This window comes from Thermosipho sp. 1244 (assembly GCF_018588215.1).
Classification (GTDB): domain Bacteria; phylum Thermotogota; class Thermotogae; order Thermotogales; family Fervidobacteriaceae; genus Thermosipho; species Thermosipho affectus.
This window is the reverse complement of the sequence record NZ_LNGA01000012.1, coordinates 1-57,671: the sequence shown is the minus strand read 5'-3', so window position 1 is coordinate 57,671 and position 57,671 is coordinate 1. Positions and strand designations below refer to the sequence as shown.

53 protein-coding genes and 1 pseudogene (1 of these 54 running past the window's edge) are annotated in these 57,671 nt (G+C 30.0%); 32 read left to right on the top strand and 22 right to left on the bottom strand.

Annotation, left to right across the window (positions count from 1 at the left end):
- The 5 genes from AS157_RS02170 to AS157_RS02150 form a co-directional block, all read right to left on the bottom strand.
- On the bottom strand, positions 1-571 hold the 5' portion of the coding sequence (locus tag AS157_RS02170; RefSeq protein WP_077289852.1) for a hypothetical protein. Its footprint begins 206 nt before the window's first position; the window shows 571 of its 777 coding nt (coding positions 1-571); it begins with the start codon at positions 569-571; its stop codon lies beyond the left edge, outside the window.
- Complete coding sequence (gene tgt / locus AS157_RS02165; RefSeq protein WP_077289853.1) at positions 564-1,667, bottom strand: tRNA guanosine(34) transglycosylase Tgt; 1,104 nt, start codon at positions 1,665-1,667, stop codon at positions 564-566. The genes AS157_RS02170 and tgt overlap by 8 nt, the downstream gene beginning before the upstream one ends.
- Positions 1,651-2,274: a cyclodeaminase/cyclohydrolase family protein gene (locus AS157_RS02160; RefSeq protein WP_077289854.1), complete on the bottom strand. Its 624-nt coding sequence runs from the start codon at positions 2,272-2,274 to the stop codon at positions 1,651-1,653. The genes tgt and AS157_RS02160 overlap by 17 nt, the downstream gene beginning before the upstream one ends.
- A gap of 23 nt (positions 2,275-2,297) precedes the next feature.
- On the bottom strand, positions 2,298-2,567 hold the full coding sequence (locus AS157_RS02155; protein WP_075666441.1) for a cupin domain-containing protein: 270 nt from the start codon (positions 2,565-2,567) through the stop codon (positions 2,298-2,300).
- A gap of 130 nt (positions 2,568-2,697) precedes the next feature.
- A complete protein-coding gene (locus AS157_RS02150; RefSeq protein WP_143611775.1) occupies positions 2,698-3,426 on the bottom strand; it encodes a sulfite exporter TauE/SafE family protein in 729 nt (242 codons plus the stop codon).
- A gap of 532 nt (positions 3,427-3,958) precedes the next feature.
- Between AS157_RS02150 and AS157_RS02145 the strand changes: the two genes are divergently transcribed.
- From AS157_RS02145 to fliD, 11 genes are read left to right on the top strand one after another with little or no spacing between them, the layout of a single operon-like run.
- Positions 3,959-4,843, top strand: a complete 885-nt coding sequence (locus AS157_RS02145) for a PSP1 domain-containing protein (protein WP_077289855.1) — start codon at positions 3,959-3,961, stop codon at positions 4,841-4,843.
- On the top strand, positions 4,767-4,970 hold the full coding sequence (locus AS157_RS09695; protein ID WP_197023261.1) for a DUF2905 domain-containing protein: 204 nt from the start codon (positions 4,767-4,769) through the stop codon (positions 4,968-4,970). Before AS157_RS02145 ends, AS157_RS09695 begins: the two co-directional genes overlap by 77 nt.
- A gap of 4 nt (positions 4,971-4,974) precedes the next feature.
- Positions 4,975-5,445, top strand: coding sequence for a tRNA (adenosine(37)-N6)-threonylcarbamoyltransferase complex ATPase subunit type 1 TsaE (gene tsaE / locus AS157_RS02135; protein WP_077289857.1), 471 nt, complete (start codon positions 4,975-4,977; stop codon positions 5,443-5,445).
- A complete protein-coding gene (gene lon, locus AS157_RS02130) occupies positions 5,426-7,798 on the top strand; it encodes an endopeptidase La (RefSeq protein WP_077289858.1) in 2,373 nt (790 codons plus the stop codon). Before tsaE ends, lon begins: the two co-directional genes overlap by 20 nt.
- The gene (gene yihA, locus AS157_RS02125; protein WP_077289859.1) at positions 7,779-8,369 is read left to right on the top strand and encodes a ribosome biogenesis GTP-binding protein YihA/YsxC; all 591 of its coding nucleotides are present in this window, start codon (positions 7,779-7,781) and stop codon (positions 8,367-8,369) included. Before lon ends, yihA begins: the two co-directional genes overlap by 20 nt.
- Positions 8,366-9,997 (top strand): arginine--tRNA ligase, encoded by a 1,632-nt coding sequence (gene argS, locus AS157_RS02120; protein ID WP_077289860.1) that lies wholly within the window; start codon positions 8,366-8,368, stop codon positions 9,995-9,997. The genes yihA and argS overlap by 4 nt, the downstream gene beginning before the upstream one ends.
- A gap of 11 nt (positions 9,998-10,008) precedes the next feature.
- Entirely contained in the window at positions 10,009-11,403 is a 1,395-nt protein-coding gene (locus tag AS157_RS02115) for a sensor histidine kinase (protein ID WP_077289861.1), read from the top strand.
- A gap of 4 nt (positions 11,404-11,407) precedes the next feature.
- Positions 11,408-12,265: an HDOD domain-containing protein gene (locus AS157_RS02110; RefSeq protein ID WP_077198646.1), complete on the top strand. Its 858-nt coding sequence runs from the start codon at positions 11,408-11,410 to the stop codon at positions 12,263-12,265.
- The gene (rbfA, locus tag AS157_RS02105) at positions 12,255-12,635 is read left to right on the top strand and encodes a 30S ribosome-binding factor RbfA (RefSeq protein ID WP_077287980.1); all 381 of its coding nucleotides are present in this window, start codon (positions 12,255-12,257) and stop codon (positions 12,633-12,635) included. Before AS157_RS02110 ends, rbfA begins: the two co-directional genes overlap by 11 nt.
- Positions 12,636-12,665: 30 nt before the next feature.
- The gene (locus AS157_RS02100; protein WP_077287981.1) at positions 12,666-13,004 is read left to right on the top strand and encodes a flagellar protein FlaG; all 339 of its coding nucleotides are present in this window, start codon (positions 12,666-12,668) and stop codon (positions 13,002-13,004) included.
- A 12-nt stretch (positions 13,005-13,016) separates the two neighbouring features.
- Positions 13,017-14,792, top strand: a complete 1,776-nt coding sequence (gene fliD, locus AS157_RS02095) for a flagellar filament capping protein FliD (RefSeq protein WP_077289862.1) — start codon at positions 13,017-13,019, stop codon at positions 14,790-14,792.
- Between the two features lie 1,005 nt (positions 14,793-15,797).
- Here fliD and AS157_RS02090 read toward each other — a convergent pair.
- Positions 15,798-16,844 (bottom strand): VWA domain-containing protein, encoded by a 1,047-nt coding sequence (locus AS157_RS02090; protein ID WP_077289863.1) that lies wholly within the window; start codon positions 16,842-16,844, stop codon positions 15,798-15,800.
- A gap of 13 nt (positions 16,845-16,857) precedes the next feature.
- Positions 16,858-17,343: a hypothetical protein gene (locus AS157_RS02085; protein ID WP_077289864.1), complete on the bottom strand. Its 486-nt coding sequence runs from the start codon at positions 17,341-17,343 to the stop codon at positions 16,858-16,860.
- 189 nt (positions 17,344-17,532) lie between these two features.
- Between AS157_RS02085 and rlmN the strand changes: the two genes are divergently transcribed.
- Genes rlmN through AS157_RS02045 form a run of 8 tightly spaced genes read left to right on the top strand, consistent with a single transcriptional unit; the run spans position 17,533 to position 25,316 of the window.
- Positions 17,533-18,555 (top strand): dual-specificity RNA methyltransferase RlmN, encoded by a 1,023-nt coding sequence (gene rlmN / locus AS157_RS02080; RefSeq protein ID WP_077289865.1) that lies wholly within the window; start codon positions 17,533-17,535, stop codon positions 18,553-18,555.
- Positions 18,556-18,605: 50 nt separating this feature from the next.
- Positions 18,606-19,037, top strand: coding sequence for a PASTA domain-containing protein (locus AS157_RS02075; RefSeq protein WP_231450387.1), 432 nt, complete (start codon positions 18,606-18,608; stop codon positions 19,035-19,037).
- Complete coding sequence (gene rsgA / locus AS157_RS02070) at positions 19,034-19,900, top strand: ribosome small subunit-dependent GTPase A (protein WP_077289867.1); 867 nt, start codon at positions 19,034-19,036, stop codon at positions 19,898-19,900. The genes AS157_RS02075 and rsgA overlap by 4 nt, the downstream gene beginning before the upstream one ends.
- On the top strand, positions 19,901-21,574 hold the full coding sequence (locus AS157_RS02065; RefSeq protein WP_077289868.1) for a YgiQ family radical SAM protein: 1,674 nt from the start codon (positions 19,901-19,903) through the stop codon (positions 21,572-21,574).
- A gap of 29 nt (positions 21,575-21,603) precedes the next feature.
- A complete protein-coding gene (locus AS157_RS02060) occupies positions 21,604-22,896 on the top strand; it encodes a hemolysin family protein (RefSeq protein WP_077289869.1) in 1,293 nt (430 codons plus the stop codon).
- Complete coding sequence (gene cdd / locus AS157_RS02055; protein ID WP_077289870.1) at positions 22,889-23,278, top strand: cytidine deaminase; 390 nt, start codon at positions 22,889-22,891, stop codon at positions 23,276-23,278. The genes AS157_RS02060 and cdd overlap by 8 nt, the downstream gene beginning before the upstream one ends.
- Complete coding sequence (locus AS157_RS02050; RefSeq protein WP_077289871.1) at positions 23,275-24,798, top strand: DNA repair protein RecN; 1,524 nt, start codon at positions 23,275-23,277, stop codon at positions 24,796-24,798. The genes cdd and AS157_RS02050 overlap by 4 nt, the downstream gene beginning before the upstream one ends.
- A 5-nt stretch (positions 24,799-24,803) precedes the next feature.
- Positions 24,804-25,316 carry a hypothetical protein gene (locus tag AS157_RS02045; protein ID WP_077287992.1) on the top strand — a complete coding sequence of 171 codons (513 nt, stop codon included), beginning with the start codon at positions 24,804-24,806 and terminating at the stop codon, positions 25,314-25,316.
- Here AS157_RS02045 and ligA read toward each other — a convergent pair.
- Positions 25,299-27,284 (bottom strand): NAD-dependent DNA ligase LigA, encoded by a 1,986-nt coding sequence (gene ligA, locus AS157_RS02040; RefSeq protein ID WP_077289872.1) that lies wholly within the window; start codon positions 27,282-27,284, stop codon positions 25,299-25,301. The genes AS157_RS02045 and ligA overlap by 18 nt on opposite strands.
- 101 nt (positions 27,285-27,385) lie before the next feature.
- On the opposite strand from ligA, the gene AS157_RS02035 reads away from it, so the two are divergent.
- Positions 27,386-27,604, top strand: a complete 219-nt coding sequence (locus AS157_RS02035) for a hypothetical protein (protein WP_075666464.1) — start codon at positions 27,386-27,388, stop codon at positions 27,602-27,604.
- A gap of 3 nt (positions 27,605-27,607) precedes the next feature.
- Here the strand turns inward: AS157_RS02035 and rnr are convergent, their stop codons facing one another.
- From rnr to AS157_RS01995, 8 genes are read right to left on the bottom strand one after another with little or no spacing between them, the layout of a single operon-like run.
- The gene (gene rnr / locus AS157_RS02030) at positions 27,608-29,722 is read right to left on the bottom strand and encodes a ribonuclease R (RefSeq protein WP_077289873.1); all 2,115 of its coding nucleotides are present in this window, start codon (positions 29,720-29,722) and stop codon (positions 27,608-27,610) included.
- A gap of 4 nt (positions 29,723-29,726) precedes the next feature.
- Entirely contained in the window at positions 29,727-30,977 is a 1,251-nt protein-coding gene (locus AS157_RS02025; protein WP_077289874.1) for a 16S rRNA (cytosine(967)-C(5))-methyltransferase, read from the bottom strand.
- On the bottom strand, positions 30,974-31,666 hold the full coding sequence (locus tag AS157_RS02020; RefSeq protein WP_077289875.1) for a zinc metallopeptidase: 693 nt from the start codon (positions 31,664-31,666) through the stop codon (positions 30,974-30,976). Before AS157_RS02020 ends, AS157_RS02025 begins: the two co-directional genes overlap by 4 nt.
- Before the next feature lie 4 nt (positions 31,667-31,670).
- A complete protein-coding gene (locus tag AS157_RS02015; RefSeq protein ID WP_077289876.1) occupies positions 31,671-32,330 on the bottom strand; it encodes a response regulator transcription factor in 660 nt (219 codons plus the stop codon).
- Positions 32,311-33,027, bottom strand: a complete 717-nt coding sequence (rlmB, locus tag AS157_RS02010; RefSeq protein ID WP_077289907.1) for a 23S rRNA (guanosine(2251)-2'-O)-methyltransferase RlmB — start codon at positions 33,025-33,027, stop codon at positions 32,311-32,313. Before rlmB ends, AS157_RS02015 begins: the two co-directional genes overlap by 20 nt.
- Positions 33,024-33,779 (bottom strand): nucleoside triphosphate pyrophosphohydrolase, encoded by a 756-nt coding sequence (mazG, locus tag AS157_RS02005; protein ID WP_077289877.1) that lies wholly within the window; start codon positions 33,777-33,779, stop codon positions 33,024-33,026. Before mazG ends, rlmB begins: the two co-directional genes overlap by 4 nt.
- Positions 33,763-34,737 carry an AI-2E family transporter gene (locus AS157_RS02000; protein WP_077289878.1) on the bottom strand — a complete coding sequence of 325 codons (975 nt, stop codon included), beginning with the start codon at positions 34,735-34,737 and terminating at the stop codon, positions 33,763-33,765. Before AS157_RS02000 ends, mazG begins: the two co-directional genes overlap by 17 nt.
- Positions 34,727-35,941, bottom strand: a complete 1,215-nt coding sequence (locus AS157_RS01995; RefSeq protein WP_077289879.1) for a hypothetical protein — start codon at positions 35,939-35,941, stop codon at positions 34,727-34,729. Before AS157_RS01995 ends, AS157_RS02000 begins: the two co-directional genes overlap by 11 nt.
- A gap of 81 nt (positions 35,942-36,022) precedes the next feature.
- Here AS157_RS01995 and AS157_RS01990 point away from each other — a divergent pair, with 81 nt between their 5' ends.
- Positions 36,023-37,201, top strand: a complete 1,179-nt coding sequence (locus tag AS157_RS01990; protein ID WP_077289880.1) for a hypothetical protein — start codon at positions 36,023-36,025, stop codon at positions 37,199-37,201.
- Positions 37,202-37,222: 21 nt separating this feature from the next.
- On the opposite strand, the gene AS157_RS01985 is transcribed toward AS157_RS01990, so the two are convergent.
- Genes AS157_RS01985 through rpe form a run of 4 tightly spaced genes read right to left on the bottom strand, consistent with a single transcriptional unit; the run spans position 37,223 to position 42,786 of the window.
- Complete coding sequence (locus tag AS157_RS01985) at positions 37,223-39,247, bottom strand: efflux RND transporter permease subunit (RefSeq protein WP_077289881.1); 2,025 nt, start codon at positions 39,245-39,247, stop codon at positions 37,223-37,225.
- A complete protein-coding gene (locus AS157_RS01980) occupies positions 39,244-39,681 on the bottom strand; it encodes a hypothetical protein (protein ID WP_077289882.1) in 438 nt (145 codons plus the stop codon). Before AS157_RS01980 ends, AS157_RS01985 begins: the two co-directional genes overlap by 4 nt.
- A complete protein-coding gene (locus tag AS157_RS01975) occupies positions 39,671-42,145 on the bottom strand; it encodes a helix-hairpin-helix domain-containing protein (RefSeq protein WP_077289883.1) in 2,475 nt (824 codons plus the stop codon). Before AS157_RS01975 ends, AS157_RS01980 begins: the two co-directional genes overlap by 11 nt.
- On the bottom strand, positions 42,142-42,786 hold the full coding sequence (rpe, locus tag AS157_RS01970; protein WP_077289884.1) for a ribulose-phosphate 3-epimerase: 645 nt from the start codon (positions 42,784-42,786) through the stop codon (positions 42,142-42,144). Before rpe ends, AS157_RS01975 begins: the two co-directional genes overlap by 4 nt.
- A gap of 59 nt (positions 42,787-42,845) precedes the next feature.
- Here rpe and AS157_RS01965 point away from each other — a divergent pair, with 59 nt between their 5' ends.
- Genes AS157_RS01965 through AS157_RS01920 form a run of 10 tightly spaced genes read left to right on the top strand, consistent with a single transcriptional unit; the run spans position 42,846 to position 56,199 of the window.
- A complete protein-coding gene (locus AS157_RS01965) occupies positions 42,846-43,643 on the top strand; it encodes a purine-nucleoside phosphorylase (RefSeq protein WP_077289885.1) in 798 nt (265 codons plus the stop codon).
- Positions 43,644-44,627, top strand: coding sequence for a DHH family phosphoesterase (locus AS157_RS01960; RefSeq protein ID WP_077289886.1), 984 nt, complete (start codon positions 43,644-43,646; stop codon positions 44,625-44,627).
- A 26-nt stretch (positions 44,628-44,653) separates the two neighbouring features.
- Positions 44,654-48,700, top strand: coding sequence for a GGDEF domain-containing protein (locus AS157_RS01955; protein WP_214494950.1), 4,047 nt, complete (start codon positions 44,654-44,656; stop codon positions 48,698-48,700).
- Positions 48,675-49,568 carry a UDP-N-acetylmuramate dehydrogenase gene (gene murB, locus AS157_RS01950; RefSeq protein WP_143609956.1) on the top strand — a complete coding sequence of 298 codons (894 nt, stop codon included), beginning with the start codon at positions 48,675-48,677 and terminating at the stop codon, positions 49,566-49,568. The genes AS157_RS01955 and murB overlap by 26 nt, the downstream gene beginning before the upstream one ends.
- Positions 49,569-49,581: 13 nt before the next feature.
- Positions 49,582-50,922, top strand: a complete 1,341-nt coding sequence (locus AS157_RS01945) for an aminopeptidase (RefSeq protein ID WP_077288002.1) — start codon at positions 49,582-49,584, stop codon at positions 50,920-50,922.
- Between the two features lie 4 nt (positions 50,923-50,926).
- Positions 50,927-51,349 carry a MarR family winged helix-turn-helix transcriptional regulator gene (locus AS157_RS01940; RefSeq protein ID WP_077289888.1) on the top strand — a complete coding sequence of 141 codons (423 nt, stop codon included), beginning with the start codon at positions 50,927-50,929 and terminating at the stop codon, positions 51,347-51,349.
- A gap of 5 nt (positions 51,350-51,354) precedes the next feature.
- Positions 51,355-52,731, top strand: a complete 1,377-nt coding sequence (locus AS157_RS01935; RefSeq protein WP_077289889.1) for a PEGA domain-containing protein — start codon at positions 51,355-51,357, stop codon at positions 52,729-52,731.
- Positions 52,732-54,030, top strand: coding sequence for an S-layer homology domain-containing protein (locus AS157_RS01930; protein ID WP_077289890.1), 1,299 nt, complete (start codon positions 52,732-52,734; stop codon positions 54,028-54,030).
- Positions 54,031-54,043: 13 nt separating this feature from the next.
- On the top strand, positions 54,044-55,414 hold the full coding sequence (locus AS157_RS01925; protein ID WP_077289891.1) for a flagellar assembly protein A: 1,371 nt from the start codon (positions 54,044-54,046) through the stop codon (positions 55,412-55,414).
- Positions 55,411-56,199, top strand: a complete 789-nt coding sequence (locus AS157_RS01920) for a type I phosphomannose isomerase catalytic subunit (protein ID WP_077289892.1) — start codon at positions 55,411-55,413, stop codon at positions 56,197-56,199. The genes AS157_RS01925 and AS157_RS01920 overlap by 4 nt, the downstream gene beginning before the upstream one ends.
- Here the strand turns inward: AS157_RS01920 and AS157_RS01915 are convergent.
- On the bottom strand, positions 56,168-57,049 hold the full coding sequence (locus AS157_RS01915; protein ID WP_077289893.1) for a damage-control phosphatase ARMT1 family protein: 882 nt from the start codon (positions 57,047-57,049) through the stop codon (positions 56,168-56,170). The genes AS157_RS01920 and AS157_RS01915 overlap by 32 nt on opposite strands.
- Before the next feature lies 1 nt (position 57,050).
- Positions 57,051-57,305 carry an acyl carrier protein gene (locus tag AS157_RS01910; protein ID WP_077289894.1) on the bottom strand — a complete coding sequence of 85 codons (255 nt, stop codon included), beginning with the start codon at positions 57,303-57,305 and terminating at the stop codon, positions 57,051-57,053.
- 138 nt (positions 57,306-57,443) lie between these two features.
- Here AS157_RS01910 and AS157_RS01905 point away from each other — a divergent pair.
- Positions 57,444-57,671: pseudogene (locus AS157_RS01905) on the top strand (hypothetical protein); the annotation flags it as partial.

Genomic DNA, 57,671 nt, shown 5'->3' with positions numbered 1-57,671 from the left:
CCAATGTTTTAAAGTTAAGTACAGGACCTACATTAAACTGAAAGTACTCTTGTTTTATAAATTGAAAATTTGCAACAAGACTATATGTTTCATTCCCAATTATCAAATCTACACCAACATCTGGTTTAAAAAATTCAAATGGACTTTGGGCAAAAAGTGTCAGTTCTTCAACAAAAGCTCCCAACTTTACGTAATTTATGATTTTACTCATAAAACCTACGCCTAAGCAAAAAGAATATCCCTCATTTGTGCTATTAGTATATTTTTTAACGAGAAAGTTTATACCCCACTGAAATTCATCGCCCACTGATTTCAAGATATAACCAATCCTATTGAGATTTTCTGGGCTTGCATTTTCGGTAAAAAGATATAATTTGCCGATCAAATTATCTTCTTTTTCACTATAAAACAGTCCAAACTTGGTAACCCATATATCTGAAAAATAAGTAGAATATGTAAACCCCAAGCTTGTATAATTTTCTCTAAAATTTGCAGGGTTTTCAATATTTCTCATGGAAAATAAAAAAACACTTAAAATACTTAATAAAATTACCAAATTTTTTTTAAGCATAATATTTTAAAACCTCCCCCCTTAGATCCTCAAAGGTATCGTTATCAATACTTTCACGAATCCTTTTACTTAAATCCATCATAAAATGCAAATTATGTATTGTTAGAAGTATTTGCCCTAAAGCTTCACCTCTATCAAAAAGATGTCTCAAATAAGATCTAGAATAATTTCTACATGTGTAGCACTTACATTCTTTGTCAATAGGCGTCTTATCAAATTTATGTTTTGCAGCTCTTATATTTATTTTCCCTTTCCACGTCAAAGCCTGACCATGTCTTGCTACCCTTGTTGGTAGTACACTGTCAAAAACATCCACGCCAAGATTAACTAGATCAACTATTAATCTTGGTGCTCCTGCTCCCATAAAATACCTAGGTTTATTTTCAGGTAAAAGAGGGACTGTAAATTCAGTCATTTCTAAAGTTAAGTCATATTCTTCACCAACGCTTAATCCGCCTATGGCAAATCCATCAAAATTCATGCTGGTAATTTCTTTTGCGCTTCTTTCCCTCAAGTCTTTAAAAAATGCTCCTTGAACTATACCAAATATTGCTTGATCCGACAAACTCCTTATTTTTTTTAAACTCCTTTCAGCCCACTGAGTTGTAAGTTCCAGTGCATATACTGCTTCTTGATGAGTAATTCCAGGTTCAGCACAATAATCAAAGGCCATAACTATATCTGAACCAATGGCATTTTGAATTTCCATAGAAAGTTCTGGAGTAATCATATGCATACTTCCATCTAGTGGAGACTTTATTAATACTCCATCTTTTGTTATCTTTCTACCCTTTCTTAAACTAAATACTTGAAACCCTCCACTATCAGTTAAAACCGGTCTATCCCAATTCATAAAATTGTGTATTCCATCATGATGTTTTAAAACTTCTATACCTGGTTTTAAATACAAATGGAATGCGTTGGCAAGTATAATTTGCGCACCTACATTCTTTAAGTTTTCAGGTGTCATTAATTTTACATTTGCATTAGTGCCCACTGGCATAAAAGTTGGAGTTTCTACAACTCCGTGTGGTAGATATATTCTACCTCTTCTAGCATTTTTTGTTGTTTTTAAAAGCTCAAATTTCAAACCCATTTTCCTTTATCAACTCCCTAATACTTTTGTATAATCCATCGACTTCATTCTTTAGATCTTCCAGTTCTTCTTTATATTTTTTTACAAATTTTTCATCCTTTATACTTGAAAGATTAATTAACACGTTGTACATAGCTATTCTGAAAGAAGAATAAGCAAGTTCTGCTGAAGAATATGCATCTGATATGGCATTTTTATTTCCAAATTTACTTGTAATTTGTGAATATTTTAATATATTCCTAGTTTCTCTTGCAAGTTCAAATGGAACATCGGCTGCTTTTTTTAATGCTTCTTGTAAAATCTTTCCTCTTTCCGGATTATCTCTTGGGATTTTAATTGCTTTCATAACTTCGTTGAATGCTTCCATGTCTTTTGTGGCTATATCTTGTAATTTATTTCTTGAATATTCCATGTGTTCTAAAACTTCTTCCATGCTTTCTTCGTATTCAGCGTATTTTTTCTTACCAATGGTTAAATTTGCAACCATTTGATTCAATGCAGCAGAAAAAGCTGCAACAATTGCCCCCACTGCTCCTCCACCAGGTACTGGTGATTTATCAGAAACCATATCACAAAATTCCTTTAAGGTGGTCTTTTCAACATTCATAAGAAACTCCCCCTTTTGAATTTTTATTTGAAATTATAATGTTTTTTTACTGGAACTTTTACTCTCCAGATGCAAGATAATCCCTTTGGAAATTCAACGAGATCACCTTTTCCAATTTTGTAAACTTTGCCATCTTTTGTTTCAACTTCAACTTCCCCTTCTAAAAAATAACAAATTTCTGTTTCATCATAGTACCAATCAAATTCAGAAATCTCCTTTGTCCAAATAGGCCATTGGAAAACATTTAACTCTTCTAATTCTTTTTTGGAAGGCCTTTTTATTTTTACTTCCATCTATCTCACCTCCGAAAATATTATATCATATGTAGCCTAATTTTCTTGACAAAAATGAATAAAAATGAAAGTGTTAAAAAATAAAATAGGAGACGATAAAATTTAAGTCATTACCATGTGGAGCTTTATTTTAAAGTAGATATCTTATTGATGAAATTACTATCATTACAAATACTATTAACCTTACAAATTTTGTACTACTTTTTAGTGCAGTAGTTGTTCCAAGCTTTGCACCAATCATTGTTCCAAATGCTAGAATTGTGCCCTTTAATATATCTATCTTTCCATTTAGTAAAAATATGAGAAATGAGAAAGAAGTATAACATAAGACTATAAATACTTTTAAAGCATTTGCTTTTTTAATATTATTCCCTTCTATGAAAATTAGACTTGTAATTAGAAAAAAACCAACACCTGCTTGTATAAATCCACCATAAAAGCCTATTATTAGAAAGATTAAAAAACTTAAAAGATAGTTTTTTTTAACTTTTTTTCCTTCTTCCCAAACTTTTGGTTTGTATAAGATAAAGACACTCATTATAAAAAAAATAATTCCAATTATTTTTTCTAGAATGTGTTTATCTATATTTAACACGGTGAAAGTTCCAAAGATAGCACCTATTGTAGTTGGAATGGAAAGTAACAAACCTTCTTTAACTGAAAAGGCCTTGTTTTTCTTAAAATTTGTAGTTGCAATTATATTCTGCAAAAGTATGCCTATTCTATTTGTACCATTAGCTACTGAAATATCTAGCCCAAGAAGTGTAAGGATAGGTAGTGTTAGCATAGAACCACCACCTGCAAGAATATTTACAAAACCTGCACCAATACCCGACGAAAAAAGTAGTATATACAGCATTATAATCCCTCCTTTGATAGATCCACTAATAAAATTCTTCAAAAAACTGCTTTTATTCTTTTCAAATCCAAGTGATGCAGATTGAATAGAAGTAATGTGTTTTGTATAATTTTTTTGGATTCAAAATTAACAAATCAGTGCCTGAATTGTCGAAAGATCTGATTATTGTTCTTTTTTCATGTTTGATCTATTGGGGGTAATATAACCAATATTTAAAGTTGTTGTCAATTACTCTTTTTCTTGTACTGTTGAAAGTTTGATAGTTAAAATTTGGAAAATGACTTTTTCAAGAACAAACCCTTTAAATTTATCGTCTAAAGAACGACCAAAAATATGATTATTGATAACACTAAATTCTTTTTGGAAAGTAATATATTATTTCACTTTTATTGTTTTTCATTTCTTTTTTCTAAACCTGTATCAACTTTAAGGTAATTATACGATATTTTGTTTGTAATACAAAATATTTTTTGAATTCTTCATATTTTATTTCATGGTATAATTATTTGAGAGAAAAAAAGGAGGAATAAATATGGGATTAGTTGCAGAAGTATATGGTGTGGAATTGATGCCTATTGGTCCGATAATTTATTATACAGATAATGGGGAAGATATAAAGCTTGGTGACAAAGTAGTTGTGATGAGTGAATTTGGTTTAGATTATGGAATTGTACGAATTGGAAAAAGGCAAATGAGTATAGATGAAATAGGATACGACTTAAAACCAATATTTAGAAAGGCAACTTCTGAAGATTTGGTAAAAATAGAGGAAAACAGAAAAATTGCCGATGAAGCTATTAATGTTACTAAGAAATTGGTAAAAAAGCATGGATTAAATATGAAAATACTTGATGCAAGATTGATGCTGGATGATTCAAGATTGGTTATTTATTTTAGCTCAAAAAATAGGGTAGACTTTAGAGAACTTGTAAAGGATATTGCAAAAGAGTTTAAGACGAGAATTGAGTTGAGGCAAGTAGGTGCGAGAGATGAAATGAAATTTGTTAAAGGGCTTGGATTATGTGGAAAAAAAGCTTGCTGTACGTACTGGTTGAGGAATTTTGATAGTATTACGTTAAAACATGCCAAAAGACAACAAATGATGATTAATACTGCCAAAATAACAGGTCCTTGTGGTAGATTGCTATGTTGTTTGAAATTCGAATATGATTTTTATATCGATGCATTGAAAAATATACCAGATGAAGGAAGTACTATTAAGTATGAAGGGAAAGATGCAAAAGTAATAACGGTTAATGTATTTTTATCGAGGGTGACTATATATACAAGGGATGGAGAAACTGTCGCTTTGCCTTTTGAATATTTTAGAGGTGATAAAGATGTGGAAAGTACTAATTTGGATGGGAATTCTTCTGATAATAATTGGGATAATAACAATGATTTTAGAGAAAATTAAAATATTTCCATTACCTGGAGATATTGTTATAAAGAAAGGTAATTTTGTGATAATTATTCCTATAACTTCTATGATTTTATTTAGTTTAGTGCTGACTCTTATGTTAAATCTTATCTTTAAAAGGTGATATTGTGAAGATAAAAAATGTATCATTAGAGGATTTAAAAAGTTTAACTAAAATAATTTCCGAAAATATTGATGATTTAAATTTTATATATCTAAATGGAGATTTGGGTTCAGGAAAAACCACTTTTACGAAGTATTTATGTTACTATCTTGGAGTGGATTTGTTACAAGTAAGTAGTCCTACGTTTTCTATAATTAACGTTTATGAAGGAAAAAGAACGATTTATCATGTGGATCTCTATAGAATATCTGATTTTGACGAAGTTTTTTACGTTTTAGAAGAGAATTTTGAAGATAAAGAAGGAATTTTTATAATAGAATGGAGTGATTTATTTAAGGATTATTTTACTGAAGAAGGGCTTAAAATAAACTTTTATCACAGGGATGAAAAGACAAGAGATCTTGAATTTTTTACTGACTTGGAGAAACTAACTATTAGTCTAAGGAGGTGGATGAATGAAAGAGAAAAAGTTTGAGAAGTTAGAACAAAAGGTTGCAAAATTAAACGAGGAAGAAATAGAAATTCCGGGAGAGTTACCCGTCATTGCAATGAGAAGTAATGTTGTTGTATATCCAAACACTGTTGTACCATTTTATGTAGGGCGTGAAAAGTCGTTATATGCTTTAGAGGATTCAATGGAAAATTACAACCAATTGTTGTTTGTAGTTAATCAGAAAGACCCAAAGATTGAAGAACCCAAAGAGATTGATTTATTTAAAATTGGAACAGTTGTAAAAATAATGCAAATTGGTAAACTTCCAGATGGAACTTTTAAGGTTTTGGTAGAGGGAATTTCGCGGGCGGAATGGATTAAATCAATTGAAAAAAAATACTTTAAATTTAAGATAAAGCTTTTAAAATCAAAATATCGGAAGACAAAAAAATTAATTGCTTTAATGAGAGTTGTGAGAGATGAAATGCAAAAATACATACAATATTCTAGAAAGTTCCCCACAGAAGCTTTAATGTTTTTGGAGGATATGGAAGATCCCGATGTATTTGCAGATTTAGCTGCATCAATTTGCCCTGGAAGTTTAGAAGAAAAGCAAGAATTACTTGAAATATTACATCCTGCAAGACGTTTAGAGAAAATTTTGGAATTAATATCTAAAGAAACGGAATTACTTGAAATAGAACACCAATTAGATCAAAAGGTAAAGAAAAGAATTGAAAAATCGCAAAAAGAATACTTTTTAAGAGAAAAACTAAGGGTTATTAGAGAAGAGCTTGGTGGAGAAGAAGATGCTGAAATTAGGGAATTAGAAGAAAAAATAGAAAATGATGATTTGCCGGATTATGTTAAAGAAAAAGCAAGATTTGAATTGAAAAGACTTGAAAAGATGTCTCCCTATTCACCTGAGGCAAATGTTATAAGGAATTATTTAGATTGGATTTTAAATTTACCTTGGAATAAAAAAACAGAGGAATTATCTGATTTGAAAATTGCTAAAAATGTTTTGGAAAAGCATCATTTTGGTCTTGAAGAACCCAAGCAAAGAATTTTGGAATTTTTGGCTACACGTAGTGTTTCAAAGTCGATGAAAGCGCCTATTATTTGTTTTGTTGGGCCGCCAGGTGTGGGGAAAACTTCTTTGGGACGTTCTATTGCAGAGGCTTTGGGAAGGAAATTTTTGAGGATGTCTTTAGGAGGTTTAAGAGATGAAGCAGAAATTAGAGGCCACAGACGGACTTATGTTGGGGCATTACCTGGAAGAATTATTCAACTTATTAGAAAAGCAGGTGTTAAAAATCCGGTATTGTTATTAGATGAAATTGATAAAATGGGAATAAGTTTTCAAGGTGATCCTGCATCTGCATTGCTTGAGGTCTTGGATCCAGAGCAGAATAAAGATTTTGTTGATCTGTATCTGGAGTTACCTTTTGATTTGTCAGAGGTTTTATTCATTACTACAGCAAATACTTTGTACAACATACCAGAACCACTAAAGGATAGAATGGAAATTATTGAAATTCCAAGTTATACTAACGTTGAAAAATTTCATATAGCAAAAGATTATATTCTCCCTAAAATATTCAATGAGTTAAATTTTGAAAGAAAAAAGATAATATTTAGGAATGATTCAATTAAGCAAATTATTTTAGAATATACGCTTGAACCAGGAGTTAGGGAACTTGAACGAAAGTTGAGAACTATTGTTAGAAAATCTATTTTGGAAATTGTGGAAGGGAAAGAAAAAGTAATCATAACTACCAAAAAAGTAAAGGATTACCTTGGGGCTCCAAGGATAAAAGAAGAAAACAGATTAAAAAAACCAACAATTGGTGTATCAACTGGACTTGCTTGGACGGCATATGGCGGGACGACTTTGTTTATAGAAAGCATATTATTTCCGGGAAAGGGAAGATTAATATTAACGGGTAAATTGGGAGAAGTGATGAAAGAATCTGCACAAATTGCCTTTAGTTTAGTAAAAAAGCTTTGTGGGGAGAAGTTTACAGAATTTTTTGAAAAGAATGATGTACATATCCATGTCCCAGAAGGTGCAGTGCCAAAAGATGGACCAAGCGCAGGTGTTACTTTGGTAACTAGTTTGTTTTCATCTGTTAAGAAAGTTCCTGTTGATAACAATATTGCAATGACAGGTGAAATAACATTGAGGGGAAGAGTTTTGCCCGTTGGGGGAATAAAGGAAAAAGTTTTAGCTGCGTATAGAAAGGGAATAAAGAAAATTATTTTACCATATCAAAATAGATATGATATTGAAAAAATACCAGAAGAAGTTAGAAAAGATATCAAATTTGTTTTCGTAAATACAATTGACGAAGTGTTAAGGGAGGCATTGATTTGTGAAGATAAAGAGTGTTGAATTGGTAAAAACTATATATAGTAAAAAAGAAAGATATCCTGAGCCGTTAAATGGTGAGTTTGTTTTTGTTGGAAGATCGAATGTTGGAAAGTCAACATTATTGAATACATTAACAGAGAGAAACATTGCAAAGACAAGTAAAAAGCCAGGGAAAACTGCTTCTGTTAATTTCTATAAAATAAATGATTTACTTTATTTTGTAGATTTACCTGGTTATGGTTTTGCCAAAGTTTCTGAAAAAGAAAGGCTTAGGTGGAAGAAAATAATAGAATTTTATTTTGAAAGTAGATTTTGGAATATAAAGATGATTTTTTTGCTTGTTGATGGAAGACATGAATTGCAAAAAAACGATGAAATGATGATTGATTGGTTAAAAGAAATGGATTTACCTTTTTCCATTGTTTTAACTAAAATAGACAAGTTAAAGATGTCTGAAAAATCTAAAATGATTAGGTATTACAGAAATTTATTTGGTGAAAACTATATTGTTATACCTTATTCAGCTGTGACTAAAGAAGGTATATCGGAAATTTTAAAATTAGTTGAGGATCTTGGAGGTGCAAAGGTTTGATACGAGATATAATTGATGAAAGAATAAAAAGTATACTTTTGGAAGAGGGTTTTGATTATTCTTATAACATAGAAATTCCAGATGAACGATTTGGGGATTTTTCGACGAATGTAGCTTTAATTGGAGCTAAGTATTTCAGGAAACCTCCTCTTGAGATAGCAAAGATATTCGTTGCAAAATTGGAAAGTGACCCTTTATTCTTAGAAGTTAATATTGCTGGGCCGGGTTTTATAAATTTTAGAATTTCAAAGGCATTTTATATCAGTATTTTGGAAGAAATGTTAAAAAAGGGTGCAAATTATTGGAGACCAAAACCGAAACAATTGAAAGTACAGCTGGAATATGGTAGTGCAAATCCTACAGGTCCTTTTACAGTAGGACACGGAAGACAGCTAGTGATAGGTGATGTTCTAGGTAATGTTTTGAGGTTTTTGGGGTATGATGTTGAAAAAGAAATGTATTTAAACGATGCAGGAAGACAAATAAGACTTTTGGCGCGTTCTTTATGGGTGAGGTACAATGAGTTATTCGGAAAAGAATATGATTTACCTGAGGATGGTTATAAAGGTACGTATTTAATAAATATCGCAAGAAGTTTGAGTGAAAGGGAAGGAAATAAGTTTGTAGATAAATGGGATGAGAAAGTGGAGAAGTTTTTCATGGAGGAAGCCGTATCTAGTATATTAGATAGTATGGAAAGGACACTTAACAAAATAGGTTGTAAATTTGATAGTAAAATAAGGGAAAGTTTTGTAATAGAAAAAGGATATGTTGACAGGGTATTGGAAATTTTTAAAGTGAAAAATTTAGTATATGAAAAGGATAACGCGCTTTGGTTTAAAGTGTCAAAGTTTCTCAACGAAGATGATAAAGTTTTAATTAGGAGTGATGGTACTTATACTTATTTTTTGACGGATATTGCGTATCATTTATATAAATTTGAAAGAGAATATAACAAAGTTTATGATATTTTTGGCAGCGACCATCATGGGCATATTCCTAGAATGAAAGCTGCTATGAGCGCTCTTGATATTTCTGATGAATTTTTAAATTTCATACTCCATCAATTTGTTACTTTAAAACGTGGAAAAGAAGTTGTAAAAATGAGTACGAGGGCAGGTAATTTTGTAACTTTGGAAGAACTTTTAGATGAAGCAGGAAAAGATGCCACAAGATATTTCTTTGTTATGAATGATGTAAATACACATTTAGTTTTCGATTTAGAACTTGCAAAGTCTAAAACTAATGAAAATCCTGTGTATTATGTACAATATGCATATGCGAGGATAAATAGCATTTTTGAGAAAGCCTCTGAAAAAGGGATAAAAGGCGATTATTTGGATAATATAGAACTTTTGGAAAATCCGGAAGAAATGAGTATAATTAAATTGTTGGATGAATTTGTTAATTCCCTTAAACAAGTTGAAGAAAAATTATCACCTCACTTTTTAACAAATTATATTTATTTAGTTTCCGAAAAATTCCACAGTTATTATTCAAAATATAAAATAGTTGATGAAACAAATATTTCTCTAAGTTTGGCAAGATTAGGTTTATTGAGTGTTATTAAAAATGTTTATGAGATAGTGTTCAATCTTTTGGGAGTTAAAGCACCAGAAAGAATGTAGAAGGTGAGAATTTGAATATTGATACGTTATTTTCTAGTTTTATTCATGAAATAGGTAAAGCAAAAACTGAGGAAGAAGTTTACAGAACACTTTTAAAATCATTAAAGGCAATGTTAAAGTATAACGGTGCTTTGGTTTTAAAGCAAAATAAAGTGGTTTTTTTTGATCCAGAAGTGTTTGATATTTCAAAATATTCTGATTATATGGCCTGGATTGAAGAAAGATTATTGCCTTCGTTTTTTTTGGAATCAGATGAATTTATTGGAATAATTCCCATAGTTAAACAAGGGAAAATGTTGGGAAGTATAATTGTAAGAACTAATAAAGAACCTAATAACGAATTAATGGTTTTTTTACAAATTTTTTCTTTTTTAACGGGAATTACTTTAGAAAATTTGGTATTAATTGAAAAAATAAAGAATTCTGAAAAGTTTATGTTTGAGGTTTTAAATTCTATTAGCGAAGGTATTTTTGTTTTGGATGAAAAAGGTGAACTAGAGTTTTCAAACAAGTTTGGTAAAGAAATAATAGAGAAGTATGATATAAAGGATTATTTTAATTTTTTAATTTTAGATGATGCAAATATACATTCTAAGGAATTTGGTGAAAATTATTTTACTATTGTAAAAACAAAATTTGATTTTTTAGGTAGTACCAAGTATATTATCACTTTCAACAATGTTACATATGAAATGGAATTGGAAAAACTAAAACAATTAGATAAGATGAAGACGGAATTTGTTGCAAATATTTCTCACGAGCTTCGAACTCCTCTATCTGCTGTAAAGGCGTATACCGAGACCTTATTGAATATGGAGGTTGATCCTGAAAGTCAAAGAGAATTCCTTTCTATTATATACGAACAAAGCGAGAGACTAGAAGCTCTATTAAATGACTTGTTGGACTTTACATTAATAGAATCAGGTACAATGGAGTTAGAATATAGTGAGTTTAATATTTGTGAGGTTTTACAAAGTGTTTTGGAGAAAGTATCTCCATTTGCGGAAAAATTTGGGGTAAAATTAGAACATAGTTGTAGTGAAGTTACTATATTTGCGGATAGAAAAAGAATTTTTCAGGTGGTGTACAATTTACTCGATAATGCGATAAAGTTCAACGATAAAGAGAAAGATGAAAGATTTGCGAAGGTTAACATAAAAAATGAAGACAATGAATTAATTATTGAAGTGGAGGATAACGGTATAGGAATTTCTGAAGAAGAGAAAAATAAAATTTTTGAGAAGTTTTACAAAGGGGATAGAAGTTTAACTTATGAAGTTTCTGGTACCGGGTTAGGCCTTGCAATTGTAAAAGAAATTGTAAGATTGCACGGAGGAAATATTGATGTAGAATCTGAAGTAAAGAAGGGGACAAGATTTATAGTGAGAATTCCATTAGGGAAGTGAGTAAATGTTGGTAAAATTTATAAAAGAAATAGAGGAAATTCCAACGCCAGATTTTCAAGTTCAGCAGATAATAAATATAGCATCTAATCCGGATTCGTCTATAAAAGATCTTGAAAAGGCTATTTCAATGGATGCTTCATTATCTCTAAAGGTTTTAAAATTGGTAAATTCTGCGTATTATGGGCTTCCGAGAAAAATAACAAAGATAAGTGAAGCTGTAATGATTTTAGGATTTAAAACTGTAAGAAATTTGGCATTATCGATTTTTACGTATTCTTCTTTAAATAAAGGGGCTTCAAATGTTGATAAGAAGAAACTTTGGCAACATTTTATGTCAACTGCTATAATTTCAGAGGTGGTTTCAAAAATTATCGGTTATCCTGAACAGGAAGAAGCATTTATGGCGGGGCTTTTGCATGATATTGGGAAAATTGTATTAGATATTGCATTTCCAAAGTATATTACTAGTTTGGTTGAAAAATCAAAGTCTAATAAGGTGTGTTTTTACACTTTGGAAAAGAAGTTAGGTGAAGAGACTCATGGTGAACTTGGGGCATTTTTAATTGAACAATGGAAACTTCCGGAATTGTTTCAAATAGTTTCTCTTTACCATGATGAACCAGAAAATAACGATCAAGAAGCTTTTGATACGATTTTATACATTGTGCATCTTGCAAATTATTTTTCGAATTTGATGTACAACGGATATTCTGGTTCATATTGTGAACCTACATTATCTGCCAAAACGTTTAAAGTTTTAGGTATAAAACCGTCGGATTTGATTGATATCTCAATTAAAATAAGAAACGCTTTGGCAAAAGCGAAAGCTCTTTTAGAAGGAGGAGAAGAAAATGAATCCTGAGTATAGAAATATGAAAATAGAAAATCGTATAAGAGAACTTATTTCTGAAGGGTTACGAAAAATTAAGGTTCCGGAGTTTGATGCAATAAGAAGTTACATAGTAATTTCAAGGGTTATTATTTCAAAAGATAAAAAATATGCAGATGTTTATGTAAGTTATATTGGTAATGCAGAAGATAGAAAAAAGGCAGTTGAGCTTTTGGTAAAGTATAAAGGTTTCTTTAGAAAATATATTGCAAAAAATCTAAGAATCTATACTACACCAGAGCTTAGATTTAAGGAAGATATAGGTATAGAAGAAAGTGTAAAAATAAATAAACTTTTAGATGAAATTTCATCTAAAAATAATGAAAATACTTCCGATAATTAATATAGGTAGCTTTTTTTAGGAGGGATAACCATGGATGGTGTTAAAGGGGTGAGTAATGGCAAAATAGAAATTTTTGAAAATAACCTAAAAAATCCAAATTTAGATCAAAAAAAAGAGATAGATCAACAAAATAGAAATGTTGATTTGAATGTCGTTGCGAAAGAGTTTAAAGAAAATTTAGAAAAATTAAAGAAAATTTTTAGAGGTGAAGCGGAATTTAATATTGACAAGGATACAGGGATGATAGTTGTAAAAATAAAAGATAAGGATACAGGAGAAATTATTAGACAAATTCCTCCCGAGGTTGCATTGAGACTTGCAAAGAATCTTGAAGAATTGATTGGTGTTATATTTGATGAAAGAGCTTAAGGAGGTAATATTATGGATTATAGCTCTATTGCTCAGAATATCAACTATAGATATACCTCCAATGCTCCAATGTTTCAATTTGGTGGTTTATCTTCTGGGTTAGATACAGCTTCTATAATTGATAAAATAATGGAAGTAGAATCCCGGCCTTTAAATAGGCTTAATGAGAAGTTTAAGATTTTAGATTATCAACAGAAAGCATATAATAACGTTTCTGATAAATTGCGAGATTTTATGAATTATTTAACAGATTTTAAGTTACAATCTAATCTAATTCCAAAGAGTGCAACGGTTTCTGATGCAACGGTTTTAACTGCTAATGCTAGTGCTACTGTTTTGGATGGTAATTATTCGATTTCTGTCGATAAATTGGCTTCAAGAAGCATTTATAATGGTGGAAGAGTTGGTGTCGATATAACTTCTACAGATACATATTCTAGTTTGAACCATAAATATGCACCACAAGATTCGACATTAGTTTTAACTGTTAATAATACAGATGTAAATATTAGTATATCTTCAACGGATACGATTAATGATATTGTAAATAAAATTTCAAGTGCTTTTACAACTGCGGGTGCTTCTGCCACCGTTACTTTTGATGATGTAGAAAATAAATTGGTGATACAATCTTCTGATATTTTTTCAATTTCACAATCAAGTGGTAATTTTTTAAGTATTTTTAGGTTAGATGATGCAAATTTGATAAACAATTCAGGAACTTATACGTTGCAAAGTTCGGGAGATATTGGTGCATATTCAACAAGCAAAACTTTAGCAGATTTAGGAATATCTGGAAGTGGAACTTTTACAATAAATGATGTTTCAATCTCTTATTCAGATACTGACACAATTTTTGATCTAATTTCAAGAATTAACAATAATGTTAGTGATGTTACAGCATCGTATGATGAGAATAATAACAAAATAGTTATAATAGCAAATGAAATGGGTGATGTTATTATAAATATATCTGGAGCACCTTCTGGGCTTGGACTTGATACTGGGACATTTACATTGGGAGATGTAGCCCATGCAACGTTAACAACTGATTCTGGTCTAACTTATGATCTTTATTCTGATAATAATACGTTTACTTACAATGGTTTAGAATTTACTGCATACAATTTAGGAAATGTAACTATAAGTGTTAATACTGATACTGATGCTATAGTGGAAAAAGTTAAAGAATTTGTCGATAAATGGAATGAAATGACCGATTATCTATACACTAAATTAACTGAAGATAAGGTTAAAGGTAAAGATGAAAGTGAAATGTCTGAAGAAGAAAAGATACAAGGTTATTTAAAAAATGATCAATATTTAAGAAGAATTTTTGACAAAATGAGAGGATTTTTATATGATTCGTACAATGGTAATTATTTATGGGAACTTGGAATAACTTCAGGAGATAGCGGTATAGGTTTTGAAAATACGATGAAAGGTCATATTGAATTAGATGAAGATAAATTAAAAGAGTATATTTCGAAAAATGGTGTAGATTCTGTTTGGAAATTTTTTGGAGGTTCTGAAACAAGTTTTGCAAGTCAAGTGAAAGATTATCTTTATGATTTAACAAAATTCAATGGAGAAATAGATCAAGTTGCAGGAGTAAGTGGAAGGTTAGGGAGAGAAAAGAGAGTCCTTGCAAAAGAAATGGCAAATTGGATTGAAATTTTGCAGAAAAAGGAACAAGATTTGTGGGCGAAATTTTCTGCAATGGAAGAAGCGCTTGCAAAATTAAATTCTCAAGGTATGTATATTGCACAGGCACTTTCAAAAAGATGAAAAAGCAGGTGAAATAGGCTTGCTTTTTGGTGTGTGGCAAACAAAAAAATTAATTTATTAATTCTTTTGAATGCATGGCTTTGGTAAAATACCAAAGCCATGTTATTTAGTCTTTTTTGTATCTCTTGAGCATAGTCAAAAGAGTATTTCTCTTTTTTTGTGTTCTTGAATAGTTATTTTCCTATTTAATTTCTTCAAGCTTTGCCTTTTGGCAGTAATTCCTGTACGAACAATGTCTCATACACCCATTAATATAAATAATTGATATCTTATTAATGTAAATAAATTCAAAAGTGCACATAATACTCCGGGGTCACTTAATACTATTCCGCGGTATATAACAAAGAGATAAAATATTATTGAAATTAAGTAGTGGAACATAAAACTAAGGATAAAATCGTTAAAATATAATCTCTTTTTGTATTTTCAAAATGAATCAGTCTCTTTTCTATAAAGATTTATTTCAAAGTTATGAACCTCAAACAATTGTATTTACTCTATACCCTTTCTAAAAAATTATATTCAACTATTTTTGAGTAATAATTTTGCAAGTGCTATTCTTGTTTTCTCATTGCCAGAAATATTGTTTCCATTACTCACGAGAAATGTATCTAGATTTCTTTTATAAATTTTTTCAAACCGGCCAAAATTTTCCGTTGTGTAGTGATATATACTTAAAAACAAGCCTTATAAAAGCTTTCCCCATTCTTTAATTGAACTTATAGTGGTCACTTTTTCATCACGCGTTACTGCAAGATTAAAATTGTCTAATATGTTTTTTCTTTAAAATGAGCAAATACTCCATATTTATAAAGTTTCAAAGACAAGTTCTTTATAAATTTTGAGTGTTTTAGAAACTGCTCTAGCTGGACTTTCATCAAATGGCATATTTTCTTTTTCTGACCTTTATTTACCTAAAACACCCCCTGTTGGTTTTATTTTACCACTTAGGGGGTGCCTTTTTATTGTTTCATTTTTGAGGTTCACTGCAAGCCAAAGATTTCTTTAATAACTTACATTTTCAAGTTTTTTGTAACCTTTTAGGCTTTCATGATCTATAAATACTTCTATTGTGTGCGTTGCATTTGGAGAGTCGCTTTCAAATGCAATTATCCAACTTGAAGAAATGTATTCTAAAAGACCTATATTTGTCAAATCAACATTGCCAGATGAATTAGTATAATTTACAATTCCTCCTGTTTTTTCTATAATTTCTCTTGGATCTTCAGGATTGCTAAAATCAGTATCAGTGATATTGTAGTAATATGATGGTACAAAAGCACCATATATTGTTACGTATCCTGTTATAGCGCTAATTACTTCACTTTTATCGTATAAAGTTTCACCTTCGGCATCTCCAGGATATAATTCTGATTTATAATGTGCAGATGCATCTGTAATGAGTATCATAATTTTTTGTGAAGAAGTTCTCCAAGATGCATTATTAAATGCGTACATGATACCTGCATATGGATTTTCAGGGGAATCTCCTCCACCGAGTGCAGATAAACCAGCAACAAAATTTTTAGCGCTACTTGCATCTGAAAGATCCAACCAGGTGGGTGATACCGTTATATTTTTAGAAGGTGCAGCATCATCAAATGGAACAATTCCTATTCTTGCATCTAAGCCACTTGCTTCTAGAGTGATAATTAAATTTTGAATACTGTTTTTAACCCCTTCAATTGCATTATACATGCTTCCTGTTGTGTCTAATACAATCATTATATCAATTTGTGTTCTTTTTTCAGCTTCTTTAAATAAAAGAAATCCTTGAGCTTTATTGTCTTCGAAGACTTTTATTTCGCTATCAGAAAGATTTGAAATATCGGGAACACTTAATTTTAACCTTACATAATCTGGAACGGAAATTGGTACTAAAAACGGTGTTTTATCAGTTGTAAGGTATAACGTAAGATCAGTGTACAAACTTGTTGAAGGTTTAAGCGCTCCTTCTGGATCTTTTGGAATTAATTTGGGCAACGTTGGAATGTTAACACATCCAAATATAAATATTAAGACTATAAATGATAAAAGTATAATTTTTTTCATAATTATCCCTCCTTTAGAATGTAAAACCTATACCAAGATTTAGGGTATAGATTCCGGTGCTTAAAAATTGAAGATTAAATGTAGTAATTGCTTCGAGTGATAGCGTTATTGGTGCTCCAGTTTTTAATCCCAATTTTCCATGGAATATTTCTTGCGAATAAAGTCCAATTTCTGTGTTTTGCAATTCTACAATAAGAATTGGTGCAACTCCAACGTAAATAGAAGTGCTAGAGATTTTTAGATTGAAAAGCAAGTATGGATCAAATTCAACTAATTTTATTTCTGAGAAATTGGTGTTTTCTAAATCCAAATTAGTTCCTGAGATTGGATAGTAAATGTTTAAGGAAAAACCTATAATGCTTGAGTAAGTACCTAATTCTGCTCCTAAAACAAATCGGTTTTTTCCACTCATTTCTTTTCCAATGCTTGCTCCTAAAAACATGGAAAAATAAATACTCGAAAACAAGAAAAGAAGTATCAATAATGTTATTCTTTTCATTTTAATCACCTCCTAAATATATCATATCACTTTACTATATAAAAATAATATAACATTAATTGGTTATATTAAGTTGTTTGGTGTGATAATACTATGTTAAATTAATAATTCTTTGTTTTTCAAAGTATAGTATTAATTTTTGGACATTTGTGTTAGAATAATATTAGAAAAAATTTGGAGGGGAATAATATGAAGAATATTTTGGACTTTAAGTATGATAAATTGGTTGGAGAATTTAAAAAGATAAATTTAGAAAGATATAGGGTGGATCAAGTTTTGGATTGGATCTATAAGAAGAAAATTTTTGATTTTAACGATATGACAAATCTTTCTAAGGAACACCGAAGGATACTTTCAGAAAGATTTACAATAGATATTCCAGAACTATTAGATATGCAGGTTTCTAAAATTGATAAAACTACAAAGTTTCTGTGGAAATTAAAAGATGGTAACACAATTGAGTCTGTTGCGTTATTTCATGCAGGTAGGGTTACTTCTTGTATATCTACGCAAGTAGGATGTCCGGTAAAATGTAGTTTTTGTGCAACGGGACAAAGTGGTTTTGTGAGAAATTTAACTGTTGGTGAAATTGTAGGTCAAATTTTGGCTATTGAATTGAATAGAAAAGTTAAAGTGGGAAATGTAGTTTATATGGGAATGGGTGAACCACTATTAAATTTTGGAAATGTGCTGGATAGTATTAAAATATTAAATCACAAAAAGATGTTGAATATAGGGATTAGAAGAATTACTATTTCTACCGTTGGAATTCCAGAAAAAATCGTAGAACTTGCAAAATCAGGTTTAGATGTGAAATTGGCATTATCTTTACATGCTCCCACAGATTTTAAAAGAGATCAGATAATTCCGTTAAATAAAAAATACAGTGTTGAAGAGTTAATATATGCATTAAAAAAGTATCAAGAAATCACAGGTAATAGAATTACAATTGAGTATATTTTAATAAGAGAGTTTAATGATTATCCAGATGATGCTGTTAAATTAGCAGAATTATTAAGAAGGTTGAGCGTATTTGTCAATCTCATTCCGGTTAATCCAGTAAATCCTGAATTTCATAGACCAAGCAAATGGGCAATTGAGAGGTTTAAAGAGGTATTAGAGAAAAATGGTATAGAGTGTGAAATTAGGCAAGAAAAAGGTACAGATATAGATGCTGCTTGTGGGCAACTAAGAAGGAGGAATATAAAATAAGGTTTTTAAAATCTTTGATAATATTTTTATTTGGAATATATTTTGGGGCGTTGGCATTTATAGGTATAAATTATTATTTCCAAAGAACAAATTTCTTGACGTTTTCAATTGATGAATTGAAGGGTAAAAAAATTGAAGATATAGAAAAAGATCTAAGTAGTTCTGGATTTAAGGTGGAGTTTTTTAACAAAGGACAAATTGTTGATGTTATTCCAAAGTTTAGTGTGTTAAAAAAGGGAAGAACTATAAAAATAATATTGAGAGATGAAAAATTTAAATTACCTAATTTGTATGGTGTTTTTTATCTTGAAGGTATAAGCTTTTTGAAAAAACGTGGAGTTGATGTTGAAATAGTAAAAATAAAATTTCCCGGCCCAGATGGAAGGATATTGGCATCTTATCCAAGTTTTGGAAGTGAGATTTCTAAGAATTCCAAAATAAGATTATTAGTTGATTTTGGTGAAACAGGAGGTATGGAATGAGAAAAAAAGGTTTGGTATTAAAATTTATGTCAAATATGGCGTTGGTTGAAGATATAGAAACAGGGAAAGTATTCATTTGTAAGCTTAGGGGAAAATTTAAGGAACAAGGAATTAGGCCAATAGTTGGTGATTTTGTAGAATATCGCCATATAGTAGGTAATGAAGGGGTTATAGAAAACATTTTAAATAGGAAGAACGAATTAAAACGTCCGAGGATTGCAAATATTGATCAAGTAGTGATTGTTACTTCTTTAAAAAGACCTGAAGTGCCTCTAAAAATATTGGATAGGTATTTAGTTTTGGTAGAAAATGTAAAAATACCCGCTGTCATCGTTTTAAATAAATGTGATTTGTTAAGTAGAGAGGAAATTGATGTGTTTTTAAGTATTTATAGTAAAATGTATCCTGTTTTTTTGGTGAGTGCTAAAAATAGAATGGGAATTGATAAGCTTGTAGAAGTCTTTAAAGATAAAGTGTCTACTATGGCAGGTATGTCTGGAGTAGGAAAGAGTAGTATATTAAACGCTATTAATCCTGGTTTATCGTTAAAAGTAGGTGAAATTTCAAAAAAGTTAGATAGAGGTAAACATACAACTACTGTTATTGAATTGTTGAAATTTGATTTTGGTGGATGGATTGCTGATACACCTGGATTTGCCAGTTTAGATATTAGTGAAGTTGAAAGTGAAGAACTTAAAAATTATTTCCCGGAATTTAGTAATTTTTTATGTTTGTATCCTGATTGTAATCATATACACGAACCAGAATGTGGAATCAAAAGAGCGGTTGAAGATGGATTAATTGCAAAGTCACGATATGAAAGTTATTTTGAAATGTTTCATGAGCTTTTGGAGGGAAATTAGATGTTTTTACCCACTACAAGATATGATATGGAAAAATTAGGGTGGAAATATTTAGATATAATATTAATTACAGGGGATGCTTATATTGACCATCCCTCAATAGGTGTTTCTTTGTTGGGGCATTATCTTGTTTCAAAAGGATTTAAAGTAGGGATTATTGGACAACCTGATGTAAGAAATGGAAAAGATGTAACGAGGTTGGGAAGACCTCGTTTATTTTTTGGAATAACCGGCGGAAATGTTGATTCAATGGTTGCAAATTATACGGCATCTATGAAGAAAAGAAAAAAAGATGATTATACTCCAGAAAAACTTGGCAATAAAAGACCAGATAGGGCAGTAATAGTGTATTCAAATTTAGTTAGAAGATTTTTTAAGGGTGTGCCAATTGTAATTGGTGGTATTGAAGCAAGTTTAAGAAGATTTGCACATTATGACTGGTGGTCTGATAAACTTAGAAAATCTATATTGTTAGATGCAAAAGCGGATCTTTTGGTATACGGAATGGGCGAAAAAGCGATTTTGGAGATTGCAAAGTGTTTGCAAAAATATGGAGATACAAGTAAATGTAATGATATCAGAGGTGTAGTTTGGTGGACGTCAAAAAGGGTTGAAAAAGCAATTGAAATTCCCTCTTATGAGGAAATATTGAATGATAAATTGAAATATAATGAGGCATTTAAAAAGGTTAGTTTTTTAACTGATCCAAATAGGGATATTTTAATTGTTCAAAAGCAAGACAATAGATATGTTGTGCAAAATCCACCTCAGTTTCCTTTAGATAGAAATGAATTTGATAATTTGTATTTGTTACCTTTTGAAAGGGAAGTTCATCCTTTTTATTTAAAGAATGGGAAGGTCAAAGCTATTGAAACAGTTAGATTTTCCATTACTACTGTTAGAGGTTGTTATGGTATGTGTGCATTTTGCGCACTAACCCAGCATCAAACAACGCATGTTATTTCTAGAAGTAAAGAGTCAATTTTGGAAGAGGTGAAGATTTTAAGAAAAATGAAAAATTTTAGGGGAACAATTTTTGATGTTGGTGGTCCTACAGCAAATATGTATGGAGCTCAGTGTAATATTCGTGCCTTAAAAGGACAGTGTAATAGATTTTGTCTTTTTAAAGAACCTTGTAAAAACTCATTAGTTGATCATAGTAAATTGTTGGATTTGTTATATACTATAAAAGAGGTAGATGGAGTGAAAAATGTTTTTATTTCATCTGGAATAAGGCATGATTTGGTTTTGGAAGATAAAAAATACGGTGAAATTTTTATTAGAGAGCTTCCAAAATTCACCCCCGGGCAATTGAAGCTGGCACCGGAACACTCTCATGAAAATGTTTTAAAGATTATGAGAAAACCGAATATTAATAAGTTTTTGGAATTTAAAAGGAAATATGAAAGTAACTCCAAGAAAAAATATGTAGTTGCTTATTTTATTGTTGGTCATCCTGGAGAATCTTTTAAAGAAAATAGTCATTTGAAAAGATTTATTAGAGAAAAATTGGGATATAAACCTCAGCAAATTCAAATCTTTACACCTACACCTGGTACCTTAAGCACGGCTATATATTTTACTGGTGTTGATCCGTATACAAATGAAAAAATATTTGTTGAAAGGAAATTGAGTAAACGTAATCAGATGAAGAAAAATATTATTCACATGTGATATAATCTTTTGTGGAGGTGGGTTATAGAATGGAAGATCCTTTAAGTTATTTTTGGTCATTTATATTTTTGATATTTTTGTTGTATTTGTCGTCTGTTTTTTCGGCTTCAGAAACAGCTTTAACATCTGTAAGTAGATTGAAATTAAGAGAGTCTTTGAGAAAAGGTGATATGAAAGAGGAAGAAAATGAATTACATCTTTTTAATAAGTTACTTACCGTTATTTTGATTATGAATAATTTGGTAAATATTTTGGCTTCATCCGTTGCAACTTTGTTGGTTGTTGGTCTATTTGAAAATATACTTCCGAGTAGTATTTCTGCACTTTTAAGTACTTTAGTCTTAACCTTTTTTATACTTATCTTTGGTGAAATTACTCCTAAGATATACGCACGACAAAACAATGAGAAAATTTTTAATAAGATGATTAAAGTACTTTTATTCCTTTCAAAAGTTTTTTCTCCTATAATTAAAATGTTAGTGGGAATTTCAAATTTTGTTATAAAGTTAATTGGTGGAAAATTGGTAGAAGAAGCGCCATTTATTACTACTGAAGATATTTTAATGTATGTGGAAGTTGGAATGGAAGAAGGAACTTTACGCCATGAGGAAAGTTTTATGTTAAAAAGGACTTTGGAAATGGAAGAGTCAATGGTTAAAGAAATTATGATTCCCCGAGTGGATATCATAGCAATTGAGGAATCTGAGACATTGGATAAAGTAATGGAGATTATAAAGGAAGAAGAATATTCAAGAATTCCTGTTTATAAAGAAACTATAGATAATATTGTAGGAATTTGTTATGCAAAGGATGTTCTTGTTTTTATTAGTGAGAGAGGAACGGATGTTTCAACCAAAGTAAAGGCAAAAGAGCTTATGAGGGAACCTTTGTTTGTTCCAGAAACAATGAAAGTTTCTGAACTTTTGAAAATTTTTAAGGAACAGAAAATACATATGGCAATAGTGGTAGATGAGTACGGAGGAACAGCAGGTCTTGTAACAATGGAAGATATATTAGAAGAGATTTTTGGTGAAATAATGGATGAATATGATCAAAATGAAAATATTGGTATAAAAAGGCTTGAAAATGGGGCGTATATAGTTGATGCGACAGTGCCAATAAATGATTTGGAAAGGGAATTGGGCGTTGACTTTCCTGAAACGGATTACGAAACACTGGCCGGTTATATATTAGAGCATCTTCAAAGAATTCCAAAGGTTGGTGAAGAAATTCTTATCGATGGTTTTTCGTTTAAGATTATTGCAGCATCTAAGAACCGAATTGAAAAAGTTTTAGTAAAGGTGGTGGAAAAAAATGAGTAATAAGTTAATTGCATTGGCAAAAGATGCAATGAGAAGAGCTTATGCACCTTATTCCAATTTTAAGGTAGGAGCAGCACTATTGACAAAAACTGGTAAAGTCTTTACAGGTTCAAATGTGGAAAACGCTTCTTATGGATTAACGTGTTGCGCTGAGCGTATAGCCATTTTTAAAGCTGTAAGTGAAGGTGAAAAAGAATTTGATACATTAGTTGTAGTTGGAGATACAGAAGATCCAATATCACCATGTGGTGCTTGTAGACAGGTTATGGCTGAATTTGGAGACTTCAAAGTTATTTTAGTTGGAAAAAATGGTGCAGTAAAGGAAACAACTGTGGGGGAATTGTTACCCGATTATTTTAAAAAGGAGCATTTGAACAAATGAACAGGGCACAAATTGTCTCCGTGCATTTACATGATTATTTGTATTTTAGAGATATTGATATATTTTTTGATTCAGGACTGAATGTTATAACTGGGGAGACTGGTGTTGGAAAAAGTTTAATATTAGATGTATTTGGGATTTTGTTGGGGATTTCTAATGGAAGAGTGGATAGTTATAACGCAGAGATGGTAATGGATATTCCTGTAGATTATCCTGAATATGACGTTTTTTCCGGAGAGAATGTTTTTTCTATAACAAAGAAAGGGAATAGAACTGTTTTTAAAATTAATGGAAAAGTTTTTCCAAAGAAGGTTGTAAGTAAATTACTCTCAGAATTTATAACTTTGCACAGGCAAAATTCACATATAAAGATTTTAGAACCAAATTTTATTTTAAATTTTCTAGATGAAACTTCAGATAATTTTGAAGATTTGAAGAAATATAGAGAGTATTTTGAAAGATATAAAAAAATTCGAAAATTATTAACCGAAGAATCGTTAAGTGATTTAAGGGAAAACTTGGCGGAATTAGAAGAAAAAATAATTGAAATTGAAAAGATCAGTCCTTCAATAGAAGAAGAAGAGAAGTTGAAGAGAGAATATGATATTGCTTTGAAAGCACAAGAAACTATTGAAAAGTATAATTATATATTAAATTCAAGTGAGGAAATTACGGAAAAGCTCTGGGCAATAAAAAAGATGTTGAGTGAAAAACATGAAGAATCTTTGAATACCGCGTTAGATATAATAGAAACTTTAAAGTTGGATTTGCAGAAAGAAATTGATGAAATAGAAAGCTACGATATAAAGGAACTGGAAGAAAGAATATGGGATTATAACCTTTTAAAGAGAAAGTATGGACCTACAATAGAAGATGTAATAGATAATTATGAGAACTTTATAAAAGATTCTAAAAAATTAAAAGAAAGAATTAAAATTTTAGAAAATTCAAATAATGAACTTGAGCAAGTTTTAAATAAAATGAGGAAATATGCAAGTTTGTTGTCGGAAAGTAGAAAAAATGCTGCAAAGAAAGTTTTGGAAAGGTTTTATAGACATTCAAGAGATTTGAATTTGTCTTTTGAATTGAAATTTCAATTTGAAGCCGTAGATTTTAATTATTTTGGAATGGATAAAGTAGAATTACTTGGTAATGCAATAAAGGGAGAAAAATTAAAACCGGTAAAGAGTATAGCATCGGGTGGAGAGTTATCGAGGCTTATGCTTGCTTTGGAACTTTCTGTTGTTTCAGAGGGAATTTTGATTTTTGACGAAATTGATGCGGGAATTAGTGGTATTACTGGGAATAAACTTGCAGAGAAGTTGAAAGAAGTTTCTAAAAATTATCAAGTAATTGTAGTGACACACTTACCACAAATTGCAATTAAGGCTGATAAACACTTTGTTGTGAATAAAACAGATAACGGAGGGAAAATTTGTGAATTGGATGAAGAAAAAAGAGCGCAAGAGATAAAAAGAATGTTAGGTTCCGATACTGTTTTAAAGTTTATTGAGGAGTGATGTTCGTGAAGAAAGTATTTATTTTATTTTTTCTACTTTTATTGTTTTTTGGGTGTAATAATACCGATGAAAATTGTATTTTTATTGGAAAAAATAAAATTTGTCTACAACCTAATGATGAAATTATCAGTATAAATACAGGATATTATAATGTTTTACTTAAGAATAGTGACTTGTTATATTTTGAAGGAATTTCTCAAACTGGTGGGATTGATTTGGAAAAAGCATTAATTTTGGCTAGAATAGATGCAGCTTTAAAAATGAAAGATTTTTTAGGAATAGATATTAAGTCGGAAAATGGAGAAATCACCTTAAATTATGGTGATATAAAGCATCTATCGTATGACTTAATCTATCTTTTGAATAGATCTTTGGAATATATTGTTTTTAGAAGAAATCGCGGAAATTTTTATGAAATACATACAATTTTATTTTTTATTCCATCTTTAAAGAGATTTGTCCCTATATATGAGGATGATTTTTCAAGAAAGATTTGGAAATTAAGTAATCATTTTTAGAAAGTCTTCTTCCGATAGAATTTTTACACCTAACTGTTGTGCTTTTTTTAACTTTGAGCCTGGATTTTCACCGACTATCAGGTAGTTTGTTTTGGTACTTACGGAATTTGATACTTTGCCACCGTTTAATTCTATTAGTTCTATAGCTTTATCCCTTGAGAGAGAGTTTAATTTACCTGTAATTACAAATGTTAGTCCTTTTAATATATCCGATTTTTTCATTTCCTTTTCTTCAAGATTTACTTCAGCCTTTTTCAATTTTTCAATAATTTCTTTTGTTTTTTCGTTTTTAAAATAATTTATTATACTTTTGGCAATTTCAGGACCTATATTTTCAATTTCAACTAGCTCTTCATAGGAAGCATTGGATAGGTTTTCTAAGCTTTTAAATCTTTTTGCTAGTATTTTTGCAGTTTTTTCACCAACTAATGGTATGCCAAGACCAATAATGACTCTGTTTAGTGGAGTATGTTTTGCTTTATTTATTTGTTCTAGAATTTTTGCGATGGATTTTTGACCTAATCCGCTTATTTGTGCTAGCTCAAAGGGAGTTAGGTAAAATATATCGGCTACATCATCTACCAATTTTGCGTCAACTATTTTATCGATAATTTTTTCACCGATACCAGAAATATCAAAAGCAGATTTAGATACAAATATTTCTAAATGTCTTTTAAGTTTCTGAGGACAATGCGGATTGAGACATCTAATGGCGGTTTCATCATCAGATAATTTTCCAATTTCGCCATTGCAAATGGGACATTTTTTTGGAATTTCAATATCTTTTTCGGAACCTGTTCTTTTTTCTTTGATTATGCTTACAACTTGTGGAATTATACCTCCCGCTTTTTCAACGAGGACGTGATCACCGATTTTAATGTCTTTTTCTCTTATGTAATCAAAGTTATGTAATGATGCGCGTTTTACGATGCTGCCATCTAAATCTATTGGTTCAAAGATTGCAACAGGAGTAATAACTCCGCTTTTTCCAACGTTTAATTCTACGTCTAATATTTTGGTTTCTTTTTGAATAGCAGGGAATTTAAAAGCAATAGCCCATCTTGGTGATTTTGTGGTTTCTCCCAAAATTTTTTGATACTCAAAGTTATTAACCTTTATTACCAATCCATCGATCCAATAATCTAATTTTTTCCTACCATCGGTCCATTTTTTCCAAAAATTTACAACACATTCTATATCTTGGCACAGTTTTGAGTGCGGATTAACTTTAAACCCTATTTCTTTCAAGAAGTTTAAAGCTTCCCATTGAGTAGTTAATCCGTATTTTTCAGGATTTACTATATGATAAATAAATGAATCAAGGTTTCTTCTTGCAACAATTGAAGAATTCAATTGGCGAATTGTCCCAGCTGCTGCATTACGTGGATTTGCAAAAGGTTGCAAACCTTCCTTTTCGGCTGATTTGTTGTATTTTTCAAATTCTTTAATAGGCATATAAATTTCGCCTCGAACTTCTATATCAATATTTTTGAATAATCGCAAAGGTATTGATTTTATTTTTTTTACATTTTCTGAAATGTCATCGCCAATTATTCCATTGCCACGACTGATTGCGGTTTTAAAATACCCATTTTCATACCTTATTGCAACGGAAATACCATCTATTTTTAATTCACATACATATTGTACTATGCTTGTCTTTAACATTTTTTTTATTCTATTATCAAATTCTCTCATTTCTAGTTCGTTGTATGTATTGTCCAAACTTAGCATGGGAATTGAATGTTCCACTTTTTTAAATCCTTGAATTAATCCTCCTCCCACTTTTTGTGTTGGAGAATTTGATGAATAGTATTCCGGATATTTTTTTTCTAGATCTATTAATTTTTTTAAAAGTTTGTCGTATTCTTCATCACTTATTACCGGATCGGCCAAAACATAATATCTGTAATTATGATATTCAATTTCTTTTCGTAATTTTTCAATTTCATCTTTGATTTTATCCATATTACTTTCCTCCAAATTATTTTTGTAAATTTGCAAAAAATTTGATTGTATGATAAAATATTTTTCGGTAATTAATATATTTTTTTGGGGGAGGTATAAATATGATAAACTTTCTTGCTATTTTAGGTGTTATATTTTTAATAATTTTAGGGATTTTATTTTTTCCGTTTTTATCTCCTATTTTATCTATAGTTCTTGGCGTTCTTTTAATTGTTTTGATTTTTATTGGATTAGTAACAATAGTACTTCCAGTAGTTCTTGTTTTAATAGCAATTGCTCTTATCGTAAAAGGTGTCAGATATTTAACAAACAAAAGGTGAGGCTTATGCCTCACTTATTTCAAAATCAATTTGCATTCTAGTTTTGTTAGCATTTACAACTTTTGCCCTTAATTTATCTCCTATTTTGTACACTTTCCCTGTATGTTGACCAATCAAGATACTTTTTTCGGGATCGTATAAGAAATAATCATCCAGTGTAGAAATATGGATTAATCCTGATATGTTTTTATCTATTATTTCTACGAACATTCCAAATTTTGTGACGGAAGTCACAACTACATCGAAAACTTCACCAATGTGATTTGATATATAGTCAATTTTTTTCAAGGCAATATAATCCCACTCAGCTTCATCTGCTATTCTCTCTCTTTTACTTGAATGTATGGCAACTTTTGATAGATTCTCATTTAATTTTTTGAGTTGCTTTTTTGATATTTTTTTGTTGTCAGTTAAGAATTTTTTAATAAGTCTGTGGACAATAAGATCTGGATATCTCCTTATCGGAGAGGTAAAATGTGTGTATGCATATGAGGCAAGTCCAAAATGTCCAATGTTTGTAGCTGAATAGATTGCACGTTTCATTGAACGGACAAGGAGTTTTTCTATACTCCCCCTTAATGGATGTCCTTCGGTTTTTTCGAGTAATGTTTGTAATACTTTGGGTTGTATCTTTTTTGGAACTTTAAATTCTATCCCTAAAGCTGCTAAATAATTTTTTAATTGGATAATTGTATCTGGATCAGGTTGTTCATGTACTCTATATACAAATGGCAAATCAAGATGATGAAAAATTTCTGCGATGGTTTCATTTGCTTTTATCATAAATTCTTCTATGATAACCTCTGCTTCTCCCCTTTTCCTTGGGATAATATCGACTGCGTGCCCTTTTTCATCTAGAATGATCTTAACTTCTCCACCTTCTATGTCTAAAATTGCCCCTCTTTCTTTTCGAGCTTTTCTTAAAATATCTTTTAATTCCTTCATTAGCAATAATTCTTTTCTTAAGTCTCCAATCTTTTTTATTGCTTCTTCTTTTCCTTCAAAAAGAGCGTTTACATCGTCGTATACAAGTCTTCTATTGCTTCTTATTACTCCCTTTGTAACTTCAAAATCAACTACTTTACCATCTTTGTTGATTTCCATTGTTAACGACATTACCAAACGATCTTCACCTTGAACCAAACTACAAATTCCATGTGATAATTTAAAAGGTAACATTGGAATGACTCTATCGATTAAATAAATACTTGTTCCGCGTTTAAACGCTTCTTTGTCTAGAAAGCTATCTTTTTTTACATAGTGTGAAACATCTGCAATATGTACTCCAAGTAGGTAGTTTCCATTTTTTAATTTTTTTACACTTACAGCATCATCAAAATCCTTTGCATCTGGTCCATCAATTGTTACTACTAATTCATTTCTAAAATCTTTTCTATTTTTAATGTCTCTTGAAAAGACTTTATCAGGAATTTTTGATGCTTCTTGCATAACTTCGTTTGGAAAAGATATATTTATATCGTGTTTTACGATTACAGTTGGAAAATCAGTTGCAGGATCATCGGCATAACCTAATACTTCTACAATTTTTGCAACGGGATTTTTCGTAGGGGTAGGATATTTTAAAATCTTCCCTACTACTTTTTGACCAGGTTTTGCATTATTGAAAAATTCTATGGGGATATAAAAATCATATTGAATTTTTGGATCATCTGGGATTAAAAATGCAGCTCTTCCAATAGGTTGAAATGTTCCCACTACCTTTTTTAACCCGTGATCAATTATTTTTATTACTCTTCCTTCAGGTATGTCATACCATTTTCCCTCTATTTCTACTATTACCTTGTCTTTATGTATAGCTCTTCCTGCTTTTTCGGCGGGAATAGCAATTTCTTCTCCGGATTCTGTCCAAACAAATGCCATTGTACCATTTCTTGTGAATTCTATAGTACCAATGACCATATTTTTGCTTATTGGTTTGTATCTTCCTTTACTGTCTTTGAATAATTTTCCTTCGTATAAAAGATCATTTAGTATTTTTCTTAGTTCTTTTTTTTCGGTTTTATTTTTTAAGCCTAGTGCTTTATATAATTCTTTTTGAAGCATAGGTTTATAATTTTTTGAATTTATAAAATTTAATACTTTTCTTTTGGTAATCATTTCTTCACTCCTTTATCTTTCTAATGATTGAAACATAAAATGGTGTTAGAGTTTCATCTGGATAAAATAGCGCTCCATAGCCATCCCATATATATTTTATCCCAAATTGTTCTAATTGGTTTCTTATATCCAAAAATTCACCGAGAGATTTTAGTTGATTTACAGTATTTTTGTTTTCCTCGATAGTTACTGTACATGTAGAATAAACCATTAATCCATGTTTTTTTAGATTTTTCCATAAATTTGATATGATCTTTTGTTGAATTTTAGAAAGTTTCTGGAAATTTTCCTTAGATTGTCTTCTTAAAACCTCTGGATTTCTTCTTGCTGTTCCTAGACTGCTGCAGGGTACATCAACAAAGATTTTATCAAAAAAATCATTTAATTTTATTTTTTGAGCATCGCAATTTAAGATTTTTTTTGGTTTTAGATTTAATCTTTTGAATTGTTCTTCTGTGATTTTTATCCTTTCTTTTTCGATATCGTTTACATATAAGTTTACATCTTGCAGTTCTAAAATATGTGTGGCTTTTCCACCTGGAGCAGCACATGCATCTAAAACATATTCATCTTTTTTGAAATCTACAAGTAAAGGTATTATCTGTGATGATTCACTTTGGTATGTAATTAGACCTTTCTTGTATTCTTCAAATTCCCATGGATTTGTTTCAATTTTTTCAAAGACTATTCCTACAGGAGAATGGGTGGTAAATGATGAATTGCTTATTTTTATATTGTCTCTTTCTATCTTTCTAATATTTACCCTTGCAGTAGTTTTGATGGGTTTTTGATTTAATTCTAACATTTTAATTATATAATCTGTTGGCAAAAAACTTTTCCAATATTCAACTAACCATTTTGGATGGGAGAATTTTAAGTGTATTTCTTTTGGTTCTATATATCCAATTTTTGATATTTTTCTTAAAACAGCATTGACAAGTCCTTTGAATGACTTTTTTTCAACTAAATCTACCATTTCATTTACAATTAAATAATTCGGTTTATTTGTGAATAATATTTGAAAAGTTCCCATTCTTAAGATAGTTCGAATTGACGGAGGTATCTCTTTGTTTTTCAAAAAAGAATTTATTACCCAATCTAGATAATCTTGATATCTTAAAACGCCAAATATCAAGTTTTTAAAAAAAGCTTTCTCCTCCACATAGGAGAAAGCACTATAAAATTCAGTGGAGAATATTCCCGACTTAAACTTTTTTCTTAATAGTCTGTATGCAATGATTAAATCACTTTTCAATCTCTGTTTCCTCCTAGAAATCCTGCAATTAGCAACATTCTTAAAAGTTGTAAAAATGCCATTAGCGTACTTGCAATATAAGTCATAGCTGCTGCACCTAGTACACTTTTTACACCAGATAGTTCATTTTTTGGCATCATTAAGTTGCTTTCCAAAATCTTAATGGCCCTTCTGCTTGCGTCAAATTCTACAGGAAGAGTAATTAATGAGAATATAACTGCTAATGAGAATAAGAGAATTCCAATTCTTACCAATGCTATGTTCATAAAGATAAATCCAAGTATAAATAAGATCCATGAAAGATTTGAAGAAAAGGATACAACTGGAGCAATACTATTTCTCAAAATTAATGGCACATATTTTCTTGCGTGTTGGATTGCATGACCAATTTCATGTGCAACTACTCCGAGTGCAGCTACAGAATTTGAATTGTATGTGGCATCGGATAGTCTAACAACTTTTTTTATTGGATCATAGTGATCTGTTAAATTTCCAGGAACTCTTTCTACTTTTACATTATAAATTCCTGAAGATTCCAACATAAATTTTGCAAGTTCAGCACCTGTCATATTTAGGCTAGATGGAATTCTAGAGTATTTTGAAAATCTTTCTTGAACGTACATTTGCGCAATAAGTGCCAAAAGGATACCAGGTATTAGAATTATAAAGGTTGGGTCAAAGAAAAACACCTTTTCACCTCCAATTTATTGTATAGCCCACTCCTCTAATAGTTTTTATTAAATCCGGTGATATTTTTTTTCTTAGATAGTTTATATATACTTCAACTATATTTTCAGAACCTTCATACGAAATTCCCCAGACTGCGTTTAAAATTTCTTCTTTTGGAACTGTTCTATTTGAATTTTTAACAAGATAAAAAAGTAAATCAAACTCTGTTTTAGAAAGATTTACAGGTTTTGATTTGTGTAATACTTCTCGCTTTTGTAAATTTATTTTTAGTTCTCCTATGTTAATTTCTTTTTCAAAAGTTATTCCTTTTCTCCTTGCAAGTGCTTTGGTTCTTGCAAACAATTCTTCAAAATCGAAAGGTTTTACTACATAATCGTCTGCACCACTTTCGAATCCTTCTAATTTATCTTTTTTTTGAGAAAGAGCTGTTAGCATTATTATACCAGCTGTTGGATCCATTTTTCTTATTTTTTTGGCAACTTCTGTACCATCTATATCTGGCAGCATAACGTCCAAAATTACGACATCAGGTTTGAATTTATCATACAAAAGTATGGCATCTTCACCAAATTCACAAGTTTCAACTGTACAATTTTCGTGTTTATATTCTAATTCTAATAATCTTCTTAATTTTTCATCATCTTCAACTATTAGTATTTTCATTTTTTCTAAACACCTCGTATAGTAGTATTCCAGCACTTACAGATACATTTAAAGATTCCACTTTATTTTTCATGGGAATTGAAATTAAATCGTCACATTTATTTTTTACATTTTCTCTAATACCACTTCCTTCGTTTCCCAATACTAAAGCCACGGGTTTTTTTAGATCTACTTTATGATACGCTTTTCCTTCCATTGCAGCACCATATACCCATACACCTAACTTTTTTATTTTTTCTATAAATCTTGAGAGGTTTGTTACTTGAACTATATTTGTTTTAAATATTGTCCCTACAGAAACTTTCACGACAGCTGGTGTTACCTTTACTGAGTTGTTTTTTGGGATTACTATTGCATCAACACCAGTTGCAACAGAAGTCCTAATGATTGCACCAAAATTATGTGGATCTTGTATTTGATCTAGAATAACAATAAATGGGTTGGTTATTTCTTCAATTATTAATTCATCTTTATATTCAAACTTTCCAATGTCGATTACAACCCCTTGGTGTTTTTTTTCATTTGAAATCCTTTCTAGTATTTTATCATTAGCTATTGTATATGGCATGTTTTTTTGTTTGACACTTTCGATTAATTTTTCTAAATCTCTTGATTTTGAATTTGAAAAGTAAACCATTTTTACAGATACATCATTTTCCAATATTTCTTTTAGAACATTTCTACCATACACTTTCACTTTTTTGACTCCTTCCAATATTGTTCTAGTTCGTTAATTGATAGATCCTCCATTTTTCCTCCATCCTTTTCGATTAATTCTTCCATCTTTTTAAACCTATTTACAAATTTTTGTGTTGCGTTTCTTAATGAGACTTCTGGATCAACTTTTAAAAATCTTGAAAGATTTACTATTGAAAATAATAAATCACCAAATTCTTCTTCTATTTCATTTGCGTTTTTGGAGTTTTTAAGTTCTTCAAGTTCTTCGTATACTTTTTCGTATACATCTTCTATATTATCCCAGTCAAAACCAACGTTTGCAGCGTTTTCTTGTATTCTTCTTGCAAGTGAAAGGGCAGGGAGTGAATTGTTTACTTTTCCAATTTTTGAGAAGTGTTTTTCTCCCTTTTCAAGTGCTTTTATTTTTTCCCAGCGTTCATATGAAAAATCTTTTTCGTTTCCAAAGACATGTGGATGCCTTCTAATTAATTTGTTAATCAGAGTGTTGATTATATCTTCGATTGTAAATTCTTTTTTTTCTTTTCCAATTTGTGCATGAAAGATTACTTGTAAGAGAATATCCCCTAATTCTTCAACCATATTTTCGTAATTTTGATTTTTAACTTCTTCAACAAATTCGTAGGTTTCTTCAATTAAATATGGAATTAGAGATTCATGGGTTTGTTTTCTATCCCACGAACAACCATTTGTTCCCCTAAGGGTTTCCATAATTTGGAGTAATTCTTCAAACTTTTCACCTATTTTTCCCATAATTACCTCCCAAAATGTATTCAAGCCAATATCTTTTTATAAACAAAAGAGAAGGAATAGCTATTAGTATTCCTATGAATCCAAGTATATCCCCAAAAATGAGCAGAGAAATTATTAATATAAACCAATGTATGTTAAAATTCTCGCTTTGGATTTTGGGGGCAAATACCCAACTTTCTAATTGATTTGCCAATACCAAAATTAAGATACTAATTATTATACCTTTTATACCTAATGATGAATATCCAAGCATTAACATGGGAATTGATACAATTACAACTCCTAGAAACGGTATAAAATCCGTTATAAATGAAATTACTCCAAGAAAAAACGCCCCCTTAATTTTAAAGACCCATGCAAGAATTCCAACTATAAGCCCTACAAGCATTGCAATAATTACCTGTCCACTTACAAATTTTTCAAAGTCTTTGTAAAATTTCTTTATAAAATTGTATCCTTTTTCTGGATCTTTTATGAAAAAATTTTTTACGCGTTTTTTTAAATATTCTTTTAAATTTGCAACTGCAACTGTGGTGATTGTTATTAAAATTACCATTGTTATTAAAGATGGAGTAAAACTGATGATTTTATTAAAAATATTTAACGCGAAATTTGAAATTTGTCGATTAGAGTTGTTTATAAAATCTAGGAGCCATTTTGGAAGTGTTGTATTGTTTGGAATAGAAAGTTTGGTTAATTCTGAAAATATTTTTTTCCCCTCTAAGAAGATTATTGGAAAAAAATTTATAGAAGAGTAAAAAATCAAAGATAAGAGTAATGAGTACGAGATAACCTTTGAAAGTTTTGGATTTAACTTTCTTGAAAGATATTTTGCAGGAACGTCAAGTACAATAGAAATATAAAAACCAATTACTACTGCTCCTAAAACAAATGGTGAAATTTTTAATATGATTAGGAATATAACGAAATAAAATAAGAGTATAAAACTATCTAACATTTCTTTCACCATCTTTTTTTTTGAATTTGTTAAGAAATTTATTGATAATTGATTCTTTTTGATTTATTTTAGAGACATGTGTAAATTTATTTTGCTTATCTTTTAAAAATTTGACAAATAGGTTTAAGATTGCTCGATTAGCATCTACTTTTGGATATAGTATTCTTCCAATACCTTCGATTGCATTTTCTAAAGTAAGGTCAATGTTGGATAAAATTTCTTTTTTTAATATAAGAATTCTGTTTTTGACATGATACTTTTTATTTTTTGTTTCCAACATATTTGTTGATATTTTTATTTCTAATTCTACTGCTAAGTCTTTGAGTAGTTTTTCGACTATTTTTAAGTTTTCTCTTTCTACATCGGTTAGCTGATCTTTATTTATGTAGGCAAATTCAAAATTTTTTGAGTATTTTTCAAGAAAAACATTAATAGTGTTTATATTTTTTCCTAAAAAATCTTTTTCACTTTCTACTATATCTTTTATGTTTTGCGAAATATAAACTGGTTTATATCCACTTTCAATTGCCGTATCTATTAAGTAATAATATTTTACATAGTCACTTTTTGTTATAAACAAGTATTTGTTGAGGGCATTAAGCAATTTTACCGCGTGTAATTGTACATCTTTCCAGTTTATCTCATCATGTGCTTGTCCTCCATCAAGTTTTTCTAAATCTTTTGCGAGGTACATTGCAATTTCCGCTTTTTCGCAATTTAATAAGATAGTCTTTATCTTATGAACATACGCTGTTCTTTTAAATGGCAATTCTAATTTTTCGATTTTTTTTATAATAGTTTTTGTTGGTTTTTTTATATTATAGCTAAATAGAAAATTCTTTTCTGTGGCAACTAAAAAACCATTTATATAAATTTTTGAATTGTTATTTTCGTTTAGAAAGACTTCACCTTCGCTGTTTGACTCTAGTACCGTTACGTTATTTAAAAACATAGATTTTAACTTGTCGAGCGATTCATCTGGAATATTATAAAATAAAATTGTTGCATTTTCAATTACAGGGGAATCAATCTTATTATCTGCTTTTAATATTTTAAAATCGACATCTTTAAGAAATTTAGTAACTATGCGATCTGCAGAGAATAGTATTTCATTTTTGTTAAATTTAACTTTGTATTTTGAGATTATAGCAAGGTTTGCAAGTGAGAATACAAGCAACTTTTCTGTTTTGGAAAAATCAAACATAAAATCCCCCCTAGATTCAAAATAAATTATACCATAACTGTGGTATAATAAAATTACGAAGAATTATGTGGAGGTGATATTATGAGAAAATTTTTAATTACGTTATTAATTTTTACGTTTACATTGTTTGTATTTTCAAATATTCCTCTTAGTATTGGTACAATTGAAAAAAATAATGAAAAGTATTTTGTGTATGAATTAACCCCTGAATTTTCTTTTGGACCTTTGACTTTGGGAATTGGATTTACAGCTTATGCCACTGATGTAGTTTATGGAGAGTTTTATTATGGAATTCCTTCTTCTACACCGAGTACTAACATAATTAATGCATTTGTTTTAAATACTCTGGGAATAAAAACGGATAATTTTGAGTTTAGGTACGGTTTAGTTAAACCTACTACTTTGGCTTTAGGGTTTAATATGAGGAAGTACATTAACAAAAATACTAGGGCATTTGATTTAAAATTTAATTTATCTGATTTTGGGCTTTATACACATATACCATACGAGATTACCAAATTTGTACCTTTTGAAGTTTTACAATCTGATACTGTATTTTTTGGTGACTTTGTGTATAAAGCAGGATTTGTGGAATTACAAGTATACGGTATAACTGACACTGAGGCAACGGATACTTTTGTAATTGACAATTCTACACCTGTTAAATATGCAGGTGGTGTTGCAATATACGTACCATTAGTTAATGTTGTAAAATTGGGAGTTGAATTTGCTTTACAATCAGATGAGAGTTTTTCTTCTATAGGAAATGGTGTCTTTGTAGGAGTTTATGGAGATTTTGGAGTTTTAGAGCCAGTTGGTGGAGTATATTATTTTAGAAATGGCTATGTTCCATTTTTGTTTGATAAAAACTATAATTATTTAAAATCAAATCAAAGTTTAGATGGTTTAGAAAATTTAGAGGATAGATCTGGATATTTGTTAGGTATGTCAGTGGATTTGATGCCATATGGTAATGGTGAATTTTACGTTTATGGTACTTTAGATGGTGTTACACCAGTTGCTGAGGGAAACGTAAGAATTATATTACCAGAAATAGCTAGCTTTCCGGGATTGTTTGTTGATGGATATTATTACGATTCCACACCATTTGAGAATGGTTTCTTAGATGAAAATACAGAAGTATATTTAAAAATTTCATATCCTATACTCGGTGAAAGTTTCGTTGCGGGAATTGTTTATAGCTGGGAAGAAAACGAATGGACAAAGAGTTTGTTTATAGGTGGATTGACGGCGTTTTAAGAAAAAGACCTCTCTGATAAATCAGAGAGGTCTTTTTTTATTTTTTGTGAAATTTAATAGAAATGGCTGTATTATCAGTGTAAAGTAAAGACCGGTAGATATACCAAGTATTAACAATAACGCTATTGATTTGAAAAGTTTTAAAGAAGAGAAAAGTAGAACGGAAAATCCCAGTATCAATCCTATACCATTTGCAAGAATTGGAGGACCGACGTTTATTATCGACTGTTTTGAAGATTTTGTTAAATTTCTGTCATTTGCAAGATGTATCGAATAGTCGATAACTAAGCCCATTAAAATACTAGAAGTTATGGATGTTGAAATATCTAGGTTAATTTTAAAAATTGCCATAAAGATAAAATTGAAAATTGTGGTAAAGCTTATTGGGATTATTACACTTAAGGTTATTTTGATTGATTTAAAAGTAATTAAAACCATGAGAAAGATTATGATACTTGCAAATAAGATAGTCTGTAATTGTGCATTTAATATACTGTTATTTATATCATGCCATATTAAAGAAGAACCGGCCACATAGAAGTTATCATAAGGTATGTATTTTTTTATTAATTTGACTACTTTGTCGACGTTGTTATAACCATCTTGAGTTAGGTAGATTAATAATCTGATCTTATTTTTATTGGCAATGTAATATTTTAAAACGGGATTTGTCTTTGAAAAATTGTATAGTAGTGGTATAGGAATATTGAGTGGAAAATTGACATTGGAGATAAGTTCAGCCTTTTCAAGTTCTCTTGTAAATTTCTTTAATTTTGTATTGTCAGAGGCAAGGAATACTTTCTCATTTTCTATAACCAATGATATAGGTTCTCTAAAGTTAAAAACATTTTGCATAATTTTTGTTGCCTTTCCAAGTTGTGAGTTTTCTGAAAAATACGACAACATGTCAGATTTTATTGAGATATTTTTAAGAATTAATGGGGAAAATATTATTAAAACAACAAAAGTTATTAGAGAGAAGATAGCAACTTTGTCTCCCAAGTATTTTATACCAAATTTTTCAGGTTCTTTTTTTCCGAGTGATAGAATTAATGGTGAAAGCTCAAAAATTATTATTACATTTATTGCAAGCCCTATAGAGACCAAAACACCTAGTTCTTTAAAAGATTCAATCTTTACAAAAATGAAAGATAAGAATCCAGCAGCGGTTGTTAACATTGAAAACAGAATAGGAGCTAAAATATGAGATTTTGTCTTTTTGAAATCCTTGTTTTTGTAAAAAGAATTATAATAGTGTAAACCATACCCGGAACCTATTATCAAAAGAAATGAAAAAATCATTACAGTTAGCGTATTTAAAGGTCTTCCCGTGAGGAAGAGCATAGCAATTGTTATTAACGTAGAAAGTATGGGAGATAAAAGTATAAATAGTGAAGATTTGAATGATTTTGTTTGGTAGTAAAAAAACAATAGTATTAAAGAGAACATTATAACAGGATAGAAATACATTTGTTTTAGTAATTCTTTAAAAAGATAGCTATCAATAACTGGTTCCCCAAATAAATAAAAGTTTTTAAAGTAATTTGTTACTATGTTTTCAATTTTTGAGATATCTTTTCTTGAATCTACATTTGGTCTGAAAATTACGTTAATTATGCAGTATTTTCCATCTTTGCTTATTAAATTTTGTGCCATTTTGTCTTTTAGAATATCTTTTTGTAGAGTGTTATTTTTTACATAGTTTTGTGATGAAAAATTTGCTTTTGGAATGTTTGTAGGACTTAAGATTGTAGTTATGTTTTTCATTTTTAAGAGAGCTTTTTCTAACTTTATTAATTTTGTTGTTTGTTCACTGTTAAAAAATGTTTTTTCAGAATAAAGTATAACAAAGATTGTGTTACCATCATTAAAGTCTTTGCCAAGTCTTATAAAATTTTTAATATTTTCATTGTTTATTTCTTCTATATTTTGTCCATGTTTAAAACCAGGAAGAAATACTTCTGGACCTGTATATACCTTTCCTTTAAAGATTATTATTAAGATAGATAGTAAAATAACGATAGAAAAAATTATAAGTTTTTTCATAATTTATCACCTTCAAATTTTTCTGCTTCAATAGCAGCATTAATTAAAATATTGTGAAATTTTTTCCATTCATTCATGACTTTTTGTTTTTTTAAATGTTGGACGCATTTTTCATTTTCCTTTGGTTCTAAAAGTAAACATCCACTGGGACGTTTTTCTTTTGTAAGTTTACATCCCCTCTCCGTTAAAAAAGTGCATTCACCGGATATGGAATGATCAAAAACTTGAAATTCTTTTCCTTTTATCGAAGGTCTCACAAAATATTCCTCTTTTTTCTCCCAATCTATGCACCAATTTCCGGATTTGAAAGCATCAATTAGATTTTTGTAAATTTCTTCTTTTGTATTACCAAAGTCATTTGGAAGGGCAAGTCCTGGATAATTCTTGCAACATTTACCTTTGCATTTACTACAAATTTCAAAATTAATATACATCTCTTTCACCTTCTATCATTATTTTATAATCGTCAAATAGAGGCCTTGCACCTTTTATTTTTAGATTATTATTTTTAACGTAGAGGTATTCATTGGTGTTTCCTTTTTCTAAAAAGTTTTTTGGTGGTAGATTGTTTACACTGTAAGTTACTTTTCTATAACCTGGAATTATTTTTAATTCCCTATCATATATCAATGTATAAATTCCGTCGGGGATATTTAGTTTAATTGTGGAGATACCATCACTTGCATATCCGGCAATTGATTTAACATTAATTGCTAATTTTTGATCCCTTGAAAAAGCTATTGAAAGTGGGGCAAGTTGGTTTTCTAATTCGTTATCTGTAAATGGTTTTGAAATACAAAATCCCAAAGTATTGTATTCCATATCGCAGCGTTCCCATGCTTTTTCTTCTTTTATTTCTTCACTAATCTTTTTACCAAATAGTTTATTAGATAATTCCAAAATTTTTTCATTTATTCCATTCCTAATTTCTTTTAATTTAAATAAAAGTTCCCTTCTATTATTTGAAAGATAATCAAAACTTCCAACTTTGATTAAGGATTCAATTACCGAGTAATTTAAATTTGGATTTTTTTGAATAAACTCTTCTAAAGAATTGTATGGAGAGTTTTCAAGTATTTTTCTTTCAAGATTTTCGTTTATACCTTTTATTAAAAATAGAGGGATATAAAAAGTATTTTTATCTTTTCTATTTTCGATATTAGGGGAAGAAATTTTGAATCCCCTTGATTGAATTTCAAAAATTATCTTTTCTATTTTTGAAGTATCGTATTTTAAAAGTATTGTATAAAATTCTTTTGGATAGTGTTTTTTGAAATATGAAAGATAATACGATATATGAGAATATGCAACGGCGTGAGATTTGTTAAATGCATATTCTGAAAATTCTAAAATAATTTCAACTAATTCGTTTACTTCATTTTCGGAGAATTTTTTTAGAAGGTTATTTCTAAATTTTTCCATTAAAGGTTTCATTATGTTTTTATCTTTTTTTGAAACTGCTTTTCTCAAAATGTCTGCTTCTTCGTCGGAAAATTCCGCATAGTTTTTTGCAATTTTCATTATTTGTTCTTGAAATATCAATATTCCATATGTCTCATCAAGTATATCTAATTTGCCTTTTTGATTTTTCCATTTGGCACTTGCCAATTTTTTATCTAGATTAGATTTTAAAGGTCCGGGCCTGTTAAGGGAAATAACTATTGAAAGTTCGTTTATGGATTTTGGTTTAATCAATCTAATAATTTTTTTTGCGATATTACTTTCAAGTTGAAAAATTCCGTTGGTATAGCCTTTAGATATGAAATTGAACGTTTCACTATCCAATTTTGGCTTTCCAAGTACATTTTCAAGTTCAGAAAGAATTGTCAAAGTTTTTAAGCCTAGAATATCAAATTTTATATATCCAATTTTTTGTAAAGAGTCCATATCCCATTCAATTATATTATCTTTTATTGGAAGTTTTAAAGGTGATGTAGATATAATTATGCCTGCAGCGTGAATACTTTTATGAATAGGTAACCCCAAAAGATCATTTAGTTCTAAATAAGATACATTGGTTTCGAATGCAATTTTTTTTAGTGTTTTTAATCCAATATTAGAGAACGTACTTATGTGGTACACATATTTGAATTCTTCTTTAAGTAGTTCTATAAGTTTTTTCCGTTTTTCATCTTCAACATCTAAATCTATATCCGGTGGTTCTTTTCTTCCTTTGTTTAGAAATCTTTCAAATAACAGATTGTATTTTAGAGGGTCAATTTTTGTTATTCCAAGCATGTACGACAGCAAAGAGCCTACAGCACTTCCCCTTCCAGGACCAATTTTAATATTATTTTTTTTTGCAATATTTGTTATTTTGTGGACTGTGTAGAAGTAATCTAAGAAATTTTTGGCTTTTATGATTTCTAACTCATATTTTAATCTTTTTTTATATGTGGGATTTTTGATTTTTTCCGGGTTTATAAAATTTGATGGTGCTTTTGGAAGTGTTTGAAAAGATGTAATTTTGTAATCTGAAACATCTAAATTGCAATAAATTTTTTTTAATACACCTTTTTCGACGGGTAAGATACCCAAGAATTTAGAAAATGTTTCATAGACCTTTCTTTTTCCGGGCAAGTAATATGCAAAATAAACTTGATCTTTATCTATGTAATTAAGATTTAATTTTTGAAAAGAATTGTTGGAATATGCATTAAATAACGAATACAACTCATCCGTGTTTTTCGCATAAAATACCTTGTCATTGTATGGATACGCAATTATAGGTTTAATGTGGTATTTTTTGCAAGTTTCTATAAATTTTACAGTTGCATGAAAGTTATTATCACACAATACCAAAACCTTTGCCTCTTGACTTGAAGCATATCTTACAGTGTCTTCAATTTTTAGAATAGATCCTTTAAAAGAATAAGGAGAAACTATTGCGGTGATCATTTTCCCCTTAATTGGTTGCTCAGATTTTCAAGATCAGGATTTTTGAAAATACCATAGCCCATTATTAAAATGTTCGCACCAGCGGATACTACAACATCGGCATTTGAGGAGTTTACCCCACCATCTACTGCAATTGAATAGTTCATTCCGTATTTTTGTTTCCAGTTGTTTAGAGTTTTAATTTTTTCGATAGATTTTGCTATAAATTTTTGACCGGAAAACCCTGGGTTTACACTCATTACCAGTACGCCATCCACATAAGGAATAACTTCTTCTATTAATACAAGGGGAGTTCCTGGATTTAGTGTGACAAAGGCCTCGATGTTATTTTCTTTTATTTTTGTAATTGCCCTATGGATGTGCACAGTGCTTTCAATGTGGACTGTGATTCTTTGAATATCGAAATCTAATAGTTTATCAATGTGAAATTCTGGATTTGTAACCATTAAATGTACGTCTATGGGTAAATTCGTAATATTTTTAACTGCTTTGAGCAATGGAAAACCAAAGGTTAAATTTGGAACAAAATGACCGTCCATAACGTCTATATGGAGTTCGTCAATGTAATTTTCCACTCTTTTTATTTCAGACTTCAAATTTGAAAAATCTGCCGCAAGGATTGAACCACTTAATTTAGTCATTTTTCATTCCCCCTAACAAATTTATGTTATAATAATTATAACACGAGGAGGTGGAAATAGTGAAGGAAAAAATTTTGCAAACAGTTGAATATATTAGAGCAAAAGTTGATTTTAAACCGGATATAGGATTAATTTTAGGATCCGGTCTTGGTTTTTTAGCGGATAAAATAGAAGATTCAAATGAAATAGCATATGAAGAAATTCCAAATTTTCCACATTCTACGGTTGCAGGTCATGAAGGAAAATTGGTTTTTGGTAAATTATCCGGGAAACGTGTAGTTGTACTAAAGGGAAGGTTCCATTTGTATGAAGGATGGTCTCCTGAAGTAATAAAATTTGTGATTTATGTTTTAAACAAATTAGGTGTAAAGAAATTAATAATTACAAACGCAGCAGGAGGAATAAATAAGTTATTAAAACCTGGAGATATTGTTTTGGTAAAAGATATTATCAATTTCCAATTTAAAAATCCGTTGCGTGGTCCAAATTACGAAGAGTTTGGACCGAGATTTCCAGATATGTCGACTATTTTAGATAAAGAATGGGCTGAAAGGTTAAAAGAAAGTTTTGATTTGCCACAAGGAGTTTATATGGCCGTTTTAGGCCCAAGCTATGAAACACCTGCTGAGATAAGAGGATTTAGAAAATTAGGGGCTGATGTAGTGGGAATGTCAACGGTTCCTGAAATAATTGCTGCAAAGCACTGTGGAATAGATTGTCTTGTGTTGTCTTGTGTAACAAATATGGCAGCAGGTGTTTTGGATCAGCCATTATCACATAAAGAAGTTGTAGAAGTTGCAAATAGAGTAAAAGATAAATTCTCAAAAATAGTTTTAAAGTCTTTGGAGGTGGCTTGATTGGTTGCGAATGAGTTTTTGAATATTGTTGGAACCTTAAATGAAGCAAAAAAAATAGTTGTAATTGGTCATATAATGCCAGATGGTGATGATATAAGCTCAGTGTTATCTCTTTCATTAGGGCTAAAAAAATTAGGGAAAGAAATTCTATCTTCAATTGATTGGAAAATTCCAGGTTATTTTCACGAGATTGATGAAGTAAAGTATATTAGAAATTATGATGAAATAGATATATATGGGTTTAATCCAGATGTTATAGTAGTAGTTGATGCCTCTAGTCCGGATAGAGTTGGAAGATTTTCAGAAGTGTTAAAAGATTTTAAAGTCATAGTTATTGATCATCATGCTACTAACACTTATTTTGGAGATATAAATTGGGTGGATCCTTCTTTTGGAGCTACTGCCCAAATGGTTTTAAGGATTAACAAGGAACTTCAAGTTGAATATGATGAAAAACTTGCATTAGTAAATTTAATGGGAATAGAAACTGATACGGGATTTTTTAGATATTCAAATGCAGATGAAAGGGTTTTTAATGATGCGGCATATTTGATCTCACTAGGTGCAAGACCTGATGTTATTGCAAGAATGATATTGGAAAACAAAAGACTTGAACAGTTTAAATTATTATCTAGAATGATTGATAATTTAAGAGTAGAATGTGATGGAAAAGTTGCATATTCGTTTTTATCAAAAGAAGATTATGAAGAGTTCAATTGTACTGATGAAGATAGTGGAGGATTTGTGAGTGAGATCAGGGCTATTAAAGGAGTAGAAATTGCCATATTTTTCTATGAATATGTAAAGGGAGAAATTCATATAAGTTTTCGGTCGAAAGAGTGGTTTGATGTAAGCAAGATTGCGTTTTCCCTCGGGGGAGGAGGCCATCCAAGGGCGGCTGGTGTGACCATGAATGGGAATATAGAAGATATAATTAAGGAGGTAATTAAGTTAACTAAGGCTACTTTTTCATCGCAAAGGTAGCCAAGTAATTTCCAAGGGGGAAATATATGAAAATTTTGAAATTTTTTAGAAAGACTTATAATGGAGAGGAATATATTATTGAAGAAGAAGGAAATATAAAAAGAATGAAAGTTATAGACAAAGATTTAGTTGGGAATTTTATGGAATTTTCCAACTATTTGAGTTTGTTAAATTATGTAATGGTTTTTTTAAAGCCTGAAAGATACGAAATAGAAAATGAAAAAGTAGTTTTGTATTTTGCATATAACAATGAGCAACCCGTTGAAATTGAAAATCTCTCTTTAAGCTCTAAGAGAGCGCTTTTTTTGATTTTGCTAAATTTGCTTCAAGAAATTTATCATATACCAAATTTATTTTTTCCAATTTTTTCTGTTGACGATATTTTGTTACAGGAAAATACTTTTGTTGTACAGCCACCAATTTGGTTATCCAGAAACATGGTTCCTGAGATAAAAGACAGAGTTTTTGTTGCACCTGAATTTTTGAAAAAACAGCAAATTGTTGAAAAATCTACGGTTTACGTTATTGGAAAATTTTTAGAAAAACTAAACTTGGAAAATGCCGAGATAAATAAAGTAATAAAAGAAATGGTAAGTGAGGATGTTACCAAAAGAAATTTTCATTTTGGAATGCCCAGTGTTTATAAGAGTTTCTTGGAAATGAATTTTGTTGTTCCTACTATCCAAAGACCTGAACTTGATGTTATTTTAAAAGTTGTAGATTATCCTGAAAGATTTATTGGAGTAGTAGGAGAACAAAGAATGGGTAAAACCACCTTAATTAATATATTGCAAGACAGGTTTATGGTGGAAGGGAAAAATGTTATCCGTGCAAATAATATTAAACAATTTGGATTGCAACTTTTGCAATTGGCAGCAGATAAAGGTTCAGAAAATGTACTGAGTGAGATCAGTGATATTATAAAAAATGGCGGGAAAGTAGATACGCTTGTACCCTTAGTTGGAAGTGTAATGGAAGAATTTGATCAGATTATAATATTAGTTGATGATTATCAAGAAAAATTCGATAATTTTAAAGTTTTTTTGAAAGAATTATCTAAGTTGAGTTTTTCTGGAAATCATAAGATTGTAGCTTTTTCGACGGAAAAATTTGAAGATTTTGAAAAAGTAATAACGTTGAATCCTTTTAGTGTAGAAAAGGTAAGAGAATTAGTGGAAAAATCATTTGGGAAAATTGAGAAGTTAGATATTTTGGTTGATTTTTTGCATAAGGTAAGTAGTGGACTTCCTGGAATCTTAGTTGAAGTTTTGGGTTCCCTTGTTGAGAAAAAAATATTAAGAAGAGATATAGAAAAAAATTGTTGGATTTGCGATTTTGAAAGACTAGAAAATTTTAGTTTTGAAAATATTTTTGATGTTCTATCTACGCTAAATGCAAAAGATGTATATTCTTTGAGGTGTTTATCTGTTTTGGGACAGAAGTTTACTGTAGAAGAAATAAAATTACTTGAGAAAATATTAAATAAAGATTTTTCGAAAATTATAGAGTTATCTGAAAAAAAGGGAATTTTGTATAGAGAGTATTCTATTTGGAGATTTACACTGAAACAATATTGGCAGAAGTTGTATTCTCAGGCGGAAAGAAAAAAAGAAATTCATCAAAAACTTATCTGTGAGTATTTGAAGTTTGATTTTTTTGGAGTTTACCAAAAAGTGGCGTGGCATTTTAAAATGTTAGGAGAGGAAAGAAAAGCCGTAATTTTTTACCTAAAAGCAATAAGAAGGGGACTTGAAAAATACTATTCACCTAACATATTACTTAAAATGATTTCTGAAGTGGAAGATCTTGCCTCGGGAAAGATTTTGTATTCTTTGATTAGATTTAAAATAGAAGTATATTACCGTACATTTAAAAAGATTAACTTTGAAGTTTCAGATAAGGAAATCTTTTTGTATTGGAGGATGGCTGCAAAATTTGTTAATCAAAAAAATAGAGAAATTGTGGAATTTTTTGAGGAAAATAAAGAAAAATTACAAGGATTTGGAAAGATAGGGACTTATAGGAGGATATTGTTATATTATTCGGCACTTTATAATTTAGGATTATACGATAAAATAGATATTTCTGTTTTAAAAGAAATCTCATCAATTAAAGACGTAGATTCGAAATTTGTCATGGATTTAAAAATAAGGGCTCTTATTTTATTGGGGAATCTCTTATCTCGTAGAGATAATCTTTCTTCGGATTATTTTTATAATACAGCAGAGATGATAGCAAAAGAAAAGGAATTATACCACTTTTTACCTACGATATATAACAATAAATCGTTTAACATTGGTAATTTTGTCATATTAAGACAATTGTTTGATAAATCTATTTATTATTCTGAGAAGGTTGGATTGACTAATCTTTCCATAGTTTCCAAGATAAATAAGATTTATACAATGCTATATATAGGAAATATTAGAGAGTTTTTTATGGAACTTTCAAGATTAAGGAAAATAATTAAATTAAAAAATATGGATTATGAACTTGCTGAGACTTATAAATTGGAAGTATTATATCATATCTACAATAGAGAATTTGAAGAAGGGTACAAAGATTTGATGATAATAAATAAGATTTCACAAAAGTTTGAAACTAGTGATTCTTATCTTAAATCTTTGTTTGTGTTATATATTTTTACTGGAAAAGTTGAACTTGCAAGAGCACTATACGAAGAACATAAAAATGAAAAGTCATTTTTGGAATGGGGATTTAACTATTTTGTTGAATTAAGTCTTGCAACAGATGAAGGTAAATTTAAAAGAGTTTGGGATGAGTATAAAGATTCAAATGTATTTTTGTGGAGGGAGGAAATTTTCTCGTTATTTGGAGAGAAAATAGCCAAAGTTGATCCTGAAGGTTTCTTTGAACAATTAAGATTTTTTGAAAAAGATTATGCAAGTCAGGATTTGAAATTGTCATTGGCGCTTTTGTATGAAGGATTTGCTAAATATTACAAGGTTTTAGGAAAGAGTTATAGGTATAGCCTGTATATTTCAAAAGCATATTCATTGTATAGAGAAATTGGGTTGGAAAATTACGTGAGAATTTTGGAGAAAAACGAAAGTGCAGGTATAAATTCTTATCTCAAAAAAGGGCAAAATATTTCCGATATGCTTCAAAGGCAAAATATTTCTAAGGGATTGAAAGATTATTTTTTTAAGTCTAATTTTGCATTGGAGATTTTAGAAGAACTAAAAGCTATTGAAGAAATAGAAGAACCGCAAAATATCATAAATTATTTTGCAAGTAAAATTATTCAAATATTACCTGTCAATGAAGTTGTTATTTATGTTGAAGATAGGCAAATTGAGGAAAAGTTTGAATTTTCTAACACAGATGATATATTAAAAGATGATATGTTAAAAGAAGATTTTATAAAAAAGTCACCATTGAGAATTAGAATTTCAGATAGGATAGATAAATACTTAGAATATTATATATACATTTCAAATAAAAATTTGAGGATTAGTGACGAGGAATTATTATATATCTTAGATTTATTAAAGATTGTAGAATATGGTTTTGTTACAGCACTTAAGTCATCTATATTAAGAATTAGAAGTCTTTTAGATCCTTTAACAAAACTATATACAAGATATTATTTTGCAGAAAAGATAGATCAATATTTTATAAGAGCCAAAAAATTTAGAGAAAAAATGTCTATAATAATGTGTGATTTGGATTACTTCAAACAGATAAATGATAAATATGGACATTTAGTAGGGGATAAAGTTCTAAAGGAAGTGGCTCATATCTTAAAAGGTGGGTTACGACATAAAAATGATATAGTTGGAAGATATGGTGGTGAAGAATTTATAATTTTGCTTTCAAATACTTCTTCCAAAGAGGCTGAACAGATTGCAGAGAGATTGAGAAGTGAAATTGAATTGATTGATAAATTTCCATTTAAAATAACGATGAGTTTTGGGGTAGCGTGCTATCCTGAAGTGGAAGTAAATACTTCTGACGAGCTTGTTGGTTATGCCGATGATGCATTGTATAAGGCAAAAGATTTAGGAAGAAATAGGGTGGTAGTATTTGAAGTATTTAAAGAAAATAATTAATATATTATTGGAATTGGGAAATGATGTATATACCAATGAAAAATTAAAATGCCATGTAAGTTTTAGAATAGGTGGGCCAGTTAGGTTATTTGTAGTTCCTTATTCATTGGAATCATTTGTTAAAACAGTAGAACTATTTAAAGGTAATGTTAGAATTCTTGGAAATGGTACTAATGTTTTACCCAAAGATGAGTTTATGGATTATAACGTTCTTTCCACAGAAAATTTGACGGGGATTATTTTTGAAAAAGATTTGCTGGTATGTGAAAGTGGTTTGAATTTAAAGAGATTGTGTCTTTATGCATTACAACATGGTTTTTCTGGATTTGAAAAAGCATATGGGATACCGGGAAGTGTTGGTGGAGCTGTATATATGAATGCAGGAGCTTTTGGTTGGGAAACAGCAAATTTGGTTGAATTTGTTGATGTATATGATGGAAATAAGATCAGAAGATTAAGTAAATCAGAATTGGATTTTTCATACAGAAATAGTATTTTCAAAAAAAATAAAGGATTATTTATTTTGAGAGTGGGATTTAAAATATTTGAAGGAGATAAGCAAAAAATATTTTTGGAAATGAACAATATTATAAAAAAAAGAGTTGAAAAGCAACCATTAGAGTTCCCAAGCGCAGGTAGTGTATTTAAAAGACCAAAGGAGAACTTTTATGTTGGTAGCGCTATAGAAAAAATTGGATTGAAAGGTTTTAAGATAGGAGGAGCTATGATATCTGAGAAACATGCAGGATTTATAATAAATTACAACAATGCAACATCAAAAGATGTAAAAGATATTATTAATCACGTAAAAAATAAAGTTTATGAAGCATATAAAGTTAATTTGGAAACTGAAATAGAAATTTGGTAAAGGAGGAAAAGTTATGAAAAATCTTTGGAAATTGAGGGACATTAACGAGGTAGAAAGTTTTGGAAAAAGTTATAGAGAATTTATAGATACTGCTGTAACCGAAAGACTTGCGGTGGAATTTTTTGAAAAAATGCTTCTTAAAAATGGATTTATACCATTGGAAAAATATACTGGAAATGAAGAAAAAATATACTATATCAATGCAAACAAGTCTTTGGTTGCCGCAAGAATTGTCGGTGAACCAAGAGATGGATTTAACATTATAGCTGCTCATATTGATGCGCCGCGTTTTGATCTTAAACCTAATCCATTATTTGAGGACGAATCTATTGCAATGTTAAAGACACATTATTATGGTGGAGTAAAGCTTTACCAATGGTACAATATTCCTTTAGCACTTGTTGGAGTGGTTTATAAATTAGATGGTACAAAAATTGATATAAATATAGGTTTAAGTGAAGAAGATCCTGTGTTTTTATTTGCTGACTTATTACCACATTTAGATAAGGAAGATAAAAAAGTAAGTGAAAAATTTCAGGGAGAAAAAATGAATTTAATCGTTGGATCTATTCCTTTAGATGGCTCTGAGAAAGATGCAATAAAGAAAAATATATTAAAGATTTTAAAGGAAAAGTACGATATTGAGGAAGAAGATTTTGTAAGCGCTGATATTGAAGTTGTTCCTGCAATTAAGTCAAGAGAAGTGGGATTTGATAGAAGCATGATTGCGGCATATGGGCAAGATGATAGAATTTGTTCATATCAAGCTATTATGGCATTGATTGACGCAAAAAAATTGGAAAAATCTGCAGCGGTTATTTTATTTGATAGGGAAGAAATTGGAAGTGAGGGTAATGCAGGTGCCAAAGCAAGATTTTACAAGAAATTTTTTAGAAGTATTTTAAAAGCCAAGGGAGAAAGCGATGTAGAATTTGCATTAGATGAATTATTTGAAAATTCTTTTGTTGTTTCTGCAGATGTTGCTGCATTAATAAATCCTAACTTTAAAGACGTACATGATAAATTCAACGCTCCAAAGATTGGGAATGGAGTTGTTGTAGTAAAGTATACTGGAGTACGCGGTAAAGCTGGTGCAAGTGAAGCACATGCGGAAACATTGTTGCACGTAAGAAGAGTATTAAACAGTGCGAAAATAAGGTGGCAAGTTGGAACTTTGGGAAGAATTGGAGTAGGTGGTGGAGGAACAGTTGCAAAATTTTTGGCTCAAGAAGGTTTTAATGTTATTGATATGGGTCCAGGATTATTAAGTATGCATTCACCGTATGAAATTGTGTCAAAGATTGATTTATTTGAAACATATCTAGCGTACAAAGAATTGGTTTCAAAGAGGTGAAATTGTGTCGAAAAATGTTGAAAATCTTTTGAGGGAGATTTGTTTTAGAATTAAAATAAAAGGAAGAGAAGTATTAAAGGATTTTCCTATAACTCCCGCGCAATTTGATTTGATGCAAAAGCTTTATTTTACCGGTGAAAAAACAATGACAGATTTAAGTAAAATGTTAGGAATAGCTAAAAGTACAACTACAGGTTTAGTCTCAAGATTGGAAGCTGAAGGTTTTGCAGAAAGAAAGAGAAAAAATGATGATAAAAGGGTTATTACTGTGGACTTAACAGAAAAAGGTAAAGCGGTAATTGATAAGGTTATTTTAAAAAGGATAGAATTTGTGGAAAAAGTAATAGAGGATTTTGATGATAAGTCCAAGAAACAGCTTATTGTTCTTTTGGTGAAATTGAATGAATCAATGAAAGATTACAGGTGATAGTTATGAGAAAAACTTTTGTTATTTTGATTTTACTTTTTACAAGTATGTTTTTTTCTGAGTTGGTAATTATAACTGAGCCAAGTGCAATGGTGTATTGGAATGATAAATTAATTGATGTTGTTCCGTTAAATGGTGTTTTAAAGATTTCCAATTTGACTTATCCAGGAAAATTAAAGATTGTTAAACCCGGTTATTCAATATATGAAACACTGGTTTCAACAGAAAGCACTTTAAACGTTTCATTATCATTGCCTTCTTACGTTGAAATAACCACAGATCCTGAAAATGTCAAGGTTTATATCAACGGTAAATTTTACGGTTTATCACCTTCTGTTTTTGAAGTTCCGGCTGGTTTTTTGGAAATTCACTTGGAAAAGGAAGGGTTTATTTCGAAAACTTTAAATTTGCATGTGGGAGTTTCAAAAATTGAGAAAATAAATGTAAAACTTAAAAGATTTGTCAAATTGAGGATTAATGCTTCTGAAAAGTTAAATGTGATTTTTAATGGAAAATATTTAACTATTCCTACAGAATTGGAAATTTTACCTGGAAAATATGTTTTAGAATTACTAGATCCCGAATTTGTTAAATTGAAACAAGAAATAGATGTTCCAAATGCAGAAGAATATGAGTTTAACGTAGATGAGACGAAATTTTCCAAGCTTTACGTTTATGGTTTTCCAGAAAATGCCGAAATTATTTTTAACAGCATTTCAAAGGTAAGCCCGGCAAATTTTAAAGCAATGCCAGGAGATTATGAAATTACAATTAGAAGCGAAGGTTATAAGGAGTTAAAAAAGAAAATAAATTTAAAGTCTGGAAATAATACTTATGTTTATAACTTGAAGAGAAATGTAATTTCAAAAATAAACGAAAATTTATTGGTATTTCTTGACGGTATAAAAGCATCTAATCTTTTTGTCGCAAAAAGGTTGTATTTTACAAAGATAGTAGGAAAAAACAGAGAGTGGTATGGTTTTACAGATGGATCTATTGAAAAGATGCCAGAGAGTTATAGTATAATTTTAGGTAGAGAGGGTGCAATAGAATATAAAGGGATAAGGTATAACTCTCCAGCGATTATAAATGCAAGATTTGGTGAGATTTTAACCTTTATTTCAGATGATGATTCTACAAATTTTACAGTTGTAAATAACTTGATTATTGATGATGAAGAACATTGTGTAGTAAATGTCTATTCTAAGGATAAATTAGATGTTTATGTTGATGATAAGTTTATTGGTAGGACTCCCATTTATTTTTTGGTTTTGCCAAAGGGGATGCATAGGTTTAGATTTCAAAAAGAAGGTATTATTGTGTCTGAAAATAAAGTGATAATTCAAAATGGTATATTAAATGAGGTGTTTGGAGGGGATTAAATGAAAAAATTAGTATTAGGTTTAATATTATTTTTCAGTATAGCGTTTTCTGCTGAGATAACTATAACGGATTTGTCTCCAATTGTGCCAGAATATTCTGCAGTTGAATTTTTGGTTAGAAACCAAATAATGGAATTAGATATTAATGGTAATTTTAAACCTTCATTGCTTATTACAAGACTTGATATTGCGAAAATATTGTATACCGTTATACAAAAATACAGTTTGGATAAGTTATCTGAATTAGAAAATGTTCTTTTGAATATTAACGAAGATTTAAAAACATATAAAGCAGCTTTAAATGGAGTAGATAAAAGGGTGTCGCTACTTGAAAATTCTTTTTCCGAAACAAAAGTGAGGTTTGAAGAGATAGAACGTTTTGTAAAAAAAGCATCTGAAACTGTTTTATCCGAAGGAGCAATTAAAAAAATTTATGAAAAGTTAAATAATTTAGATAAAGAATATGCAAAAAAGGAAGATTTAAACACACTTTCTGCACAAATTTCTATGATATCTGAAATATTCAATACTCAGATAAAAAAGTTTGATGAAAAAATTGCATCTATTGAAAAAATTGGAGAACTTGAAAAAAAAGTAAATATTTTGAATAACGAACTAGATGAGTTAAAGACTAATTTTTTAGAAGAACAGGCGAGAAATTTAGCAAAGTTTTCAAAATTAAACGAGCAATTGGGGAATATACCTTCTGATGTAACTAATTTGAATCTAATGGTTTCGCAGCTTTCAAAAAAAATAACGGCTATTGAAGATTTGTATAATAAATTAGGAGATTTAAAACCTAGCGATTTTGAAAAACTATCCAAGATTTCGGAAATGGAATCAAAAATTAATGAATTATACGCTATGTTATCTGATTTGAAATCTTTTTCTGGTGATTTAGATACTTTAAGACAAAGGTTGGAAGGTATAGATATTTTAACGGTTAGAAATGTGGTAAATAAATTTGGAATTATTGAAAATAGGTACCAACAATTGGAAGTAAGGGTACAAAATTTGGAGGATTCTTTCGGGAAATTTGATGTATATGACCAGAAAATTAAAGAATTTGAGGCGAAATTATCTGAAATAGAAAATAAAAAAATTGCTTTAGACAATATTTCAAAGATTTCCAATGATGTGGAAGACTTAAAAAAATACAAAGGTGAATCTGAAAAAGTTTTAAACGTAATGACGGATAAGATCCTAGAAGCGGAAAATAAAATTAATACTCTTCAAATTGTTTCCATTGTTTCTGTGATTATTTCCGTTTTATCATTGGTAGTGGTATTTACAAAGTAAGAGGGGGGGATTTATGTTAATAAATGTGAAGATTTCTGAAGATAAAATGAGTGCTAGTGTTATACTTGAAGAAACTTCAGATAATGAAAAAGTTAATCAAAAAGATATAATGGATGCATTAAAGGAAAATGGGGTAGTTTTTGGAATTGATACTGATGTAATAAATAGAATATGTGAAAATCCAGAATTTAATGTACCTATAAAAGTTGCCTTTGGAAAACCAGCTGGTATTGGATTAGATGGAAGTATAGAATTTGTAGATTTCGAAAAAGGTGTGGAAAATAAAAGTGATAAAGTGGATTTTAGGGAATTTCCAACACACAGAAGGATTATTGTTAAGAAAGGTCAAAAAATAGCTACGATCTTTCCTCCTACTAAAGGAGAAGATGGGATGAACGTTTTAGGAGAAACTGTTTTTGGAAGAAATGGAAAAGAAATTGAGCTTAAGTTAGGGAAAAATGTTGAAAAAATTGATAATGAAATATATGCAAAAGTTGATGGAATTTTAAAAGTAGACAATGATACGAATTTTATAGACGTTGAAGAGACTTTGGAAATAGATGGTAATGTGGACTATTCCGTTGGAAATATTGATTTTCCAGGAACTGTTATAGTTAAAGGAGATGTTAAATCTGGATTTGTTATAAGGGCCAAAGGAGATATTGAAGTTGGAGGATTAATTGAAGCAGCTACTGTAATTTCATTAGAAGGGAATATTACTGCAACAGGTATTAAAGGACGTGAAAAAGGTATTGTAAAATGTAAAGGTACTTTGAAGATAAAATTTGCGGAAAATGCCACTATTGAAGCTGGAGTGGTTGTCTTTAACGAGCAATTGAGCAATTGTAAAATAAAGGCTAGAAAATCAATTACTTCAGAAAATGGGAAAGGGGTAATAGTTGGAGGAGATTATGTAGCTGAATTTGAAATTGTAGTTGAAGAAGCAGGTTCAGAAATTGCAACTCCTACACATCTTGAGGTGGGAATTTCACCTGAACTTATCGAAGAAAGAAATTTATTAAAAACTCAAATAATGCTTGATAAACAAAATGCAGAAAAATTACTGCAAATATTAAAGCAGTATAAAATACTAAAGGAAAAAGGTGTAAAAATACCTGAAGATAAAAAGAAATTGTTTTTGAAGACCTCTAATACTTTGATGGTAATCAAAGAGCAACTTGAAAAAAACACAAAAAGGTTTCATGAAATAGAAGAAAAAATAAACAAAACTAAGGTAAATGCTAGGATAGTTATAAAAAGGATTGTACATCCAGGTGTAGAAGTTTCTATACAAGGAATAAAGTATTATATTAATAAAGGAATGCCTAAGGTTATTTTGAAACTTTCAGAAGGAAAAGTAGTTGTAGGAGGTTATAGTGAATGATAAAAGTTAGACCGCAATTTAGAAACCAGATTTGGGGAAATAAAAAGATAAATGAGATCTTTGGAATAAAAGAAGGAAAAATTGGTGAAATTTGGTTAGTTTCCGGGCATCCACTTTTTACAACGTTAGTAGATGGAAAAGATATTAATGAGATTTCAGAGAGTTTGTGTGGAGAAAAATTTGAAAGATTCCCACTTTTGGTAAAACTTATTTCCACTTCTGATTGGCTTTCTCTTCAAGTTCATCCCGACGATGAATATGCAAAGATGGTGGAAGATGAACCTTGGGGAAAAAATGAAGCGTGGTATTTTTTAAGTGATGGAGAAATAGCAATTTGTGAAGAACCATCACTTATACCAAGAGCCGTAAAAGAAGGAAATTGGCAGGGCATTTTAAAAATTTTAAAAGTAAAAAAAGGAACTTTTGTTAACATCCCAGCAGGTGTAATCCATGCACTTGGCCCTAACTCAACGGTGATTGAAGTTCAACAATCATCAGACCTTACATATAGAATATACGATTGGGGTAGACCTAGAGAGACGCATTTAAAAAAAGCTTTAGAAGTTGCAAAATCTGTTAAATTTAAAGATTTATTTTTTGATAGGATTGATACAAAATATTTTAAAATGGATGTAGTTAAGAATTGTAAAATAAATGGATTTAGTATAGTTGTGCCAAAAAAAATAGATAAAAACTTTGGAGCCTCAATAATTCCAAGAGGCTTCAAAGAAGATATATATGATTCTATAGTAATCAGACTTGGTGAATTCTTTTTGAATTCATAAATATTTTAGAGCCTTTTTCTACTCCTATGTAATCGGATATAACTTGGCATTTTGCAACAAGTGCAAAATAAAGGTTTTTTCTGGAAACTTCAGACAAACCTTCAAAGTTTCCTTGTCCTTTTGCAATTACAATATCGTGCATAAAAAATGCTTCCCTAAACAACTGTGAGGATTTTTCTAGACAGGTTCCTGCCGTTTTTAATTCGGTATTTATTAATGTAGCAAATTTATCTAACCCAATGGCATAACCGTCCTCAACAGTTGCATCGTTAATAATAGGATGTCCTTTTAGTGCAATTGAAATATTTAATTTGGGATAAAATTTTTTTAAAATTTCAATAAATAACATATCAAAAACTATTTCCCCTGTATTATCAGCGATATAAAGCAATGTATTGGAATTTGAGATATTACTTTTAAAGAGTTCGAAATCATCAATCGAGAATGGTTGTTGCCAAATTTCGTTAATTCTATCAAATAGTTCCTCGGGAGAGTTACTTAAAGCACCAAAGTCGATTAAATTTCCAGCTACAGCAAGCTTTGCTGCTTCGTACAAAGGATCCGTACAATCAAGTACTTTAAACTTAAAATTTTCGTACAAGGATAGCGCAATTTTATTTGACTTTTCCTTTTCTGTTTTGTATAAATCTTCTTTATCTAATAACTCTTCAAGTTTTTTGTATAAAATTTCCGCAATTTCGATAGGCTTTAATCCAAACCTTGTTTTGGAGAGCTCTTTTAGAATTTCTTTTAGAAATTCAAATTTTTCTTGTTCTGAAGAAACAAATTTATCAAGTATCCTTTGTGCTTGCTCGACATGGCAAGTTAAACACTTACTGATTGATTTCATATTAATTCTCTCTATCTTTTAATTTAGGTTCAAGAATATTTAAAAGATCTTCGATTGTGGCAATTCTTTCAAGTTCATCGTCTTCTATCTTTACTCCATACTCATCTTCTAAAATCATTACAAGGTCGACTACGTCGAGTGAATCTGCACCCAGATCGTCGATTATATTAGAAGATTCATCTATATCTTCAATGGGAACGTCAAGCTTTTCGGCTAAAATTTTACTTACTTGTCTTAAAAGTTCTTCTCTCTTCATTTTATCCCTCCTTAGCAGATTGATTACATTAAAGATTAAACACAATTTTTTTAACTTGTCAAGTATATTAGGGAGTGTTTCAAAAATAAGAGGAAGTGGTTCAAAAATAAAAGGGGAGATGATATAATCTCCCCTGATATGAGAAGAACTAACATAAAGAAAATACTCAAACTTGTTAAAAAATTTTACAACAATATTTTACCACAACTTCCTCAAAAATCTACCTCCAAAGGTAGACCTAAGAAATACCCAGACGCACTAATTCTTTCCTTAGCAGTTTTAAAAGAACTGTTTGCTCTTTCGTTTAGAGAGACATTAGAAATGGGTGCATTATACTTTAAGAGAGTTCCATCTCTTAGAGATTTT

Excerpts from the sequence above, each read along its gene's own strand:
- AS157_RS02060 (WP_077289869.1), top strand. The coding sequence starts at position 21,604 with ATGGAAGATCCTTTAAGTTATTTTTGGTCATTTATATTTTTGATATTT.
- tgt (WP_077289853.1), bottom strand. The coding sequence starts at position 1,667 with ATGGGTTTGAAATTTGAGCTTTTAAAAACAACAAAAAATGCTAGAAGA.
- AS157_RS01925 (WP_077289891.1), top strand. The coding sequence starts at position 54,044 with ATGTTAATAAATGTGAAGATTTCTGAAGATAAAATGAGTGCTAGTGTT.
- rpe (WP_077289884.1), bottom strand. The coding sequence starts at position 42,786 with ATGACTAAATTAAGTGGTTCAATCCTTGCGGCAGATTTTTCAAATTTG.
- rbfA (WP_077287980.1), top strand. The coding sequence starts at position 12,255 with ATGAATCCTGAGTATAGAAATATGAAAATAGAAAATCGTATAAGAGAA.
- mazG (WP_077289877.1), bottom strand. The coding sequence starts at position 33,779 with ATGGGAAAAATAGGTGAAAAGTTTGAAGAATTACTCCAAATTATGGAA.
- rlmN (WP_077289865.1), top strand. The coding sequence starts at position 17,533 with ATGAAGAATATTTTGGACTTTAAGTATGATAAATTGGTTGGAGAATTT.
- AS157_RS09695 (WP_197023261.1), top strand. The coding sequence starts at position 4,767 with ATGTGGAAAGTACTAATTTGGATGGGAATTCTTCTGATAATAATTGGG.
- AS157_RS01990 (WP_077289880.1), top strand. The coding sequence starts at position 36,023 with ATGAGAAAATTTTTAATTACGTTATTAATTTTTACGTTTACATTGTTT.
- AS157_RS01910 (WP_077289894.1), bottom strand. The coding sequence starts at position 57,305 with ATGAAGAGAGAAGAACTTTTAAGACAAGTAAGTAAAATTTTAGCCGAA.
- AS157_RS01930 (WP_077289890.1), top strand. The coding sequence starts at position 52,732 with ATGAAAAAATTAGTATTAGGTTTAATATTATTTTTCAGTATAGCGTTT.
- rnr (WP_077289873.1), bottom strand. The coding sequence starts at position 29,722 with ATGATTACCAAAAGAAAAGTATTAAATTTTATAAATTCAAAAAATTAT.
- AS157_RS02150 (WP_143611775.1), bottom strand. The coding sequence starts at position 3,426 with ATGCTGTATATACTACTTTTTTCGTCGGGTATTGGTGCAGGTTTTGTA.
- AS157_RS02100 (WP_077287981.1), top strand. The coding sequence starts at position 12,666 with ATGGATGGTGTTAAAGGGGTGAGTAATGGCAAAATAGAAATTTTTGAA.
- AS157_RS02085 (WP_077289864.1), bottom strand. The coding sequence starts at position 17,343 with ATGAAAAGAATAACATTATTGATACTTCTTTTCTTGTTTTCGAGTATT.
- AS157_RS01945 (WP_077288002.1), top strand. The coding sequence starts at position 49,582 with ATGAAAAATCTTTGGAAATTGAGGGACATTAACGAGGTAGAAAGTTTT.
- AS157_RS01935 (WP_077289889.1), top strand. The coding sequence starts at position 51,355 with ATGAGAAAAACTTTTGTTATTTTGATTTTACTTTTTACAAGTATGTTT.
- AS157_RS01985 (WP_077289881.1), bottom strand. The coding sequence starts at position 39,247 with ATGAAAAAACTTATAATTTTTTCTATCGTTATTTTACTATCTATCTTA.
- AS157_RS02145 (WP_077289855.1), top strand. The coding sequence starts at position 3,959 with ATGGGATTAGTTGCAGAAGTATATGGTGTGGAATTGATGCCTATTGGT.
- rsgA (WP_077289867.1), top strand. The coding sequence starts at position 19,034 with ATGAGAAAAAAAGGTTTGGTATTAAAATTTATGTCAAATATGGCGTTG.
- AS157_RS02015 (WP_077289876.1), bottom strand. The coding sequence starts at position 32,330 with ATGAAAATACTAATAGTTGAAGATGATGAAAAATTAAGAAGATTATTA.
- AS157_RS02155 (WP_075666441.1), bottom strand. The coding sequence starts at position 2,567 with ATGGAAGTAAAAATAAAAAGGCCTTCCAAAAAAGAATTAGAAGAGTTA.
- fliD (WP_077289862.1), top strand. The coding sequence starts at position 13,017 with ATGGATTATAGCTCTATTGCTCAGAATATCAACTATAGATATACCTCC.
- lon (WP_077289858.1), top strand. The coding sequence starts at position 5,426 with ATGAAAGAGAAAAAGTTTGAGAAGTTAGAACAAAAGGTTGCAAAATTA.
- AS157_RS01915 (WP_077289893.1), bottom strand. The coding sequence starts at position 57,049 with ATGAAATCAATCAGTAAGTGTTTAACTTGCCATGTCGAGCAAGCACAA.
- AS157_RS02110 (WP_077198646.1), top strand. The coding sequence starts at position 11,408 with ATGTTGGTAAAATTTATAAAAGAAATAGAGGAAATTCCAACGCCAGAT.
- AS157_RS01955 (WP_214494950.1), top strand. The coding sequence starts at position 44,654 with ATGAAAATTTTGAAATTTTTTAGAAAGACTTATAATGGAGAGGAATAT.
- AS157_RS01920 (WP_077289892.1), top strand. The coding sequence starts at position 55,411 with ATGATAAAAGTTAGACCGCAATTTAGAAACCAGATTTGGGGAAATAAA.
- AS157_RS01975 (WP_077289883.1), bottom strand. The coding sequence starts at position 42,145 with ATGATCACCGCAATAGTTTCTCCTTATTCTTTTAAAGGATCTATTCTA.
- AS157_RS02000 (WP_077289878.1), bottom strand. The coding sequence starts at position 34,737 with ATGTTAGATAGTTTTATACTCTTATTTTATTTCGTTATATTCCTAATC.
- AS157_RS02090 (WP_077289863.1), bottom strand. The coding sequence starts at position 16,844 with ATGAAAAAAATTATACTTTTATCATTTATAGTCTTAATATTTATATTT.
- ligA (WP_077289872.1), bottom strand. The coding sequence starts at position 27,284 with ATGGATAAAATCAAAGATGAAATTGAAAAATTACGAAAAGAAATTGAA.
- AS157_RS02035 (WP_075666464.1), top strand. The coding sequence starts at position 27,386 with ATGATAAACTTTCTTGCTATTTTAGGTGTTATATTTTTAATAATTTTA.
- AS157_RS01980 (WP_077289882.1), bottom strand. The coding sequence starts at position 39,681 with ATGTATATTAATTTTGAAATTTGTAGTAAATGCAAAGGTAAATGTTGC.
- AS157_RS02065 (WP_077289868.1), top strand. The coding sequence starts at position 19,901 with ATGTTTTTACCCACTACAAGATATGATATGGAAAAATTAGGGTGGAAA.
- AS157_RS02160 (WP_077289854.1), bottom strand. The coding sequence starts at position 2,274 with ATGAATGTTGAAAAGACCACCTTAAAGGAATTTTGTGATATGGTTTCT.
- AS157_RS01995 (WP_077289879.1), bottom strand. The coding sequence starts at position 35,941 with ATGTTTGATTTTTCCAAAACAGAAAAGTTGCTTGTATTCTCACTTGCA.
- cdd (WP_077289870.1), top strand. The coding sequence starts at position 22,889 with ATGAGTAATAAGTTAATTGCATTGGCAAAAGATGCAATGAGAAGAGCT.
- AS157_RS02050 (WP_077289871.1), top strand. The coding sequence starts at position 23,275 with ATGAACAGGGCACAAATTGTCTCCGTGCATTTACATGATTATTTGTAT.